The following is a 57,671-nucleotide window of genomic DNA, read 5'->3' as shown; positions in this document are numbered from 1 at the left end:
CAACAACTTGTAATAGGATAACACAATGGCTAAAGTTAATAAAAACAAGGAGGGAATGATCATGAAAAGAGTTGTCATTACTGGAATGGGAGTTATTTCTCCACTAGGAAATGATATAGATAGCTTTTGGAATCAACTCGTTAAAGGACAATCGGGAATATCTCACATTGATTCTTTTGATACGACTGATTATAAAACAAAAATAGCTGGAATCGTTCGTGATTTCGATGCAGATGAAATATTAGGGAGAAAAGAAGCAAAACGATTAGATCGTTTTAGTCAGTTTGCCTTAGCAGCAGCCGAACAAGCATTAGAACAATCACAATTACAGTTAGATCAAGTAGATCATGAACGTTTAGGCGTATATGTTGGATCAGGAATCGGGGGCATACAATCGCTTGTTGATCAGGTGAATGTATTAGATAAACGAGGTCCATCGAGAGTAAGCCCCAGCCTTGTCCCCATGATGATTTCAAATGCAGCTGCGGCCCAAATCAGCATAAAATTAGGCGCACAAGGGCCATCATTGTCACCGGTCACAGCTTGCTCTATTGGGAACACCTCTATTGGTGAAGCTTTCAATGCGATCCGAAACGATGAAGCAGATATTATATTTGCCGGTGGAGCAGAAGCTGCCGTCAATCAGATATCTTTGGCTAGTTTTGGAAACGCACACGCACTATCTACTAGAAACCAAGACCCAAGTCGAGCCAGCCGCCCATTCGATACAGATAGAGATGGCTTTGTGATGAGTGAAGGCGCAGGTATCTTAGTATTAGAATCATTAGACAACGCAATTCTCAGAGATGCGCCGATATTATGTGAAGTAGTGGGATACGGGGCTAGTTCAGATGCACATCATATGGTCGCTTCACACCCAGAAGGTAGGGGTGCCTACTTAGCCATGAAGAAAGCATTGAGAAGTGCAGATATATCAACAAGTGAAATCGATGTTATTAGTGCTCATGCAACAAGTACACAAGTAGGTGATCGTTCAGAAGTTCTAGCCATTAAGAAATTATTTGGTGATCGATCAGGTGAAATTCCAACAACTGCGAACAAGTCAATGACTGGGCACATGTTTGGTGCTGCAGGCGGAGTAGAAGCGATTGCTTTAGTGGAAAGTTTGAGACGAGGAATGATTCCACCAACTATTAATGTAGAGAAACAAGATCCAGATTGCAATTTAGATGTTGTATTAGAAGCGAGACAGCTTCCATTGAAATATGGGCTATCCAATTCTTTTGGTTTTGGAGGACATAATTCAGCCATCTTGTTAAAACATTACGATTGAAGTGGTGAAAAGGTGAAATAATGACAAAACAAGGGTTTATAGCCCTTGTTTTTTTCATGATGGGAATACCTCACAGACAAAATATGACGAGCCTCAGCAATCTGATATATTAAATGGAGAAAAGAAAATACTTAAAAAATTGAAAGAGCAGGTGACCCATGCCAAACAACCAAACACCCAACCCACTCATCAATGAAAAATCCCCGTACCTCCTTCAACACGCCCACAACCCAGTTCACTGGTACCCGTGGGGGCAAGAAGCCTTCGACAAAGCGAAACGTGAAAATAAACCAGTGCTTGTCAGCATCGGCTATGCCACTTGCCACTGGTGCCACGTCATGGCGCACGAAAGCTTCGAAGATCAACAAGTCGCTGACATCCTAAACGAGCATTTCATTTCAATCAAAGTCGATCGTGAGGAGCGTCCAGACATTGACTCGATGTATATGTCCGTTTGTCAGATGATGACTGGGCAAGGCGGCTGGCCGCTCAACGTGTTTGTCACGCCTGATCAAAAGCCTTTTTATGCGGGGACATACTTTCCAAAAAGAAGTGCTTACGGCCGTCCCGGCTTCATTGAAGCACTGACGCAATTGCTGGATGCTTATCACAACGATCGTGATCATATTGAATCATTGGCAGAAAAGGCAACAAATAATCTGCGGATCAAGGCAGCAGGGCAGACAGAAAATACGCTCACTCAGGAGTCGATTCACAAAGCCTATTATCAGCTCATGAGCAGCTTTGATACGCTGTATGGCGGCTTCGGTTCTGCGCCTAAATTTCCTGCGCCGCATATGCTCACGTTTCTCATGCGTTATTTTGAATGGACAGGGCAAGAAAATGCGTTATATGCTGTCACAAAAACGTTAAACGGCATGGCAAACGGCGGTATTTATGATCATATTGGTTCTGGATTTACTCGGTATTCAACCGATGAAAAATGGCTTGTGCCGCATTTTGAAAAGATGCTGTATGATAACGCCTTGCTAATAGATGCCTACACCGAAGCCTATCAAATCACTCAACACCCTGAGTACGAAAAGCTTGTCCAAGACCTCATTCAATTTATCAAACGAGACATGATGAATCGTGATGGCTCTTTTTATTCGGCAATCGATGCCGATTCTGAAGGAAAAGAAGGGCAATATTACGTTTGGACAAAAAAGGAGATCATGACCCATTTAGGTGATGACCTCGGCACTTTATTTTGTGCGGTCTATCACATCACAGAGGAAGGAAATTTTGAAGGACAGAACATCCCTCATACCATTTCCACCTCATTTGATGACATCAAGGCAGCATATTCAATCGACGACAAAACCCTTCATTCCAAACTGCAATCCGCTCGACACATCTTACTCACTGTAAGACAGCAGCGACCTGCACCGCTAATCGATGACAAGGTACTCACCTCGTGGAATGCGCTGATGATTTCCGCACTTGCCAAAGCAGGGAGTGTCTTTCATAAAAAAGAGGCCATACACATGGCAAAACAGGCGATGTCTTTTCTCGAAACACACCTCGTCCAGCAGGAACGGCTCATGGTCCGCTACAGGGAAGGGGACGTGAAGCATCTAGGCTTTATCGAAGATTATGCGCACATGCTCACAGCATATATGTCTTTATACGAAGCGACCTTTGACCTAGATTGGCTGACAAAAGCCAGAGCCGTTGCTGAAAATATGTTTGAACTGTTTTGGGATGAGCAAATCGGGGGCTTTTTCTTCTCAGGCTCAGATGCAGAAGCGCTTATCGTTCGTGAAAAAGAAGTATACGACGGGGCCATGCCGTCTGGTAACAGTACTGCACTCCAACACCTTCTGAAACTAAGCAGAATGATCGGACGTCAAGACTGGATCGAAACACTAGAGAAGATGTTCAGCGCCTTTTACGTCGATGTCTCTTCCTATCCAAGCGGACATACCGCCTTTTTACAAGGACTATTGAGCCAATATGCCGCAAACCGAGAAATCATTATTCTTGGGAAAAAGGGCGACCCGCAAAAAGAACAGCTTCTACAAGCATTGCAAAAACGATTCATGCCATTTGATATCATTTTAACTGCCGAAACAGGGCAAGAATTAGCAAGGCTCGCACCTTTTGCAAAAGATTACAAAGCGATCAACGACAGCACGACAGTCTATATTTGCGAGAACTACAGTTGCCGACAGCCGATCACCAATCTCGACGAAGCGATGGAACAATTATTTCAAATTTAAGCTGTCATATGATGACTATGAGAAGACAAAATGAGGACAAACAGATAAAAAAAATGTCAATCCGCTAACAATTCGTCAGTACGGTTTTATTTTTCCTCTAAAACGGTTAGAATGCGCACTAGATGTTCTCATACCGAAGGGAGAGAAAATAATTGAAAAAAGTATCATATACACTCATTGCTTGTCTGTTATCAGTGGGGCTTGCAGCCTGCTCATCAAACGATGCGAAACAGGATAAGCAAAACGATTCAGCCAATAGCAAGGAAACAACACAGGCTGACCAAAAAGAGCAGCAAAAGCAAATGGAAGAGATGCAAAAGAAATTAGACGCACAAAAAATTGATGATCAAAAGGTCGTTGCGACCGTCAACAAAGATAAAATCACAGGAAGTGAATACAATAGCGCCTTATCGACCATTCAAGGTCAGCTTCAGCAGTCAGGACAAGATCCAACATCTAAAGAAGGCGCAAAAGCTGTCAAAAAGCAAACCATTGATGCGCTAGTAGGTCAAGAGCTCATCCTGCAAGATGCTGAGAAGAAGGGCTATAAAGCCTCTGACAAGCAAGTCGATAAGCAGCTAAAAGAAGAAAAGAAACAATTTAAAGACAATGCTCAATTTGAAGAAGCACTCAAAAAGAGCGGACTGACAATGGATCAGCTGAAAAGTGATATTGCCGACAGCATCAAATACAGCCAATATGTCGACAAAGAAATTAAATCAGCCTCTGTGTCTGAAAAAGACGTCAAAGCGTACTATGACCAATACGCCGAACAAATGAAAAAACAAAAACAAAAAGCACCTGATTTCAAAGACGTCAAATCACAAATCAAGAAGCAGTTAGAATCTCAAGAAAAGCAAAAAGAAGTACAAAAAGAAATTGATCAACTAAAGAAATCTGCAAAAATTGATGTATCGATTTAACCACTATTAAAAATCCGCCATTGTGCGGATTTTTTTCATCACTTCATGAACTGTTTTTCCAAAATAATGACAAAAGCCTCATCATAAACATCTACTCCATCCGATATGATGGGAGTACAAAAGAAAGCGTTATCAATTCTTTTGTCTCTGAAAAAGTACAAGATCAAAGACAGACCTCGTACTTTTGTTTCAGTCATATCTACAAGAGGAGGATGTTTATGTTCAAATGGTTTAAACCCGCTCCGCATATCGACAGGCTCGATGATGCCAAAACAGACGAAACCTATAAACGGCTGCGGCTGCAAGTCTTTTTGGGGATCTTTATCGGATATGCGGGCTACTATTTGCTGCGCAAAAATTTCGCATTTGCCATCCCTTATTTACAGGAAGAGGGGTTCACAAAAAGTGAATTAGGCTTTGTACTGGCGGCTGTTTCTATCGCTTATGGCTTTAGTAAATTCATTATGGGGATGATCTCAGACCGGTGTAACCCAAGATACTTTTTAGCCGCTGGACTTTTTCTATCAGCTCTTATCAATATTCTATTTGTCTCATTTCCATGGGTGACATCCAGTGTATGGATCATGTTTTTATTCATGTTCTTAAATGGCTGGTTTCAAGGAATGGGGTGGCCGCCATGCGGACGAACGATGGCACATTGGTTTTCGGTGAGTGAACGTGGAACAAAAATGTCGATTTGGAACGTCGCTCACAATATCGGTGGAGGAATTCTTGCACCGCTTATTACATTAGGAATTGTTTTGTTTGCGACGTGGAAAAGTATCTTTTTCTTCCCTGCCATCATCGCCATTATCGTCTCCTTCGTCATCATTCTTCTCGTACGGGACACCCCGCAATCCGCTGGTCTTCCGCCAATTGAAGAATACCGAAATGACTATCCGGCACAACAATATGAAGATCAAGAAAAAGAATTAACCGTAAAAGAGATTTTATTTAAATATGTACTCAACAATAAATTCCTTTGGTATATCGCCATTGCTAACGTCTTTGTGTACTTTGTCCGTTACGGGGTCGTAGACTGGGCACCTACCTATTTAACAGAAGCAAAAGGATTCTCACCAGAGCATTCACGCTGGTCTTATTTCCTTTATGAATATGCAGGCATCCCTGGTACATTATTGTGCGGGTGGATTAGTGACCGCTTCTTTAGAAGCCGCCGCGCACCAGCAGGCGTCCTCTTTATGATTGGCGTGTTAATTGCGGTTCTCGTGTACTGGTTAAACCCTGCCGGCAATCCAATGGTTGATAATATTGCCCTCATCAGCATCGGGTTTTTAATTTACGGACCCGTCATGCTCATTGGACTGCAAGCCATTGATCTCGCTCCGAAAAAAGCCGCTGGCACTGCTGCCGGGCTGACAGGATTCTTTGGATATATTGGTGGCTCTGCTTTTGCTAATGCCATGATGGGTGTCGTCGTCGATCACTATGACTGGACAGGAGGTTTCATTTTACTAGTTGGTTCTTGTATCCTTGCGATTGTGTTCCTCGCCATGACATGGAATACAGGAAAGCGCGTAGAGCAAGCTTAATGAAAATCACATAAAAGATTCATCTCCGCCCAACATGCCCTTTACATCTATTTCTTATGATGGAGGCAGTTACCGTAAAAGGAGGATAAAATATGAAGAAAAGTAGATTACTTGCTTTCGTGTTACTCTCTTTTGCTTTACTGTCTTTTGGTTGGGTGCCGACCACCATATCGGCACATGAACATCTTTTATCTCCAGATCGCATTTTAACCGTTGCACACCGCGGAGCATCAGGGTATGCCCCAGAGCATACCCTAGCTTCCTACAAGCTCGCCACAAAGATGAATGCAGATTACCTCGAACTCGACCTTCAAATGACAAAGGATGGACACCTCATCGTCATGCACGATGAAACGGTTGACCGGACGACAAACGGAACAGGCTGGGTCAAAGACCTCACACTCGCCGAAATCAAACAGCTTGATGCCGGTACATGGTTTAACGAAACCAACCCCGACAAACAAAATGCCCACTTTATTGGACAGCAAGTCCTCACATTAGATGAGGTGTTACGCTACTTCGGTAAACGAGAAAATTATTATATTGAAACCAAAAAACCAGACATCTATCCGCAAATGGAAGAAAAACTATTGGCCGTCTTAAAGAAACATCATCTTCTTGGAAAACATACGAGAAAAGGGCAGGTCATCATCCAATCTTTCAGCCAAGAAAGTCTATTAAAATTGCAGAAACTCGCCCCTCGGCTTCCAAAAGTACAGCTTTTAGACAGGGCGCAAATGACATCTATTACAGATGATCAGCTCGACTTCATCAAATCGTATGCAGTGGGGGTCGGACCGAATTTTAGAGCTTTGACACTTGAAAATGTACAGCAGGTCAGAAGCCACGGACTCCTCCTTCACCCATATACAGTAAACAGCGAAGCAGACATGACACGTCTTCTGCAATACGGCGTCACCGGTCTTTTCACCAACTTTCCAGATGTCTTTCAGCGTGTCAAAGCTTCTCTGTAAACGACAAAAGCCTCGCGGTTGTTCCGCAAGGCTTTTGATTATTCCACCGTTTGATCAGAAGAAGCTGTTTCAATCGGTTTTCGTTTACCAATTCCAAATACAAAAAAGCTAAGCGCCACTAAAATCAAGAACCCAATTGCTACAATAAGAGAAATTCGTGTATCCTGATTAATCAGCATAAACACAAGCACCATCAGCAAGAATCCGATTGTCAAATAGTTAGAAAATGGCGCAAGCGGCAGCTTAAACGGATGCTGATCAAGCGCTGCCCCCTTCGCCTTTCTGAAGCCAATGTGACTAATTAAAATCACAAACCAAGGCACCATACCAGGAAGGACACTCGCACTATACACATAAACGAAAATGTTTGGCGGAGAAACGTAATTTAAGACCACCCCAACCGCTAAACCAATCAGCACAGCAAATGTCCCAAAATACGGTACACCATTCTTCGAAATTTTTGTAAAGAAGGCAGGTGCCTGTCCATTCACACCTAATGTATAAAGCATACGTCCCGCACTGAAGATTCCACTATTACAGCCGGACATCGCTGCTGTAATGACAACAAAGTTAATAATACCTGCTGCTGCCGTAATTCCAATTTTCGCAAACGTCGCCACAAATGGACTGCCGAGCGTATTCAGCTGATCCCACGGATACACCGTTACGATGACAAAGATCGCACCGATATAGAAAATCAAAATACGCCAGATGATGCTTTTGATGGCATTTGTCAGCGTCTTTTGCGGATTTTGCGCCTCACCTGCAGTAATCCCAATGAGCTCTACCCCTTGATAGGCAGCAATCACTAGAGACAATGCAAACAAGAAACCGCTAAATCCACCTGTAAAGAATCCGCCGTGCGCCCAAAGGTTAGACAAACCAATCGCTGTTCCACCATTGCCAAACCCAAAGAAAATAATGCCTAAACCTGCAATGATCATTAAAATAATCGTCACAATCTTGATCATCGCAAACCAGAATTCAAACTCACCGAATGACTTAACCGAAATCAAGTTGGCCGCACCTAAAATGATCATGGCGATTAATCCCGGAATCCACGCTGGTAAATCAGGGAACCAATATTTCATATAAGCACCTACGGCGATAATCTCAGACATTCCAACAATGACCCACTGGAACCAGTTACTCCAAGCTGTCATATACCCCGCAAGCGGATGAATATATTGATGCCCAAATGTAGCAAACGATCCCGTACTCGGTTCAAGATACAACATTTCTCCCATCGCACGCATAATAAAAAAGATAAAAATACCACACACTGCGTACGCTAGAAGAACCGATGGACCTGTCCATTGAATGGCTTTAGCTGACCCCATAAATAAGCCAACACCAATTGTGCCGCCAAGCGCAATCATTTGAATATGACGAGCACTTAACCCTCTCTTTAATTCCTTTTGAGCCACTTCTATTCCCCCTCATCAACAAACAACATAAAAAATAAAAAATCAGAATTTTCATTCTGATTCAAAATCTTCAATCTTTCGATGTATATTATCATAATAAATCTACCCTTAAAAAACAATTGTTTTTTTGAGGAAAACACCGTTATTATAATATTCAGATATTTAAATTCCTTAAATTTTGTTATTTGCATATAAAAAGTTAGGAACCTTTTATAACTAAACATATTTTTAAAACACGACCTTCTTCTACTAAATAAAGACCGAACAACGATAATCAAAAAGACATAATCAAATGACTATGCCCTTCAATCATATTCTCATAATATTTCTAAAACACCGTACGCTTAATAAAGACTCTACTGCTTTTTATCTTTTTTTTCTCTAGTAAGAATCTTTATTGTAAATAAGGAGACTAAGCCGATTAATATCAACACGACCTCCATCGTACCGGAAATATGACTAAACTTCAAAAAGGCTATAAGTAGAATAACCATTCCAACACCTATATAAAAGATTAAATTATTATTTTTTTTTGATGAATTCGACATATACTAAATCTCCTTTTTTGTATATTTAAATAAATACAGTTAAAGATTTATATATACAAATAACAGCCGCAATCACAATTATTTGTACATTTGGTTTCTTCTCAACATATCTTAACCACAGACTAACAACAACTAAACCTAGATAAAAGAACGGATTGAAGAAGATATTCGTTGAGAAATTTTCTGCTGTCAGATTATTTGCGTTTGATAACACAATAGTGTCTAACACTTGGTTTACATTTAAAATGAGATTAAATAAACTAGCAATGAAAAAGCTTTTCATCATATTTACTCTAATGTTCATCATGACAGAGCTAATATGAATGAGTAAAGAAACAATCACAACATCTATTAATGACGCTAAAATTAATAGTATAATTGTCATTAAAATCACCGTATTTTCCCCTACATTGATAGATGATTTTTTTAATAAGGGGGCAGAAATAGCATCTGTAATGTAAAGCGATACAATGAAATGAATGAATATAATGACGCTCCAAATGAATAGTAAATTAAGCTTTTCTTTTTTTAACATGTCCATCTCCCTATAAACAAAAGAAGTTCACTATAATAAGAATTCAACCACTGCAGCTAATAACAATAAAGCTGTCCCATAAATAAAGTATCGGATGACTGTATAAATATCTCTCCAAAAATCAAATCTGTGATCAAAAACGAAATATTTCAAAAACAAACTGACTGGATAAATACCGATTTTAAAGAAAAAATAAATTGCAGGAAGTTCAATCACTCCATGCAAAATATGATAAAGAACGTATCCTATATCATGCCCTAACAATAGAGCTCCCTTCATTGTCACTCCAAGCAGATATGCATTTGAAGCGATGAGAAAGGTGGTGAGCAGGCCTGCTGTAACGACACCAACGACAAGAACCATACAGTATAAAAAATTGTTAGTAAAATAAAGGAACACACTATCCTCTACATACATGACATCCGAGGGTGCTTTTTTAGTTATTATAAAACCAATAACACCGAATACTACATGAAGGAGTATAAATGATAGAGTAGAGACTGCTGAAAGTCTAACTTTAATTTTATTTATGAACAATTTCTTCATACTGCTCCTCTAAATAAAAAACCTTATCACATATCCCTCTTAATGTTTCAATTTGATGTGTTGAGAATATAATCGAACATTGTTTGCTCGCAAGTTCTTTAAATTTTTCAATGATCACTTTTTGACTTTTCTCATCAATACCTGTAAGTGGCTCATCTAATAATAAATAATGAATATCTTCATTGATGAGTGCGGCACAAAGCCCCAATTTTTGTTTCATTCCGTGAGAATAATGTTTGATCAATTTATCCTTATTCGGATATAGAGTATAGTCCTTTAAAATACTATGAATCTTTGCAACATCTTTTTTCTTAGAAACAGATTGTATAAATACAAGGTATTCATATCCTGTTAAATATTCATATGATCTAGGTACGTCAGGCACAAACACTACATTTTCCTCGGCCTCTTTCACGATATCACCACTATGTAACTCATAAATACCAGCTAAACATTTTAATAATGTCGATTTACCCGAGCCATTAGAACCAACTACAGCAACAATTTCGCCTGGTATTAACTCTAAATTGATCTTTTCAAAGATCAAACTGTTTCCATAACTAAAAGATGCTTTCTTAATTTGCATTTTTCATTACATCCTTCACCTTGGTATTTCTCAAATACAAGATCGCGACGACGAGAATTGAAATTTGGATCACGATTAACGTCACTATGTACTTTCCTAATTGAAATGGCATCTCCAGACTAAAAATTTCCATGATGAATATAAAGGAAAGCAAAATAGAGATTATGTACAAATAAACATTTTCAAATACGACTGCCTTACTTGAGTTTCCTATTTCATAATCACTCTCTGGATTTATTTTCGGAAAGAGTATGGCACCAATCGTAGCAGCTAGCCCCATATTGATAAATACAAAAACAATTAAAAGAGCAACGCCAGTAATGAATGAATAAGGAATATGTAAGATGACCATAGTTATGACACTAAAGATTACTGGAATCCCAGATAAAATCAAATAGATATATACTTTCTGAACCAAGATTTCATTTAAAGAAATATTCCATGCAGTATTTGGTGGCAATGCAAAAAATTCAATATCAGGGCTAATCACCTTTTTTAGATAATCTGTTATAAAATTTGAGAAAGCCACAGCGATAAATATGATGGATAACAGAATATAGGAATCATTCCCTTTTAATAATAAACTAACCAATACCGGAACTATCGCTAAGGCACATACATGTAGGACATATAAATATTTCAAAAACCTGAGTTTATTGTAGTAAGTTCTTTTTATAAGTAAGATATCTTTGTTAAAGAATACCCTCTTTTTAAACCTCACCTTATGCTGAACAACAGTTTCCTTTGCATTTAATTCTTCTTTACCAATTTTTCGAAACACCTTATGATGGTGAAACACCATAGACAAAATAAATAGAACTAAACAGGTAATTAATAGTTCAGTCAAGATGTTGAATAGATCAAATTGAAAATGATTATAGACTTGTATAATCTCCGATTCGAAATAATGGAAAATGGCTAACAGTACGATATACGCAGTAAAACATACTAAAATGAGCTTGACTAACCGTATATTTTGGCCAATACCTTTTTGAAAGTAGCTTCTATAAAAATGATAAGAAGAAAAGTTCATCACTGTTATAATGATGATTATCACTAATAACACAAAATAAATGATGTTTAATTGATTCTCAACCATAAACATAGGCACAAAAAAAATCAAGGAGAATTTAAAGACAGTTTTACCGAAAAAATAAAAATAAATATGCCGATAAATTTTTCTAAATGATTCTGTTCTATCCACAATTACATTTTGATGTAACGTGTAAATCAAATAATTCTTTATAGGGAAATCTCTCGCATCTATAATTGCTAAGATGCAACATAACGTACTTATAAGGGTCATGTCTAATATACGAGCTTTTAAAACAAAAAATAAACCTATGCCTATTGCAGGATAAATGATGAAAAATCTTAAAGATAGAAATAAATATGTAGCATGACCTAACCATTGTGGTAATGATGCTTCATCTATTTTCTTCCTAAGATACATTTTTTCAAATAGTAAAGCTAATCTCATATATATCACCTAATATAGTGTATTGGGGGAGAAGACAAAGCTTAGTAGTTAATAACTGCTTTTCTTCCCTGTGCCTTTGCTATTGCTTTTAAAGCACCGATTGCTCCAGCTAGAGCAAGTCCTACACCTGTGGCTGCGCCAACAATGCCAATAATAGATGCAATTGTTCCGCCTGCCATAATAAGGTCTGCAATTTTTTCAGCTGTACTTAGTTCAATGCCAAGCTTGGCTACTAAAAAGTTCTGATTAATACTCATAAAAGCAACAGAAGTTACAGCGACCGTTGCGATTAATGACATAAAACCTAATCCAAATAATTTTTTACGTGTTGTTAAGCTCATAAGTATTCCCCTTTTCTTTGATTATTTTCTCCCCCTTATTTATATCTTGTCATTTAAATTGTATAATTTCAACATTAAATACAAATTATATTATAATTAGTAAATTAATACTATTACACTAGATCTATCAATTAAAATGGAAATAAGAATAAAGACTGTTCTTGAAATAGGAGACATTGTAAAAAATAAACCTAAAGACCCCGAAATCATTTCATCAAAAAGATTGTCTACACACTATAATTCTAGTATTTACTACTAGGTCCAGCTCACAGTAGCCTTTTATAATACCTAAAAAAGTTGTAACACGGATTAGTTAATTTCAATCAGTTCCATAAGGTAGATCATATCAAAAAAAACTCGTAGAGAATCTTTGTTTCTCTACGAGCTGAGACCGCTCACACGGTCTCCTCAAGCTCAAAATGCAAATTCATCGGCACATCTGGCAGAGCCGAAGCCTCCACCATATTCGTTGTAGGTGTTTTCTCATTCACTTCCTCAAATCGAAAACCGTCAGCCCAGACTGTTCCATGACCGCTGAGCAGCACTCCAAAATGAATGGATTCACTGCGCGTAGGAACATCTAATACGATCGCATATTGATTCCATTCCGTAGAATCTGTCACAGGTCGATTCTGCATATTATCAAACTGCACCGTATCACCCTTTCCGTCATCTACCCGCATCCAAATTCCTGCTGAAGATACATTCTCTGTTTTCAAGAAAGCAGAGAGCTTCAACCGCTTGCCTGCATACTCTTTTGCTTGAAACCCCTGCATCATCGTCGCAAACTGTCCTTCTTGTACGCCTTCTTTAGATGATAAAACACCTGATTGCTTTCCCGTATGAAATTCTGCTGTATCAACACCCATCTCATACATATGCGGATGTGAACCACTCAAACCCCAGCCAGGTACTGCTTCATGTAATGTCATCGAATCTTCCTCCTTTTTCATTTGCATGTCTCTCATCATGGACCTGTACATTCCGGGAGGTAAGGAATACAAATGCTTAAAAGCACGCGTAAAGGCTTCCTGCGATTGGAATTGTAACGAAAAAGCGATGTCTAAAATCCCCTGATCCGTATACAAAAGAAGCTGTGCAGCCGTAGCTAATCTTCGTTTCCGCACATATTCCCCCATCGACAGCCCGGTTTCTCGTTTAAACACACGCAGCAAATGAAAATGTGAATATCCTACTTTCTCAGGCACCTGTCTCAGCGACAGCTCATCCATCAAATGCGACTCCAAATAAGAAATCACCTCTTGCGTCACCCGACTATACATCATCTCCCTCACCTCTTCTTGATCATAAAACAAATCAGTTCACTCGTTTTGATCAAAATTGCGATGTTTCATCTGTCCAGCTGAGGAGGAAAACCGCTAACGTGAGCGCTCGTTGTTCGATAGAAACTCCCTCACATCATCTGCGATTTCTTTTGATTTCGTATGATGCAAATAATGGCCGCCTTTGAAAGTAACGACTTTTCCGTGATCTACATTTTTCAGCAGCTCTTCATGCATTGGTTTCCAGCTTGGTGTTTCTTCCTCCGTTTGATTCGCTAGGTAGAAAACAACAGGGAGACGCTTAGGAAAATGTAAACGCTCTGCATTTTTAAAGTTATTTGTGAAATTTTCCGCCTCACTCGCTTGGCTTTCATTCAAGAAATTTCGAAAGGTCAGCATTTTGATTTGATCTTTCATTTGTTGATCCACGTTAGGCATCACCAGTTGATCTGGATTCACTTTCAATAACAATCTGTAAAAGCCAGATTGATTGAGCAGCTGCAAGCTAGAAACCGGCAATTCATCCGTTTCCTGTTGAGGAACACTCGTATCAATGCCGACAAAGGCTTGGACTTCTTTTTCGTATTGATTCACATATTCTAATCCATAAATGCCAGCAATCGAATGACCCATCAGCGTATATTTTTTAATGTTAAGTTTCTGCAAACATTCATGAATCTCATCCACAATGTTTTGACTTGTCCTTGCTTTATCTGTGTCGTCACTTAAACCATAACCAAACGGTTCAATCACAACAACTCTATAATCTGGCGATAACTCCTTGACTAACGGTTTAAAATCAAGCACGGGTGAAGCAGTTCCATAGCCTGGGAGAAGGACAATCGTTTCTTTCCCATCGCCTTGAATGAGCACATTCATGTGCTTCCCATCCACCAAGACCTTTTGCCCATAAGCTTCTATTTTCCCCTGTTCTCTTTCCTTACTAATTAGATTCACAACATATACACTGGCTACAAATACAGCCAAGACAGTCAGAATGGTACATAGAGCAATCAGCATTATTTTCAGTAATTTTTTCAATATTTTTTCTTCCCTTCATGATGAAGTACCCTAGCTTGCATCCGCAGATGAAAGATTAGTATTTTCTTTCACAATAGATAATGCCAATTGTATTTGCGCAAACACTTGATACATACATAAACGTAATCGCTATATAAAACCATTCCGTTGGAGATGATAATTCATGAACAAAAGCTTGAACGACAGCAACCAATATATAGGCTAATGCCACACCTACAATTGAAAAACTTCCGGCTTTCGCTAAAATAAATTGGCCCCGTTCATCCTTTTTATATTCACGGCTTTTCTTAAATTGAAAGACCGTACTTAAGATAGAAAGGATAATCAGAGAATAAAGTATGATCGTTGTCATCATCGCTGTTGTTCCTCCTTGTCGACCTCTTGAAAAACGTCATATAAATCAACTTCAAATGTTCTCGCAATTTGAAATGCTAGTTTTAAAGACAAAGAATATTTACCATTCTCAATCGCTGCCACAGTTTGACGAGTCACACCTAACTTCTCTGCCAAATCCTTTTGTGTCCAGTCTTTTTCTGCCCGTAATACCTTAATTCTATTTTTAATCTCCATTTCAAATTCCTTTCTTAAAGGATGTTTTATTTAACATAATGTTATAAATAATTAACATTATGTTAAATAACAATAACCTGTTTTCTACTGGATGTCAATTTCATATGAATCAAAAAAATAAGAATCATCCATTTTGAAAAGGACTTCCTCAAAATGGATGATTCTTTATTATGATTTGTTTGTATTCTAGCTGAATTAAAACACTTTCCTCTGATAAATCGCAGTAGAGAGCCCCCAAGACAGCAAGTAAATAAGCATAATCAGCACAACGGACCCAGTGTATAAAATAGGGATTGATAAATTCATGATAAAATCAGTGATCCCACTAAATTGCTCTGCTAAATAGATCACAACAGGCGGTCCCATAGCAGACAATACGATAAAGCCAATAATCACTGCCGTTGTGATATAACCAGGCTTTAAGATATAAAACAATGGAAACGTACATGCTGCGAACAATAAAAACAACCCGCTGCCAATCGCAATATCTGACAGCGAAAACAGCTTCCCAAACACAAATAATGCAGCACTTGTCAGCACGATCGCAATACTCATATAAAAAATGGCGCCAAGATAACGTGATGCGATAATTTCTTTACGTGTATAGGGCAAGGAATTTAATAGAATATTCGTTTCTGCCTTCTCATCATAAGCATATGTGTTAAATGGAATGAAGACACTAGCGACTAGAAACGTTAATACTGGATGGACATCCATGAAAATAAAAAATAAGATAAACGGAATAAAAATAAGTAACTGCTTCTTTTGCAAAATCACATCACGCTTAATTAAATGAAACATGCGCAACCCCGCCTTTCAAATAAAACATGATATCCTCAAGCGACGCCGGTTCAATCACAACAGCATCCCCAAAAATAAGTTTCACCTCATCAATCCGATCTGTTAATGCTTCAAATCCGGCTGCCGTACGCTGAATATGGATAAACGCCTTTTCTGTGTCTCGATCCAGCAAATCCAGGCTCCCCTTCACCAGCGCATAATTCTCCGCCACCTCATGAATCGACTGTTGAAAGACCAATCTTCCATTTTGTATAAACGCAATATAATCCGCGATGCGATCTAAATCAGTCGTCATATGTGTTGAGAAAAAAATCGTTCGATTCCCATCAATCATCAATTCTTGTAACGTGCCGAGCAGCTCTCTTCTAAAGACCGGATCTAAACCAGCAGTTGGTTCATCCATGATAATCAGCTCTGCATGGTGCGACAGCGCAATCGCAAGCGATGCCTTCATCTGCATCCCTTTTGAAAATGTTTTAATCGCTTTATGAAGCGGCAAGCCAAACTGTTCAATATATTGATAAAATAGCCTATCATCCCAGCTTTTATAGGCAGGTGCCACAATACGTTTGATGTCTTTTAAATTCAATCCTGGGAAAAAAACGTTAGCATCGTAAACAAAGCCAATTCGTTCCTTAATCTCTTTTTCATGCGTGCGATAATCTAATCCAAAAATTTTAATCTCACCAGAATCTGGTTTTAACAAATTCATGATCATTTTAATCGTGGTCGACTTACCGGCTCCATTTTCTCCAATAAACCCAGTAACAAAGCCCTTTTTGACCTGTAAATCAAGATTCTGCACAGAAAAGTCTTTGAACCGTTTTGATACTCCTTTGAATTCAATCACGTGCTCCACTCATCTCACTCCTCATACAAGAACTTTAATAACTGCTGCAATTCATCAAAAGATAAGCCTAATTCCTTGCCGTTTGTAACAACCGCTCCAAGCTGTTCCTCAATCACCTTCAATTTTTTCTCTCTCATGACCTCTAGGTTTTGCTCGGCAACAAACGATCCCTTCCCTACAATCGAATAAATAAATCCTGCCTTCTCTAACTCTTCATATGCACGTTTTGTTGTGATGACGCTGATTTGTAAATCCTTCGCCAGCTTTCGGATAGACGGCAGGGCCGCACCTTCTGCAAGCTCCCCCGTTAAGATCAACGATTTGATTTGCGTCGTAATTTGCTCATAGATAGGCTCCTTAGAATGATTAGAAATCGTAATTTGCATATAAAAAACCTCTTTTTTCTGTACTGGTATTCGCAATGAAATATTGTATATACTCTATATATACATTATATACACACTAAAAAAATATTCAACTCCTTTTATGAACTTTTTTGAATGCGATCCAAATAAAAAACCGCACAGCTCTTCAGCCATGCGGTTCCTCAACAAATCAATTTATCTCCAATATACCCATTTTCCCATAAGCCATTCCACAGGCCCTCTTCTCCATTTTTTCAAATAGAGATAGCTGATGAAGAGCTGTGCTGTGTAAAGTCCGACAGCAAGCAGCAATCCAAACATTGAGCCCATTTGTCCAAATAAACCAAGTCCGTAAGAATAGAAAATCGTTGTACAAATAATAGATTGAGCCAAATAGTTTGATAAAGACAATCGGCCCAGTCCTGCAAGCAGACGTTTCAATCCTTGTGCAACCTTTGAATAGTAAAAGACAATAAAAGCTTGAATATAACCGATCGTCAGGACATAGGCTCCTAACGTCATCACCATTTCACTCCAAGGGGCATCAATAAACGTCGCACATTTTAAAGCGAGCCCGATCAAAATCATCCAGATCCAGCCTTTACGATACGCCATTCCTCGATCTTCTTCTGTCAGATGACCTTTTTTCCCAATGGCCATGCCAAGCAGTGCAAATGGCCCCACCATGATCGTACCGAATAGAAAACCTAAGATCGGCATCAACGTAATGGTCACGATCGCCATAATAATGGTCACAATCATCATATCGTCTTCAATCGTCACCCGGCTCAATAAAATATCACCGTATGCACCCTTCGCATACACATCCGTTAACAAATCATCATTTCCATAAACAAAGGTCATCAGATATGGTAAAACCACTAATGACAAAGCACCTAACACACCTGACCAAATCAGCATTGTTTTGATCCGGCTGCTTAAAAACATCATCAAGAAAAACGTACATGCTCCATAATATAAGAGAATATCACCATTCCAAATGAATATGTAATGCAGCATCCCAAGCACAATAAGACCAAAGCCGCGGCGAACGACGATGGCATTCGTATTCAGCCCCTTGGCCTTTGTAGATTCAATCAGTTTGATAAAAGAATACCCAAACAAAAAGGAGAAAATCGGATAAAATGACCCCTGGAACAAGATCTCCGTCACATATACCCCAAACTCCTGTCCCCATATGCTCGGATCAAACATCTTCTCAAAATCATAATCATATTGAAAATTAAGCATATTCACAATCAAAATACCTAATAAACTAAAACCACGTAAACTATCAATAAACTCAACCCTAGATTCCTTCAACACGACAGCTCCTTAAACAATATATAACAAATTTAAGATATACCTGTATATTTTACCAAATATTTTTCGAAATAGTATATATATTTCTAATAAAAAAGTGATCTTTCATCCTATCAGTGAATCCAGCCTATCTTATAATTCAATTTCCCCCTATTTTCATCTCCTCTTGATCATCAAAACGCTCATTCAAGGAAAAAGCCGAGGGTCCCTTACATTTTATCTCTAAATAGTATAATATATCTGCATATTATTTCAATTATTATATAAATTTTACACTTTATTGTTAATATGACCTTCATTGACAATGAATATTTCTTCATATACACTTTGGGTGGATTTAGGAATAACATTCCTAATCTATCAAATTCTAGAGGGGGAATATCATCATGAATGATCAAAATTTATGTGATATCATGAGACACCACGCCACTCACACGCCGCATCATCCAGCTTTAGCTTGCAACCATCAGAACATCACATATGCTGAACTTGAGAAACAAAGTAACCAGTTCGCCAATTACCTTATCAAAATGGGCGTAACGAAAGCTTCTCATATTGGCCTAGCCTTAGAAAGATCACCACAATTGATTGTCTCTATTCTCGCTATCACCAAAATAGGAGCCGTTTATGTGCCTATAGATATAAATTACCCTAGTGAACGTATTCAATTTATGGTTGAAGATGCCGAACTATCGTTTTTACTCACAACATCACATGTCACTCAAAGCATAACCTCCTTGCCTATTCCTACTATCTACTTAGATAAAGAAAAACATCTCATCCTTACACAATCAACGTCAAACCCGTCTTTTGATGTCAAACCTTCTGATGCCGCTTATATCATGTATACCTCTGGTACAACAGGAAAACCAAAAGGTGTTGTCATTACACATAGATGTATCATGCACCTAACGCATAACCCTTCCTTTCTGCCCGTTGATTCTTCTGATACGTTAGCATTACTATCTCCCATCTCTTTTGATTCCTCTACATTTGAAATATGGTCCGCTTTATTAAATGGAGCGACACTTGCTATTCCGCCTTTTGGAAAACTGACTCCTGAACTCGTCAGTCAAACCATTAAAAATTATGATGTATCCATTCTTTTTTTAACTACTGGATTGTTCAACTTGATGATGGAGTCACACCTGAACGATATCAAAACAGTTAAATACATCGTCTCTGGCGGAGATGTCATGTCTCCTCAAGTCGTTCATCAAGCATTAAAAGAGCTCCCACATACGACCATCATTAATGGCTATGGCCCGACAGAAAATACAATCTTCACAACAACCTTTCAACTGCCAGACACCTGGGATGATCTCGTCAGTATACCAATTGGCAGACCTGTAGCAGGAACCATCATTGACATCACAAATGAACAAGGTGAATCTGTCTCTCAAGGACAAATAGGGGAACTCATCACTTCAGGAGATGGACTAGCATTAGGCTACTGGCGAAGAGAAAACCTAACAAAGGAACGTTTCATCGAACGGGATGGAAGAACCTATTACAAAACAGGGGATCTTGTTCGACAACAACCTGATGGGCTGATTGAATATATTGGTAGAAAGGATGACCAAGTCAAAATTAGAGGCTTTCGTATTGAGCTTAGCGAGATTGAGCATGTGTTGATCCAGCACCCAAGTGTTAAATCCTGTTTGGTGACAGCCACAGAAGTTATACCTGGGGATAAACGCATCATTGCATACATCATTCCATCCAACAAAAAGACATGGGATCTATATACCATTCAAACTTATGCAAAGAAAACATTCCCTGATTTCATGCGCCCTGCACATTATGTTCTATTGACAAACTTCCCTACGACCACAAATGGAAAAGTCGATCGAAAAGCACTACCAAGATATCATTTCGACAGACCCAAACTGCAAACTGAATATGTCGCACCAACTAATCAAACCGAAGAAGCACTCTGTGAAATATGGACAGACCTATTAAAGGTAGAGCCCATTGGCACAAACGATCACTTCTTCGACTTAGGAGGAAACTCCATCCTTGCCGCCAAAACCTTAATGCGTATGCAGGAAACATTACACGTTGAACTACCTGCCAGCACCCTTTATGAACATCCTACGATTCAACAAGTTCATCTTATGCTACAAAATCAAACACCTGAGCCGAAACAACAGCTCACATCAGAGGGATTTTTAGATGAAAAGATTCAGCCAAAGCACCTATTCGATTCTAAATCCTTTAAGCAGAATGCCGTGTTATTAACAGGAGCAACCGGCTTTCTAGGCGCTTATCTCATTAAAGAGCTTGTTCGAATGAATCCCTCCATCCAAATCTATTGTGTCATCAGAGCAAGAGACAAAGAGCACGCAAGACAGAGAATACAAGTAAATATGGAGAAATATCACCTATGGGACGAACATTATCTGAAACAACTAAAACCGATTGTAGGTTACTTGGACAAGCCTCAACTAGGGCTCTCAACAGAGGAATTTCAACAACTCGCCCAAACCATTGATGCCATCTATCATAATGGAGCAAAAGTCAATTACGTTCAGCCCTATCACATGCACAAGGATACAAATGTCACCAGCACAGAAAATATCATCAAACTCGCCTGCACAGAACAGGTAAAGCCTGTTCATTTCTTATCGACCATTGCCATATTCGGACCTGCCGGGTATCTAGATGGCACGACCGTTCTTTTTGAAGATACATCCATCGATGCTTATCTCCCTATTGTAGAAAAGGACATTGGGTACTCTCAAAGTAAATGGGTGGCAGAAAAAATCATGTGGGAAGCAAAAAAACGTGGCGTGCCGATCACAGTCCTTCGCCCCGGCTTCATCATGGGCGACAGTCAAACAGGCGTTCATAATACAGAGGATTACATGGCGAGACTAATCAAAGGATGCATCCAATTAAAGGCTTACGGTGAGCTACCGAATCAACGAAAAGAATTCGTACCCGTCGACTTTGTTTCAAAAGCCATTACAACCATATGCAAGGATCCAACCAACTTCGGCAAAGCCTATCACCTCGTTCCACCTCAAGAAGAAAGCATGGAATTAAGTGAATATTTCCAAAAAATCACAGAAGAAATAGGCTATCCATTAGAAAAGAAAGCATATGACGATTGGGTAGAAGCACTCATTCAAGCAAGCGATCAAAACGCAGACAACGCCCTTACGCCATTTCTTCCAATGCTCACTGAAAAGATAGAACAAGACAAAACAGTCTGGGAACTATACGAAAACATGGCGCACTTTGACTCAACAAATACTCAAAAGGTTCTCCAAGCACATGGAATGACCTATCCCCCTATGGATGATCATTTAATCAAACGCTATTTCAAATACATGGAGGACATTGGATTTTTAAAATTTGATTCAAACACTGCTCTGAGAATATAAAAGCATTCCCTTGTTTTTAAACTCAATACAGGAAGTAATAAAAGGTTGGATTCAACATCCAACCTTTTATTACTTCCCTTTCATCAACTGTACCTTTCTAAATCACCTCTGTAGAAAACTCATGCCTTATGATCTTTTTCTTCTTTAAAAAGCGCACGCTTCACATAAAACAAAATCCCCAATCCAAACAAAATCAACGGCAACTCCCAGTCTGCAGAAACCGGCAGCCATTTCAACATCATGAGAATCAGCAAAACAGCTCCCACACCTGCATAAAAGACCACCGTTTTTTTCAATTCTTGGTTTGATTGAAACAAAACGCTCTCCTCCATAACCCTAATTATGATCGTTTTTCTAGTTTTTTTAATATCTTTTCCCAGCCGGTATCTCCCATTTTCCGATCAATTAATTGTCCCTCTTTATCTATGAGGCAAAAACTTGGCAATCCTTGAATTTTATATTTTGTGACAATCTCATAATCTTGATCCAACACAATGGGAGCAATGAGATTCTTTTCCTCCTCATATTTCGAAACAACCTCTATCGATTTTTCTTCTTCCGTATATGGAACATGGACACAGGTTAAATGGATACTCAACTGATCCACACTATGTAGAATGTGGTCGGTTAATTCTTCACAATGCGGACAGTTAACTGACCAAAAATAAAGAAGCTGAGTATGCCCTTCAGGTAAACACCGCTGTTGTGAAGAATGAATCCAAGGAAGGTGCTCAGGCCATTTAAGTATTTGCGTTTCCACTACTCATCCCCCTTTTCTTTTAATTGAAAAGCGATGATTTTTCCTAGTGCCTCTTCTGCGGCAAAAGGGGCCACATTTCCTGATGGATTCTCTTGTTCCTGTTTTAGGCACTCGTACATATTTTTTTCGATTTTTGATGGGTCAATCCAAGAGATACACCACGATGCCCAAAAACAAGTAGGACCCTCATAACGCTTTGCCAAAGACAGAAGAAATGGCAAACTAGGCTGACCAATTCTCATGAGTGAGATCGCAGCCGCCATTCTTGTCTCCTCTTCTTCACTTTCTAACAGTTTAGCAAGAGCTTCTGCTGCATCCCCTGCATCTGCTCCAAATTCACCAAGAACCGCTGCTGCAATATTCCGCAAAGAACCCTCTTCTTTTAAGGCTTCAACAAGCACTGGCACTGCCTCTTTTCCTGATTTCCTTAACTCTCCCATGGCTTGAACGATCGTTACTTCATTGGTATTGACTAAACGTTGAACCGATTGGGATAGCTTATCTTCTGGTTTCATGACAATCAACTCCTCTTTTTAATGAGTCCCACGGCATCGATAACACATCACATAACATACACATCCAGCAAATACACATGTCATCGTTGTAAACCAGCCATTAGTGAACAGATGAATCCCAATGATGACCGCAGCACTTATGACAGATCCGATGAGCAATGATCGATAATAGATGCCCAAAGAAAGACTCGCTTCTCGTCTCAAAGGCTGCGTAAAGGCAAAGAGCCGTATAGTCAAAAACCAAATATATACCCCTACGCCATAAATGGCCCAATACAATACATCATGAATCTCTAACAAGATAAGAGAAATCAAGTAGACACCATACAACCAAAAGGTTTGAAACACTTCCAATAGAAGAATTTTTTGATATAAAGCACCCGGAAAAAGATACAGCAATCCCGTTTGCCCGTGTCTTACAATCCCAGCGTAATATGAACTGAGCAGGACAGATGCACCAACGACCAGAAAGAATAGAGTCAACCAATCTGAAAAATAAGAACTGACGACATAGTAAGTACCGATCAACAGCATGGTGGATAACAGGTGGAAGGTAGCATACTTTTTGATCATCAATATTTCTAGCCAAAGGAAAGACCAGATGCCCGTTAATGATGAAAGCCCCCACCACGTCTTGCTTTTCTTTGGACTTATTGGATTTACATGAACCTGTTTCCCCTCAAATTCCTCCCAAAATGCCGCCTCTTTGACTAACGACTCCATCATCTCTATACGATGACTCGACCTGTACATCATCATGAAAGATAAAATCATCACTCCAAGTAATATCAATACAGAAATGAATGAAAACTCCACTATCATGCGTCCGACTTGATACATCAAAGAAGCAGATATCTCCATCATTGACGACTGTTTCAATATCAATTGATTCATAATAAGCAATGAAAGACAACCAAACATCAGTATAAAACCAATGAAGAGCACTCGCTTATATACTTGAATGGTTCTTGCACAAGATACCGCAATCATCCATGTTTCGATCATACATAGCAGCGCTGTTAACAGGAGTGATTTACCAAGTAGAAAAAAGTACTGCTTCGTTAAACAAAGAAGGAGAATATCAGCCATCACAGCAGAAACAATGAGAAGAGCACATCGCCAAAAAATGTGATATACCCATACACTCATCACAACTGTCCATAAGGAAGCACCACTTCCATACAACCACATGATATCGTTCATCTGACTAGGCAGCCTATTCGAAAACAAGCCAAAGCCAGTATAAAGAACAAATAAAACGACAATGATCCATCCAGCTGTACTTGCATTCCAATCGCCCATACTTGAGACTGCGCTCAGCTGAAAACCGATGGCAGCCATCATAAGTAGCAAGATCAGAAAGGGCATTTTCTTTTCTTGATTTTTACTGATCAAGCGCCTTTGGGATTTCATCCATAAAAGGGAAAGCGTGTTATTCACTAGACCACTCCCCTAGAAGTTGAATGACTTCTGCCCGCCACTTCATTTGTTCTTCCTGCCGCTTAGGAACAGCGATACTTTTCATGATGGCACCGTCTCGAATCAATATCACCCTGCTTGCCGTATCTAGCACAAACTCCAGACTATGAGTGGACACAAGAACCGAACCACCTTGAAGACTCTTCTGTATCAGCCAATCTGACAGCCATTGTTTAGAAGGGATGTCTAACCCAACAGTCGGCTCATCTAAAATAAAAAGGGAGGCATCTTGCACAATGGCCCCTGCTAAGACGACACGCTGTTTTTGACCTCTTGAAAGCCTTCCGCACAATTCGTTCATCTTCATTTCGATATGTACTTCTTTCAACGCCTCAAATACCTTTTCTTTGATCTGTTTTAAACCTTTATGATAGCCTCTTGCACGGAATTGAACATGTTCAGCAACCGTTAAATCTGGGTACAAATATGGCTGATCTGGAATAAGAGCTACTTGTTTTTGGACATGGGAATGACCAGGAGGAAATCCCTCTATGAGTATTTCCCCTTGATCAGGTTGATAGAGACCTGTTAAACATCGAATGGTTGTCGTCTTCCCCGCACCATTAGGCCCAAGCAGTGCCACAACCTCCCCTGCTTCAATAGAAAATGAAAGGCCCTCTATCCCATCACCATTGCTATATCGTTTGCTTACATTCTGAACCTCCATGAATGGCATCAAATCTCTCCCTTTTATTAGAGTGATGTATGCTGAGGCTTTTTGGTATGAAGATATCTTTGAAGTTTAAATTGCCATAAGGGCATACAAACAAGCACAAAATTGTGAATAAAATGTGCCGCCAGTACACAAATAAATCCATAATGCATATAAAGAAAACCAAGAAAACATCCAAAAACAAAAAGATGCGCCCAGCGAATCCATCTTGGATCATACCCAGTGACCTGATGCATAATTGCCCATAAAAAAGATGATATTAAAATGGACAATATCGCACTCCCACTAAACCAAAATATAAAAGAAATCATTAAGAGTCGGTATATTACTTCTTCCCCAATAGAACTTTGCAGACTCATATTAAGCCCTTGTCTTAAAGTAAATCCAGATAAAAACATACTTCTATTTGATAGTTCCGGAGAAATACGTAATTTATTCATTCTCTCTAACAGGTAAAAGACCAGTGATGTGATGCCTAGACTAATTAACCCAGCGCTAAGACCAATAAAAGTTTGTCCAACGATTTCATCTAAAAATTTCATTTCTAATTCATTCGCAAGAGCGCCTCCTGCCAATGAACATATAAATACTACAAATCCTGTCAATAATCCTGCAAACAAAGTAGAGAGTATACCAAGTAATTTAACAGTTTGAACACTCATCCTAGCATCGTAAGCATTTACTATCGTTAACTGTATATCCTCCTTAATTGTGAGAGATTGCACTAGTACAATCATGAAACCCAGCATAAGACTTAATGTGAGGTGAATTTGAACATTCATTAAAACTAAAACTAATATAGCCATGATCATCGCAGCAGCTGATCCTAACATACCTGAGAGACCAAAAGTAGACTCAACTTGTTCATCTCTTATTACTTTATTCATCTGATCCGTTAAAATCTCTGTATCCGTGCCGATATAAGTGATCACACCAGATTGCATTTCAACTGTTACCTTAAGTCGGATATCTTCCTTTTCAGCAAGATACCAATATGTTTTAATTTCACGAAAATCCTCTTCTTTTGAACCAGAACCAGTTGGTTTTGTCTTAGCCCATAACCCCTTTGAAGAACAAGTCAATTGATCTTTTAAACCTTCTAGTGAAATCTGACCGTCTTTTTTAGATAATGAAGTTTGCCTTACATCTGCATAAAAAAAAGTCACTTCCCTTTTAGCGTTTACTCCTATCACGAATGATTGGTTTTGGTGAACAAAACGAACACGCCAAGACTCAACCAATCCCATTTCATGAAGTATATGTCGATTTTTTTTAAGTAAACCTAAATGATGTAACTTATTCACTGTTTCATGATCATACCAATAGACTGAATATACCTCCCAAGCTTCCACGTCTATGCCCACAAACTCTCTAATAAAATCGATACCAACTTTTCTTGCCTCAATTTTATCTAAAAGGTTTGATTCTATTGTTGACACTCTATACTTCGCAAACAAGAAGAGCCCTATCACTCCAAGACCTGACCACAAAATAAAAGTCATACTATTCATGAGCGATGCCTGCTCTCATTTCATTTTCAAAGGGAAGATCTGGCTCAGATAGTTCAACTTTCCCTATACATTTACAGTTTTTCGCTTCACATTTCAATTTCAATAGACGTGTTGGTGAACCAATATCAGAAAAAGAATCCGTTAGAATGTGACCTAAAGGAATATCCTCTAATTGACAAGGTGTCACATAACCGTCTGCCCTTATATACCAAGCCAAATAACCCGGTGTACAAAAATCAGTTGTAAAAGAACTCTCTTCATGCTCCCAATCAATTATATTCAAATGGTGTCCCCACTTAGAACGCGCCTGCTGTAACTGGCTTTGAACACGCTGCTCAAACGAAGTTTCTAGCGCTTTAAAATTCTTTGTAGCACGTCCTACGGATAATGTCTTACCAGCACGGAAAATGGAGGCATTTGCTTTTGCACAATGATCAACAACCTCTGCTACTTGATCAGCGTTCATTTCATTGATGGTCATTGCAACAATTACAGGAACTTTCACTTCTGTTAACCGCTGGATGGTTTCCATACTTTCCTGAAAAGCACCTTTCCTTCCCCTTAAGGAATTGTGAGTGTCGCTCGTACCGTCAATACTAATTTGTACAGATACATTTCCTAGATGACTGAGTAATTCCACTTCTTCTTGTCTCCAGTTTAAGCCATTGCTAAAAACGTTTACGTTCGTAAATAATGAACTCGCAACCATCACAATTTCTTTAAAACCTTTTATGAGTTTGGCTTCGCCCCCTGTTAAAGTGACATCAGCCACACCTTGCGCAGCTAGTTTTTGCATCACATTAATCCACTGGGAACATGTTAATTCTTCAGGATAGGGCTTACCGGAACTAGCATAACAAAAGGAACAACCTAAGTTACAAGCGTTTGTTAATTGGAGAGTACAGCTAATTGGTAAATAGGACTGTAAAGATCCTGTAAATTGAATAGGTTGATTCAATAACCCTTGTGTCCAAGCTTCTGTAAAAGGATGGGCACTCAATTCTTCACGCAACTGATCAGCTGTTAGCTCTTCCTTTTTAACGATTTCCCAGATACGAGCAGTTTTGCTCACTTCTTTATTCTTAGATAATAAAAATGCAAGCTGAGCCCCTCTTCCACTCAATCTAAAATAATACATTGATTTTCTATCTATCATAACTGCGCCATGAGGCTGCAAATGAATCGCTAGTTCAGGTAAATCGTATTCTGCTAGTTGATTACTTGACATAAATAGACACCCCTTTTATAGAATAAGGAGCTAGCAATATATGCTTAACTCCCTATGTTATTCATTAAATAGCTCTCATTGCAGGATGTGGCAGCGCACAAACTCGTGTCATTGCAATACTTTTTGAGGCCCAGCACCCCATACATCCAGCCGCCTTAACAATTGAAGTACCACCTGGACGCTTAAGGCTTTTTTTACTCACAGATTCCCATTCTTTTTGGTTTCTTGTCATAAGTAAAACCTCCTCTCAAAATTTGCATAGTGTCAATAGACCCAATCGCTATGCACCCTGATATTACCATATGAAAAATGTCGAAGTAAGGGGAATTGTGTAAAATATTCTAAAAATATACTTAAAAGGTTTTTATATCAATAAATTAGAGAGAACTAAATATAAAAAAGATTGGATATGAAAATCCAATCTTTTAGCCCATACTTCCCTTATGCAAAAATTTTTCATTATCTACCTCATCAAGATAATCATTAAACCAAGTCCATATCCCGACAAGCCCAAGCATCCACCTCGACCTTTAAAGCAGGTGAAGCCAAAGCCACCACATAAATCATCGTCATACAAGGCAGGTGGTCTCCTAAAAACTGACCCATGATTCGTTTTCTGCTCTCAGCATCAAACTCACCTACCAAATAAAACACAAGCTTCGTTATATCTTCCACTTTCATATCTGCCGCTTCTACATTGCGTTTTACATTCTCTAACGCTAGCTCGAGCTGTTCCATCGGGCTCTCTGGGATGGTCCCATCGACTTCCATCCCCACTTGCCCTGATAAGGTTAACCACCGCTGCGGCCCTGTTGTCTCTATTTGATGGATGTACGGTGCAACTGGTGCGTGAATGGTCTCAGGATTACGTGATGTTTTCATTGATCAAACCCCTTTTCTGAAAATACAATCAATTTATAACTATCATACCAAACTTTCTTCCCATCCTATCTGCGTATGCTCCGAACGAAGCCAAAAAAAAGACCTTTCTTCAAAAGAAAGACCTCTCTAAAATGATGACCCGCTCCGATGCTCAATTTGATGAATCCAATTCAAATCCGCCTCTAAATGAAGCAGCGTGCCAGAAATCAATAAGTACCGACTCTCATCACCTTGCACAAGACATTCCGTTTTTAGCTTCGTGAGTTCCATCACATCTTTCATGATGACGGCTTTCTGCTGCTGAAGCATTTCTTTTTCTTGATGAAATCTGATTTTCCGTGCACAGCCCCATTTAAAGTGAAAATCATCCTTTGCAGCATGATATGGAACAGGTGCCAACAGCCATGATTCCAGCTCTTGTCTGCCTTCTTCCGTCACGTCGTACAACTTTCGATCTTGGTCATCTATTCCCACTGCTGTCACCAATTGATCACGAATTAACCGATCAAGCGTCGTGTAGATTTGACCCGGGTTGATTTTTCCTTTTATTCCGAGCAATGATTCCAGCTCTAGCTTTAATTCATATCCATGATGTTGCTGCTGACAGAGCGATGTTAAAATTCCGTATTTCACTGACATATGATTTAACCTTCTTTGAGAGATGATATCATCTCTATTTTACTCGCTGTCGCACTAGAAATCCATGAAGCCGCTAAACTGAGTGCAATTCCTGCGATCACTGCCAGCATTAGATGCACAAACGGCAATTGGAATGAAACAAATCCACCCAGCCAATCAGATTGGCTTGAAATATATAGAAGAATCACACCAAATAAAATGCCGCCAATCACACCTGTTAACCCAATGAGCACACCTTCTCCGACGATCATTTTTCTCACCTGCTGCTTTGTCAGCCCCAGCGCCCGCATGGTGCCAATCTCAGATGTTCGTTCAAGCGTGTTCATCAGCAGTGTATTGGCTGTTCCAATGCTCGCGAGCCCCATAATGAAAATGAGCATCATAGAAATTAACTCGTTCATACCAGTGAAAGCCGATGTCGTTGATTTAATCTCATCCTCTACTGTTTTCACCTTTGAAAGCCGCTGTCCAAAGTCTTCCCATAGCTGATCTCGTAAAGACTCACCGGCACCTTTGTCTTTTAACGTAAGCAGGATATCAAGAGGCTGCGCCCACCCTAAATCCTCTTGTAAAAATGTCTGATCGACAAATGCCACATAACCCGAATGATGAGAAGTCTTGACCACATCAATGACTTGTAACTGTTGCCGGCCAGAAGGTGCATTGAGATACACACTCTCTCCAATACGCCCACCCCATTCATCAAACGCACGCTCTCCTAACACGATAGAAGGCGTTTCTGATAATCGTTGATACAAATCGCCTTTATTGTCACCTTCTATAAAAGACGGTCCCTTTTCCTCTACGCCGATCAGAGAAAATTGTCTTTTCTCTCCATCAGCCGTTTCCCATGTCAAAGGAGCCGCTTCCATCATCGGTTTCACCCGCTCAACAGCCTCATAGGATGACAGCTTTTCTTGATCCGCTTTCGTCCATGGCGCTTCAGAAGTAACCCTGAGATCGCCTCCATACGTTTGACGAATCTCTTTTTCGTAGCCGTCTGGAGCCGATTCAATGACCGCACTTAAAAGCAAGATCACAACAATCCCAACAGCTAGAATGGCCGCCGTATTAGCATTTCGATTCAGTTGCTGCGTGACATGCTGCGCTGATAGATGACCTGGATAGCCAAAAACCAGCTTCAAAAGAGGCGCCAACAACCGGTTCAAAAAGAGCAGGAAAAATGGGAATAACAGAACCATGCTGGCTAAAATGCCAAGATAAGCAGCCGGATGATCCACCCATATGAATGAAAGCAAGCCTATCCCTATCACCGCCCTAATGACCGATCGTTTTTTCGGTGCAGAAGTTTGGGTAGTGGATTTTAAAGTCAGCAGCACAGACGTTTTCCCTGCATGATAGATCGGAAATAACGAAAACAGCACAGGGAACACAATACCAATGATCACGGAAATTACAACAGGCACTTGCCAATCTAACGAATACACCATATCAAAAGCGAACACACCAAGCAGTGTTTGCATGAACACATCTCCAAGCCAAACGCCAATCGGCACCCCAATGGCTGTTCCAATACATGCCAAGATCAAAACCTCAATCAACATCAGCTTAGAAACAGAGCCCTGCGTATAACCAAAGCTCTTCATAATCGCAAATTCCTTTTTCCGTTCCATCACACTCGTATAAATCATATTAAACACGATAAAACCGCTCATAAACATCGACAGCCCTGCGATGAGGTAAAAGAACGTGTACAACCCGCCAATGTCATTACTTTGCCGGTCATCCGCCACCACAGGCTGGACAAAAACATCGGCATCCTTGAACTCTTTCTGTAAAGATTGAAAGAGCTGCTCTCCGCCATCATTCGTCTGAAATCTCATATAAGAAAGCTGATGATCGAGTCCCGTCCAGTCTCTCAATAAATCAAGCGGCGCCATCACACGAAAACTCGATGATTCTGCACCCTCCCAGTCACTCGGACTTGAAAGCAGCTGTGTATATTCCACAATGGCAGATACCTTCGCTTCGCCCAAATCAGAAAAACGAATGGTATCTCCCACTTTTTTATTCAGCAGCTTCGCCACAACATCTGGTATGACCAACCCCTGATTATCCAAACGCCCTTCAATCACAGGCAGCTTCAGTAAAGAGCTCGTTTGATCTTGTACTCCGGTAATTCGTACCGCCCGTTGGTTAAGAGAGTGATCACCTTCTACATCAAAAAACGTCTGTTTATCCAGCGCTAATAATGATCCTGTCACATCAGGATGCTTTAAAATGGATGAGATCTGTTCCTCATCATACGTATGATCATCACTCAACACCCAATAATCTGCATCAGCGACATACATTTGCTCATAGTAATGAAACACATCATTTGTCGTTCGATCGGCAATGAGCATCGACGTGACAAAAGCAATCCCCACCATGATGCCTAAGACAGAAATGGCGAACCGCTTTTTATGCTGAATCATGTTACGCCATGAAATTCGCCACATACTGAGCATAATCATCATCCTTTCTAGAGATCACTTGATCAATAACACCATCTTTAAAAAGGATGATTCGATCCGCAAATCCTGCTGCGAAAATATCATGCGTCACCATGATAATCGTCTGCTTGCTTTCTCGATTGAACTTGCACATTAACGCCAAAATATCCTCCGCTCTATGCCGGTCCAAGTTCCCCGTCGGCTCATCTGCTAACAACACTGACGGCTGATTGACTAGAGCTCTTGCAATCGCTACACGCTGCTGCTGCCCGCCGCTCAGCAAACTAGCCCGTTTCCGTCCAAGTCCATTCAAGCCAACAGCCTCTAACAGCTCTACAACCGTCTGTTGATTCTCCTTTGTTAAACGTCCATCTGCATGCAGCGGAAACGCCACATTTTCTTCGACAGTTAATGTAGGTAGCAACTGATAATTTTGAAACACAAACCCTATCTGTTTTCGGCGAAAAATCGTTCTCTCTTTCTCATTCATCTCACTCAACTGATGCTCATCTATCAAAATCTCTCCATCAGTAGGCAGATCAAGCCCGCCTAACAGCTGAAGTAATGTACTTTTTCCAGAACCACTCGGTCCCATCACCGCTACAAACTCCCCTTCTTCTACCGTCAAATCAACGCCCCTCAGCACCTCAGTCCGCTCCTGGCCTTGAAAGAATTCCTTCTTCACATTCTCGATCTGAATCATCTGCAAACTCCTCCCATCCCTTTACGGAGTAATTATATACTAAGTATATATTATTTCAACATTTAAATCATGATAATATGTATTTATGTCTTATTTTTTACTTACTAAATACATAAAAAACCCTTTAGATTTTCATATCCAAAGGGTACATCATGCTATAATTCTTGTTTTCTAAAAAGAAACCATCCGATGAGAAAAAAGAAACCAATCAATACCGATACACCTAGAAAGCTTGTGAGTGCCTGATCCGAATAAGTCCCTCTATGAATCATCTCCTCAGCCGCACTTGTGACGCCTTTAGGTGCAAACTTCCCTAATGTATTCTCATAAAACGAAGGAACGGTAAACAGGATGAGATTGATCAAAAGGGAAACGCCGCCCGCAGTCACTGAGCGCTTAAAGAACGCCGATGCACAAATGGTCGATACTACAATAAGCAGTAAGTTTGGATAATACAAAAACGTTCCTTTTAACACATCGCCCCAAGCCACATGCCCAAATTGAATGTCTACATAATAAACGGAAGCTAGAACCGCCACTACCAAACTAAACAAAGTTAAACAGGCATAGGCACATATTTTTGAGGCATAATAACTCATTCGACTGATCGGTTTCACCATAATCATCGCCGTCACCCCAGAGGCACGCTCTCCAGCAATCGTCCCCATCACGATCATAATGAGGATAAACACGCCGAGTGAATCAAATTTACTCAATGCACTAGCTAAAGCCTCTCCAGCACTAGGCTCTGGTATATAAAATGTAGACCCTTCAGGTAAATTAGCGGATTTCGATAAAAGGTCCGGCAGCATTTTGAGCGTAATAGGCTGTGTAATCATTAAAATCGTAAAAATGATCGGCACAAATAAGATTTTATAACTAGTGAATAACTCCCTAAATTCCTTTTTCAACATCATCATGCCGTCACAACCTTCATGAAAATATCTTCAAGCGTTAGCTTAGATAGTCGATATTGGAGAAGAACACCGCCAGTTTCAGTGATGAGACCCGGCAGCTCCTCCAATGCCGTATGTTGATCTTTGACTCGCACCTGATAAGTGCCTCCTGTCTCAATACATTCCTCCACCCAATCCCGTTCTTTTAACAAAGCCACTAGTTTCGTATTCTGTTGTTCTAATTGAAATTCAATCACGGGCTGGATATAGTCTTCTTTGATCTGTTTCATCGAAGAGGACATCTCAATTTTGCCGCTGTTGATCATGATAATATGATCGGCCACACGTTCAATGTCATCTAAAATATGGGTCGACATAAAGATCAGCATCTCATGCTTTAGACGCTCAATCAAAGTCAGGACGTCTTTTCTCCCCATGGGATCAAGTGCCGACACAGGCTCATCTAGGATCAGAACCTGTGGGCTATTGATCAGCGCCTGCGCAATGGCAAGTCTTTGCTTCATGCCTCCACTATAGCTGCCAATTGCACGATCCTTCGCCTCATACACACGGCAAAGCTTCAACAGCTCCTCTGTTTTGGAACGAATGATGTTTTTCTCTAAATGAAATAACCCGCCAACCCAATGCATCCATTCCTGCCCCGTCATATCTTGATAAAATGCAGGATGCTGCGGACAGTATCCAATCACCTGACTGATTTGATCCATGTCCTTTGTGGCATCAAAACCTGCCACCTTCACAACGCCAGACGTAGGACGAGCAAGTCCCGTCAAAATCCGGATCGTCGTTGTCTTCCCCGCTCCATTGGCTCCTAAAAAGCCAACACATCCAACCTCCCCAACAGAAAACGAGACATCTTTTAACACTTCATGCCGTCCATACGATTTCGTCAGCTCGTGACACTCCAACATATTCAAGCGAATCCCCCCTACTAAGATTGTTTACGACCAAAAATGAAATACGCAATAGGACCAGCACTCGCCACAAACACAATCACCAAAGCCCAAACCCACTTCACTTCTCCCCTAATCCTCGATGGATCTCTTTTCAACAAATCAAACAAACCAATCACCATTAAAATCGCTTGCAGAAAAATAAGAGGTAAAATCATCTTCATATCCATCCACGCCACTCCCTTTTCAAACGTCAATTTGTTTTGGTATTACTTCTTTTGACGACATGAAGAGAGAATTCGTTCAAATGGATTTTATTTTTATTGGTCGAATGGTCTATAAATATAAAAAAGCCCAGTGAAGGTTATTCACTGGGCTTGCTGGTTTATAGATGCTGATGATAGCATACACAAAAAATTCTTTGTGCAAATTTCTTACAAAGCTTAAATAGGCTCAATCAATAAATTTAAGCGCCTTTGATTCAGGTATATTAGTTTTATTAGAAAAAAACATATACTCCGATGCTTGTCTCTTTCTGTCAGCACTATAATTCAATATATAAGTTTTATATGATAATGAAGAATACATCTTTTTTATTTCTTCATTATAATCATAAGTAACTATCCACTTTTGATCGTTTAAAGCTTCCTGAATTACTTTAGATAATTTATAGTGATCTTCATGTTTAAAGAAATTTGTATAAAGACCTGGCCCCTTTTGATAATAAGGAGGGTCGAAGAAAGTAAACGCGCCCTTTGTATCGACAATCACATCGCTAATAAATTCTGTTGCATCCACATTAAATATTTTAAATTTATCTCTATTATCACCTATAATTTTAACTTTTTCTATAAGCTTTTCTTTAGAATATCTGCAATCAAGTTTATAATTACCGCTTTGAGTTATGCCACCTATAACTCCTGCCTTTATAATACCAGACCTGTTTGTTCTATTTAAAAAGAATGTAGAGAAACCTAAGCTTAATAAAGATTCTTGATGCTTATTTTTTTGTATCTCTTTTTGTTTAAACCAATTATCCATACTAATAGGTGTTTCTCTTATTAAGTCTATAAATTCTTGATTTTTATACAGCACACAATACCAAAAGGCATATATTGATCTATCATAGTCATTTAAATACACTTGTTTAACTTTATCATTAATTAACAACTGTAAAGAAACTGCAGATCCACCTGCAAATGGTTCTATATATATATTACTATCATTAAACTCTATTAATTGTTCTACGTATTTATATGTCTTAAATTTTCCACCCGGATACCTTAAAGGGGAGGGATTTGTCATTTTTTCACTTCCTATAGTACAACTTACATTTTAAGGTCAAACAGGCATTTCTTCGCCTTTTTTATTAAGATTATTTTCTTTGTACTCTATAAGTCTACTCTCATTAGATGTCACTAACAAATTGTTTTTCTTAGCCGCATTATTAAAAGTTCGTGAAAATTGAATTAAGAATTCTACAACGATATTAAAATTGTCTTTCATCCAATGCTCTATGATAACTTCTAGTATAATTTTATTATCTTTAAACCACTCTTTATATTTCTCTCTATCTTTTTTAAAACGAGAATATTTTTCTGATTTTGGGCCGTTATTTACTAATGAACGTTTAGAGTATCCATACTGAAAGAAATCATTAAATATATTAGTATCATCATCTAATTTTTCAATATAATCATATAAAATTGCTTCGGGTGATTCTGAACAAGGTAATTTAACAATTACTTGATTATTTTCGGCATGATCATTATATCCAAAAGGCAATTCCCTTATTTTGTTATTTATAACCTTACTATCAACATCTCCATCTAATAAAAATATACATTGACTGAAATAATCAAAGTCCTGTGTTAATAATGTAAGTAGTTGATTTGAACCGATTTTTGTTTTTAACATCTTTAAATAGGGTGATATCAAACTGTATCTATAGATATCTTTTATTTCTGCATACTCCATTATTTTATTAAAGAACCAACGTGTCTCTTCATCCTCAGAATATATTAATATTTGTTTACTAGATTCTAAACCTTGATATGTGTTGGTCAAATCATAATATATTCCACTCATTTTGGGATTTCTATGAATTTCGAGAATTGAATTAGCTACTGTTAAATAACACAGTTCAATGTTATTGTTTACTTCAATTTTATTATGCTGAATTTTTTTATTTATATGTTCCAGTAGGCTTAAACTATGAGTTGTAAAAACCACTTGAATACCTATAGTTTTTGCTTCTTTATATAAGAAGTCTATTAACTTATTTTGTGCAGCTGGATGAAGAGTAGCATCTATTTCATCTATTAAAAGCAATCCACCATTCCATTTCTCTTCATCCTCTTCTTTTAATTTTCTAAAGGATAATACACTCATTAAAATTTGTCCTAAATTATCTTGTCCAGCAGAGTTAGTCAAGTAGTCATAATGTTCAGTAGAAACTCCTATTGATTTCTTTTTATCCACTTCTGATATACTTAGAGAAGTTAAATTTGTGTATTTTTCTTCACTTGATAAGATCATTTTATAATGATTATATAAATAACTCTTATCTGATTCATCTAGTTTTTTTGTGTTTTTTATTTCATTTACCTCACTAGACTCTCCAATAGGATACAAACGGCTTAACCCCAAATAGTACGTTGGCCACTTTATTTTCTTTTCAGTTTGTCTTTTATCTGTTTTCATTGGTACTAACTTATACCTTTTTTTCTTCTCAGCCCAGTACGCTCTAAAAGATAATTCTTCAGTAAAATCGAAATCATTAATACTTTCGGGCAGTTCTTTAAAATGAACTTCGTATAGATTATTACCTGACAAATCAAATTCAGGAGAAAACTTCACTATTTCATTTAAATGAGCTCTGAAATTTTGTCCAAAAACCGTAATTGCATCACTTTTTTTATATTCTCCACAATGTCCCAGTAGTCCAAGTAATGTAGATTTACCCACGGCATTATGACCAGCTAAACATGTGAGATATTTACCTAATTTAATCTCAGTATCTTTAAAACGACGATACTTATTAATGTAAATATTGTCTATATACATTCCTAATATCTCCCTCAACTAAAATAATAGATAAAAAAACCTTCAATTACTTATTATTGTAAATGAAGGTTTAAAAATTTGGTAGTTTTATTTTTTAGTGCAAAGATATCCCTTACTCCACCGTCACACTCTTCGCAAGGTTACGTGGTTTATCCACATCACACCCGCGGTGAAGTGCTGCGTAGTAAGCGATTAGCTGTAATGGAACAACAGATGCAAGTGGTGCAAGTGCTGGGTGTACAGCTGGAAGGACGAAACGGTCGCCTTCGTCTTCTAGGCCTTTTAGTGAGATGACACATGGGTTTGCACCACGTGCAACGACTTCTTTAACGTTACCGCGAATGCTGAGGTTCACGTGCTCTTGCGTGGCAAGGGCAATGACCGGTGTGCCTTCTTCAATTAAAGCAATTGTGCCGTGTTTGAGTTCTCCGCCAGCAAAACCTTCTGCTTGGATGTAAGAGATCTCTTTTAGTTTGAGTGAACCTTCAAGGCACACATAGTAGTCAAGTCCTCTTCCGATAAAGAATGCGTTACGTGTCACTGTGAAGAAGTCACGAGCGATTTGTTCCATTTCATCCTTTTGATCGACAAGGGCTTCCATTGCGTTTGCTACAATCCCAAGCTCTTTCACAAGGTCGAAGTCAAGAGATTGACCATTTAATTCAGCTGCAACAGATGCAAGGATCGCAAGAACAGCGATTTGTGCTGTGTAAGCTTTTGTTGAAGCCACTGCGATTTCTGGTCCTGCATGAAGAAGCAATGTGAAGTCCGCTTCACGAGAAAGCGTAGATCCTGGTACGTTTGTGATCGTTAATGCTTTATGACCAAGCTCTTTGACTTGAACAAGTACAGCACGGCTGTCCGCAGTCTCCCCAGATTGAGAAAGGAAGATGAACAACGGTTTTTTCGATAGAAGCGGCATGTTGTAAGAGAATTCACTTGCTACATGAACTTCTACAGGTACTTTCGCCCAGTCTTCAATGTATTGTTTACCAACAAGTCCAGCATGGTAGCTTGTTCCGCAAGCCACAATATAAATGCGGTCTGCTTCTGCTACTGCGCTTGCGATATCGCCAGCAACTGACAACTTGCCGTTTTCGTCTTGATATTCTTGGATGATTTTGCGCATCACTAGCGGCTGTTCATCCGTTTCTTTTAACATGTAGTGAGGATATGTGCCTTTCTCAATGTCGCTTGCATCTAGCTCAGCGATATAAGAAGGACGTGTCATGATATCACCGTCAAGGTTTTTAATAATAACCTCGTCTTTAGTAACAATGACCATTTCTTTATCCATTAATTCCGCATATTCGTTTGTTACTTGAAGCATCGCCATTGCGTCAGAAGCCACAACGTTGAAATCTTCGCCGAAACCAACCAATAATGGGCTTTTGTTTTTCGCCACATAGATTGTTTCTTTGTTTTCGTTATCGAAAAGGGCAATTGCGTAAGAGCCTTTTAGTTGAAGAAGCGTTTGACGGAAAGCTTCCTCTGTATCAAGACCTCTATTCACAAATTGTTCGATGACTTGAACAACAACCTCTGTATCTGTGTCGCTTTTTAGTGTGACGTCTTGTAAATATTCGCGTGTCAATTGTACATAGTTCTCGATGACACCGTTATGAACAAGCGTAAAACGGCCAGAAGCACTTTGATGCGGATGCGCATTTAGATGGCTTGGTACACCGTGTGTTGCCCAGCGTGTATGTCCAATTCCTGCTGAAGATGCCACGTTTGCATCAACGACTTCACGAAGCTCAGCGATACGTCCTTTTTCTTTGAACACATGCACGCCTTCTTCGTTTGCTACAGCGATACCTGCTGAGTCATACCCACGGTACTCAAGCTTCTCTAAACCTTTTAATAAGATTTCCTTCGCATCATTCTGACCAATATAACCTACGATTCCACACATAAATATTCTTCCTCCCGATCATGTGAAAGGGACAAAGAAAGCCTACTAAAATAGAAGGGACATTTCTTCGTCCCTCTCTACATGTTTATTTTGGGAGATCATGTGTATTCCCTTTGTACAAAGAGTCACCTCTTTGCTTTAAAGAAACACTTACGGCTGTGATCTCTATATTTGATCAGCCGGGAGGCATCCGCCGAAAAATTCGATAACCTCCATCCTCGTCAACTAAGCATCTGTCTCGTTCGATCGCTTAGTTCGGGCGCTATAATTATAAGAGTGGCTGAACATCTACCCTGCCTTTCCTGCTAGAATAAAAATCCAGTAACACAAGGATGATTGTACTATAAGGTCTGACCTCCGTCAATCACAATTTAGCGGGTGATCCCTTCATGTTAGAAAGTAAGACCTCCCTACACTATATGCGATGAGGCTTGTCACGTTCTACCTTTGATGTGCTCTCTTATGTATGAAAGCAAGCAGCAAATTGCCCTCGCTTATATCATTCGTATAGAACTTTCCTCTTATGACGTTTATTCGAAAAAAAGCAAACCGCTGCTTAGCGATTTGCTTTGATCAATTACTCAATACCCATTTCTTCTTTGACAACAGCCGTAATGCGAGCCACGTATTCATCACACAGCTCTTTTGTTTTCGCCTCTGCCATGACACGTACAAGCGGCTCTGTTCCTGATGGACGCACAAGGATACGTCCGTCACCGTTCATCTCTTTTTCAACCTCTTGGATCACAGCTTTTACTTTTTCATTTTCTTCCACTTTATACTTATCAGATACCTTCACATTCACTAGAAGTTGCGGGAATTTCTCCATTTCAGCTGCAAGCTCTGACAATGTTTTTCCTGTTGCTTTTAGTGTATTCACCAGCATGATCGCAGAAAGCATGCCGTCACCTGTCGTATTATAATCAAGGAAAATCAAGTGGCCTGACTGCTCGCCTCCGACATTATAGCCATCCTTTTTCATCGCCTCGACCACATAGCGGTCACCAACAGCGGTTTGAATGCTCTTAATGCCTTGCTTCTCAAGCGCTTTATAGAAACCTAGGTTACTCATGACCGTTGACACGACCGTGTCATCCTTCAATCGGCCTTCACCCTTTAGATAACGTGCGCATATGTACATAATTTGATCGCCGTCTACAATATCACCTTTTTCATCAACTGCAATTAAGCGGTCGCCATCACCATCAAACGCAAGACCAATATCCGCTCCTTTTTCTTTCACAAAAGCAGAAAGTGCCTCTGGATGAGTAGAACCTACGCCATCGTTGATATTCAATCCGTTTGGTGATGTTCCCATTGTTGACACATCTGCATCTAAATCCGCAAATAAATGTGTCGCAAGAGAAGATGTTGCACCGTGTGCACAGTCAAGCGCCACGTGAATGCCTGTGAAATCCTCGTCCGCTGTCTGCTTCAAGAACTGCAAGTACTTCTGTCCGCCTTCAAAGTAGTCATTCACTGTTCCAAGATCGGCGCCAACCGGACGTGGCAGTTGATCAACTGGCTGATCCATTAGCTGCTCAATTTCATTTTCCTGTTCATCTGACAGTTTAAAACCGTCACCGCCGAAAAATTTAATTCCGTTGTCTTGAACTGGGTTATGCGAAGCTGAAATCATGACACCTGCTTCTGCATCCATTGCCTTCGTTAAATAAGACACACCAGGTGTTGAGATCACACCTAAACGCATGACTTCAGCTCCAATTGAAAGTAAGCCTGCTACGAGTGCTCCTTCTAACATATGACCAGATACACGCGTGTCTCGTCCAACGAGTACCTTTGGACGTTCTTTATCCTTCGTGAGCACATAGCCGCCAAATCTCCCAATTTTAAATGCGAGCTCTGGCGTTAATTCGCTATTAGCCACACCCCTTACACCATCAGTTCCAAAGTACTTGCCCATGTTTCAATCGCTCCTTTTTTACCATTCAAGAGGACGCTGCGTCCTCTTTGTTATCTTCTTTTACCCGCTGTCTTTGACTTGATTCTTTTTTTGCTTTATCTTGTGTTGATTCCTTTTGACTCTTCTCTTCCTGATCATCATCGGATGATTGATCTTTCCGATCATTCGTAGAAGCCGGCTGATCTTCTGTATCAGTAGAAGTCAGTTTCACTTTGACCTTCGATCTAGATAATGTCCATGTCACATTTTGAGGGCCATTCACTTGTACTTTGACCTCATGTGTTCCTTCGTTTAAGTCCCCCACATTGATATAGGCTTCAATATCTGAAGCCTTTAGTTTATCAATTGCACTCTTTGAACCTTTTGCTGTTAGTGTGAGACGCCCAGAAGACGGACTCACAAATGCAGAGCTGAGATCCTTGCTCAGACCCACGACAGAAATTGGGACATTATCGATCTTTTTTTCTTCAGCTGTTGCAACCTTCACTTTGATCTTAACAGTTTCAGGCGATACCTTTTTCACACCATCTGGCAGTGGAATGTCGGCATCAATCTCTGTATCATCTTTAATCTTGCTTAGGTCGAGCTTAACTCCGTCAATAAAATCAAGTGCATCCAGCACCTTTTGAGAACCGTAGACTGTCACCTCACTTGGGCTTGTCTCGATGCTTGAGATACTGATCCCATCTGGCAAGCTGCCCGTCCGCTCAATCTTAAACGGAACTTTCTTGCTTGGACTCGTAATCGGGACCGTAATATCTACCACAGACGGACTCACTTCGACTGGTAGCTCATTCCCGCTGCTATCATACACAGTGAGCTTCGCTTCTTTCTCAATTTGCTGATCGACATCCTCTAAGTTCACAAATGCTTTAATGACAGAAATTTTGTCGATCACGTCTTTTGAGCCAGTAACCGTGACATTTTTCGGATTCACAATAGGCTGCTCTGGTGAATAGCCGTCTTTGATTTTATTTTGATTATAAAATTCCGTTTCAACAGGGAATTCAGCTGTCGTTTTTTCTTGTATCGTCACAGTCGTCACAGACGGATTAATCGTTAACGTGATTCCTTTCGATACATCTCTTGCCTTCAATTCGACTTTATGTGTACCTGTCGTCAGGTTTTGCATATCTGCGTAAATTTCAAAATTTTTCGTTTGTCTTGCTGTTTTCACAGCACTAGTTGATCCTTTAATCGTGACATTGACTGTCTGCGGCACACCAGTGACTACATACTTTTCGTCGTCATAATATGCTTTAACAGGAATGTCCGTTAAGGTTGCTTCGTCTGTTGTCGATGTTGGGAAAAAGGATTCACCGATTTTTTTCGGCGTGGGCGCTTGCGCTGAATTGACTGCACCATACAGCAATAAAGCGAAGACCAATGCAAGAAACTTAACGGCCCAGCGATTATTCAAAATCTTATCCATTTTTCTTGCCCCTCCAATACCATTTGGTCGAGGAAGCATCTTTGCTGTTCTTACTAAACTCAGCAATCAGCATTTCTTCAAGCGCTTCTTCTGTCAATTCTCGATGGAGATCACCATTTCTTGCGACACTAATGCCGCCTGTCTCCTCGGAGACGATGACGGTTAAACTGTCCGTTACTTCACTAATACCAACTGCCGCGCGGTGACGTGTACCGAGCTCCTTAGAGATAAAAGGACTTTCAGACAGCGGTAAATAACACGCTGCAGCTGCAATCTCATCACGCTTCATAATCACAGCACCGTCATGAAGCGGTGTATTCGGAATGAAAATATTAATCAGCAGCTCAGAACTGACCTTTGCATTTAAAGGAATTCCGGTCTCTATGTAATCATTCATTCCAGTATCGCGCTCAATCGTTAACAGCGCGCCTATTCTTCGTTTTGCCATATAGTTAATTGCTTTTGTAATTGCCTCGATCGTTTTCTGCTGCTGTTCCTCTACAGGTGTTCCGCTTCTAGAGAAGAAACGGCCGCGCCCAAGCTGCTCAAGCGCTCTCCTTAGCTCTGGCTGAAAAATAATAATGATCGCAAGGAACCCCCACGTAATCGCTTGATCCATCAGCCATTGAAGTGTGTTAAGACCGAGATACGCACTTCCCATCCTGACGAGAACAATGACGACAATTCCCTTTAAAAGCTGAACCGCTTTTGTTCCGCGGATGACCATCATTAATTTATATATCACATACCAAACAACGAGAATATCAACAGCATTACCGAGGTACTGCAAAAAAGGAATATCCCCTAAAGCCATTTCCTCGTCCTCCAGAATTTTCAGTTATTCTTCGTTCGATTTATTTTTTATAAAAAAAGAGCCTATGTGTAAGTACATAGCGTGGCTATTATACCACATTTTGTTTCAGCAAGGAAAATAGTTGCCATATCTGGCTGGCATTCAAGTCTGTCCATCAATAGAAAAAGAGCAGTCCCCTTAGAGACTGCTCTCAAACTGTTTGATTTACTTTTGCTCCTCTGGCCCAATGACCCGCATCACGTCTTGTGCTGTAGACTTCATTTTGTACCAAACCCAATCAAACACTTCATTAATTTCATTGATTTGACCAGTGACTTGTCCGGCAGAAGCAGTCAGCTGTTCTCCATTGACGACTGTTACGTTCCCATCAACCTTGCCTTCTACAATCAGCTTGCCATTTTTCACAGTGACATCACCTTTGACGGTTTCCCCTTTAGGTACCGTCACTGTATCATTTTCAACCACGAGATTCGGCTGCTTTGACACACTGAAATTATGATCCGTATTCCAGCTTGTAAACAGACTGCCTCCCATCAATATGACAAAGAGGGCAGCGGCGACCATTAGCGGATGAGCTTTGATCCATCTTTGAATCGACACACGCTTTTTCTCCTTTGGAAGACCTGCCATCACCTTTGCAGTGAAATCAGATGGTGCTTCTATATGAGATGTACTCTGCACGAGCGCGATGGATTTCTCAATTTGTTGAAAATGAGTACGGCATTCCTCACACGATTGCAGATGGCTCTTTAATTCTATTTCATCTTCGGGCTCAATGTCCCCGTCTAAATACTGATGCATAAGCAGGACGATTTTTTCCTGACAGCTCATCAAAATCACCTCACTCAAAGGTCTCTCAACTGTTTCCGGAGAGCCTCTCTACCCCTGTGTATTCTCGTTTTCACCGTACCAACTGGTATATTCAGAATCTCACTAATTTCTTTTAACGAGAGTTCATCAATATACTTTAATACAATGACCGAGCGATATTTATCGGGTAATCTTAAAATTTTTTGCTGAATGGTGCTCGATAATTCAAGCGACACCACCTCGTCCTCTGGCAAAATGCCGTCAGCCGCAATTTGAGAATACATATTCAGTCCTTCTGTCCCTGCCACCTCTGCATCTAAATAATAATCCGGCTTTTTTTTACGAATACGGTCGATGGTCAGGTTGGTTGCAATGCGGTACAGCCACGTGGAAAACTTACGATTCACATCAAAGCTCTCAATATTCACATAGGCACGAATAAACGCCTCCTGCGCAATATCTTCTGCTTCATGTGCATTCCCAAGCATACGATAGCACAGCTGATAAATTTTGTCTTTATACAGGTCTACGATGTCTGCAAATGCGTTCTGGTCGCCTTTTTTCACTTGCTTAATTCTCTTTTTAATCATTGTTTCCATAGTATATTCAACCTCTGCCTTCACCGGTCTTTATGTATACGAACCTCGTTCCAAAAGGTTTCATTCTCCTCTAAAAAATAGTGTAACAAATTTTTGACAGCATGTTACGCTTATCAGCCGGTAAAAACCTTAACATATCCTTAAATTTCCCCAAAATTAAAAAAAGAACGGGAACAAGTCCCGCTCTATAATAGCTTTTCACCCATTAAAGAACCAATTAATGCAACTGCCGCTTCTGCTGTTTTATTTTTCTCATCTAATACCGGATTCACCTCAACAAACTCAGCAGAAGTCAAAATCCCTGCTTCCTCTAAAAGCTCCATTGCAAGATGACTCTCTCTATAACTGATGCCGCCAGCAACCGGCGTTCCCACGCCAGGGCACTCCGCTGGATCAAGGCCGTCTAAATCAAGCGACAAATGAACACCATCTGTTCTTTCTTTTAAATACGCAATGGCTTCCTCCATTACTCTCGTCATCCCTAATCGATCAATTTCATGCATCGTATACACTTTAATGCCTTTTTCTCTAATCAATGCCCGCTCTCCTTCATCTAAAGAACGAGCACCAATCAAGATCACATTCTCAGGCTTTACTTTTGGCGCATAACCGCCAATATTCGTTAGATCAGCATGCCCAAGACCGAGACTGACAGCAAGTGGCATCCCATGAATATTCCCAGAAGGAGAGGTTTCCTCTGTATTTAAATCACCGTGTGCATCATACCAAATGACACCCAAATTTTCATAATGCTTGGCTACACCGGCTAGTGTACCAATTGCAATGCTATGATCCCCGCCTAAAATCAGCGGAAACGAACCTGACTGCACAATACTGCTAACCTTTTCAGCAAGAAGCTGGTTCGCGCCAGCATTCTCCGTTAAGTTTTTCAGTTTTTCACTTGTATAGAGACCTTTCTCATCATCTCTTTGCTCAACGGGAATATCCCCTAGATCCTCGACATCAAATGAAAGCGATTCCAATTTTTCTTTTACACCAGCACAGCGAATGGCACTCGGCCCCATATCAACGCCCCTTCTCATTTGACCGAGATCCATCGGCACCCCAACAATCGTGACCTTCTTTTGATCTCCCATATGTACATCCCCTTTCCGTTCATGCTTATATTTTACTTTCTCGGTGCCTTCTGACTCAACTCAACAATATTTTGAATAGTTATACATTCCAATCGTCAAAATAAAAAAAAGACACCTTTTTAAAAAAGGTGTCTTAACTGGGCTAGCTGGATTCGAACCAACGCATGACGGAGTCAAAGTCCGTTGCCTTACCGCTTGGCTATAGCCCAAAAATGGTGGAGGGGGGCGGATTCGAACCGCCGAACCCGGAGGGAGCGGATTTACAGTCCGCCGCGTTTAGCCACTTCGCTACCCCTCCACATATGGAATTGATAAAAGAAAAACAGTGCCGGCAAGAGGACTTGAACCCCCAACCTACTGATTACAAGTCAGTTGCTCTACCAGTTGAGCTACACCGGCATATGGTGGAGGATGACGGGCTCGAACCGCCGACCCTCTGCTTGTAAGGCAGATGCTCTCCCAGCTGAGCTAATCCTCCACATCATGGTGACCCGTACGGGATTCGAACCCGTGTTACCGCCGTGAAAGGGCGGTGTCTTAACCGCTTGACCAACGGGCCAGTTTGTCAAGTTTACTGTTTCCGTGAAGCTGACAAAAGTTATTATATACAGGTTGTCCCCCTTTTGTAAAGGGGGTTTTTATTTTTTTTATTTTCTAACTATTCAACCCTCATCAGCACAACATTTTGACTGAAATATAATTTCAGTATTTAAATATAATATTGAAATTTCATGTCATACTCAATATACTGAAAATGAAGAAATAAGGAGGTATGTCACATGCAGCCATCTCAACTGCGTTCTTTGACAACAGAATCAAGAAACCCTAACACCATGGGAATTTCACAAGCAAGCCCGCTAGAAATGCTCCAAATGATCAATGCGGAAGATATGAAGGTCGCTCAAGCCGTCAACCGTGTCCTTCCAGACGTAAAGACAGCAAGTGACTTTGCCTTTGAATCCATCTCGAATGGGGGCAGACTCATTTATCTAGGCGCTGGAACAAGTGGCAGAATTGGGGTAATGGATGCGGTCGAATGTCCACCTACCTATAGCATTTCACCTGATGTCATCGTAGGCATCATGGCCGGTGGCGACTCTGCCTTTTCACATGCAGCAGAAGATGTGGAAGACAGTGAAGAAGCTGGTCAAAAAGATTTAGAACACATCCACCTGACATCAAAAGATACGGTTGTCGGCATCGCGGCGAGCGGTAGAACACCCTATATCATTGGCGCTTTAAACTATGCTAGAACCATTGGAGCAAAAACAGTAGCCCTCAGCTGCAATGAACAAGCAGAGATTAGCGAACTAGCAGACTGCGCCATTGAAGTCGTCGTAGGACCAGAAGCCATCACTGGGTCAACACGAATGAAAGCCGCATCCGCTCATAAAATGATTTTAAATATGCTTTCCACCTCTGTCATGATCAGACAAGGCAAAGTATATGAAAACCTGATGGTGGATGTAAAAGTAAGTAATCATAAACTAAAAGAACGCGCCATCACCATCATTCAGCATGTGACCAATGCTCCCTACGAACAAGCCGTAAAAGCACTTGAAGCAGCCGATTTAGAAGTTAAAACAGCCATCGTCATGCTCCAAACCAAAACAGATAAAAAGACAGCCAAAGACCTGCTCAACAAAGCAGATGGTCACATCGACAAAGCCATCTTACGTCATCAATCTTAAAGGAGGAAACTCATGTCAGCAGGCGGACTCACCCTACTACACACAATGAAATCAAAGCTTCCCCAATCTGAAAAAATCATTGCAGACTATATCCTTGCCCATCCTGACAAAGTCATTAAAAGCACAGTGCATGAAATCAGTCAGGCTGCCGGTGCAAGCAGCTCTGCCGTCATCCGTCTCTGTAAGTCTCTCGGGCTGGATGGCTATCACGATTTGAAAATGCGGATCGCTGGAGACTTAATGCACACTGATAAACAAGGCTACCGGGATATCGAACAAGATGAACCACTTCAATCCATTATTCAAAAGACAGCAGGAAACACCATTCAATCGATCAAAGATACAGCCTCTATTTTAAATGTAGAAGCTTTAGAAAAAGCTGTGCAACTGCTGCTGAATGCAAACCAAATCCATTTTATCGGTGTGGGTGCATCTGGCATCGTCGCAGCTGATGCCCAGCAGAAATTTCTCAGAATCAATTATGCAGCCACCGCCTTCACTGACATGCACATCGCATCTACGGTCATCGCAAATGCTGGAAAGAATGACATTGTGTTCGGTATATCCTTCTCAGGAGAAACATTAGACATCATCCAAGCCCTTCAGCTCGCCAAAGAAAATGAAGTAAAAACCATTGCTTTAACGCACCCAGGTCATACAAGCGTTTCTGCATTGTGTGATGTTCATCTATCAACGTCTGGTTCCAATGAAGCACCTTTTCGCAGTGCTGCCACTTCCTCTAGAATGGCACAGCTCTATTTAATCGATGTCTTGTTCCTCAGTTTAGCCTCCCGTCAATATGAACAGACAGCACAATATATTGACAAAACAAGGCATGCCATCCGCTCCATGAAACGAAAAACAAAGGGGGATTCAACATGAGTCATCAAAAGAAATATCAGCAGTTGGCGAAAGAAATCCTTTCACTCTGTGGTGGTTCTGAAAACATCTCTTCCCACACACATTGTATGACACGACTTCGAATTACACCCATTGATCGTGAAAAAGTGCAAACCACCGCGATCAAAGAACTCGATGGCGTCATTGGCGTCGTCGAAGCGGAAACACTGCAAATCATTTTAGGCACAGGTGTTGTCAACCAAGTATCAAGTGCGTTTGAACAGCTGCTCAATGCCTCAGGTTCATATGATTTAAACAACGAAGCACAGAAAAACAAACAAGCCATTTCACAAAAGAACCGCACACCATTCAAGCTGTTCTTACGGCGGATCGCCAGCATTTTCATTCCCATTATTCCAGCACTCGTTGCATCGGGTCTTATAACGGGTATTACAAAAGCGATCGTGCAAGCAGGCTGGCTCGATGAAAAATCTCAAGCTGCGATTATCCTAACCGTTATAGGCTCAGGCTTGTTTGCTTATCTCGGTATATTAGTAGGAACAAACGCCGCAAAAGAATTTGGTGGCTCTCCTGCATTAGGCGCATTAGCAGGTATTCTCATCATTAACCCAGCTGCCGCTGATATTATGTTATTTGGCACTAATATTCTACCAGGCAGAGGCGGACTTATCGGTGTTCTTCTTGCTGCTATTTTTATGGCACTTGTTGAAACCCGGATCAGACGCTTCGTCCCGCAATCACTCGATATCATCGTCACACCAACCATCACACTACTCATTACAGGCATTTTCACGTACGTTATCTTCATGCCAGTCGGCGGATTTATATCTGATGCCATCACCTCTGGACTTACTTATCTATTAAACATTGGCGGTATTTTTGCCGGATTTGTTCTTGGTGCGACCTTCCTTCCTCTTGTTGTCACTGGACTTCACCAAGGCCTAACACCTATTCATATGGAACTGATTAATTCAATTGGAGATGACCCGCTTCTGCCAATCCTCGCTATGGGAGGCGCAGGACAGGTCGGTGCTGCCTTTGCCATTTATATGAAAACAAAAAAGAAAAAGCTGAAAAGAGCCATTGCAGGCGGACTTCCTTCAGGAATGCTTGGAATTGGAGAACCGCTCATTTTCGGTGTCACACTCCCGCTCGGAAGACCCTTCCTCACTGCTTGTCTCGGCGCTGGAATCGGCGGAGCATTTCAAGCCTATTTCCAAATCGCCACTAAAGCAATCGGGGTATCAGGTCTCCCATTAACCTTTATCGTTCACACACATCAAATGCTGCTTTACTTAATAGGACTCTTCATTGCATATGTCGCTGGATTTATCTTCACATACTTATTCGGATTTCATGATGATATGGCTGTTGAATTCGAGGAAAATAAGCAATAGGAGGTCTAGCTCTTGAAGAAATATTTTCTCATCATCACAAGTCTGTTCATGCTCCTTGGGTTACCAGTACAAACATTTGCAACTAGCTCCCATCCTGTATCGTCTTTGTCTAAAACAGCACCTGAAGAATATCCCGTCTTAAAAAAAGCAAAACGACCGGAACAAGTAGGTTTTTCTTCTAGGCAGCTTAGGAAGGTTGATCACATGATTCAAAACGATATCAAAGCAGGGTTTCCAGGGGCAGCACTCATCATTATCAAGGATGGTCAGATCGTCCATCAAAAAGCCTATGGCTACAGACAAAAATATAAAGGGACAACAGAACTCAAATTCTATAAGAAAATGAAAAAGAACACACTGTTCGATTTGGCATCCAATACAAAAATGTATGCCACCAACTATGCCCTGCAAAAGCTAGTATATGAACAAAAACTAGATGTAAATGAAAAAATACAAACCATCCTGCCTGACTTTCAAGATGAACCAGATGCAAAGGTAACCGGCAAAGATCAGCTTCGAGTCAAGGATCTTCTCACCCATTCTGCCGGACTGCCTTCCAGTGTTTTATTTTATAGCAAAGAGCAAGCGGGCTCTTTTTTCTCTCAAGATAGACAAACAACCATGAAATGGCTGCCAAAGGTGCCTCTGCAATACAAGCCAGGCACTCAGCATATTTATAGTGATATTGATTACATGCTGTTAGGCATGATCATTGAGAAAAAAACCGGTATGCCACTTGATCAATATGTAGAGTCGACGATTTATCGACCGCTTGGTCTAAAACATACCATGTTCAATCCGCTGAAAAAGGGATTCAAGCCAAAGCATTTTGCAGCAACCGAGCGTCTAGGCAATACAAGAGATGGTGTCATTGATTTTGAAAACATTCGCAGGTATACCTTGCTAGGTGAAGTCCACGATGAGAAAGCCTATTACTCAATGGCAGGTGTCTCCGGACATGCTGGACTTTTCTCTAATACATCAGATATGGCCGTACTGCTTCAGCTGATGCTCAATAAAGGAGGCTATGGGAAAACAACCATCTTTGACCAAGCTTCTATCGATCTCTTTACGGAATCATCAGACACGAACCCAACTTACGGGCTAGGCTGGCGGAAAAACGGCAATACTGACATGGAATGGATGTTTGGGAAATACGCAAGTAAAGAAGCGTATGGACACACAGGCTGGACAGGAACGATGACACTGATTGATCCAAAACACAATCTAGGCGTCGTCTTGCTAACAAATAAAAAACATTCACCCGTCGTTTCACCTGAAGTCAACCCAAATCAATTTGAAGGTGACCTTTTCCCAACTGGTACTTATGGAAGCATCATGACCGCAATCTACGAATCTTTTAAGTAAAAGGAGGAATTTGATGTTAAAAGCTCTGTTCCCCGCTGCACTCGTTTTGGCCCTGCTCACCTCTTCCATTCCAACGGAAAAGGTGAGCTCCGCCCCTCTCCCAACTGCCAAACAAATGGTTCAGGACATGTCCTTGGATGAAAAAATTGGCCAAATGCTCATGCCAGACTTTCGCAATTGGCAAGCAGAAGGTGAATCTGCTCCTACAGGCTTCACAAAAATGAATAAAGAAGTTTCTCACCTTGTAGAGAAATATCATTTAGGCGGTGTCATCTTATTTGCAGAAAATGTCGTTGATACGAAACAAACCGTCAAACTCACACATGAATTTCAACAAGCATCACCCAACATTCCTTTACTCATTTCCATTGATCAAGAAGGCGGAATCGTCACAAGACTACAAAAGGGAACACATTTCCCAGGAAATATGTCGATTGGTGCCTCTCGAAGTGAGAAAAATGCTTATGACACTGGTAAAATCATCGGTAAAGAATTAAACGCTCTAGGTATCAATACAAATTTCTCTCCTGTTCTTGATGTAAATAATAACCCGAATAACCCCGTCATCGGTGTCCGTTCCTTTAGCTCTGACCCTGAACTTGTCACGAGACTTGGTCTGCAAACCATGAAAGGACTTCAAAAGGAAAAGACCATTTCCACATTAAAGCATTTCCCGGGACATGGTGATACAGCTGTTGATAGTCACTACGGTCTTCCGCTTGTCGAACATGATCTAGATCGTCTTAAAAAGGTGGAGCTGTATCCATTTCAACAAGCAATCAACGCAGGGGCAGATATGGTCATGACCGCTCATGTTCAATTCCCAGCCATTGATGACACAACGTATAAAAGCAAAAAAGATGGCGAGGACATTATGGTTCCAGCAACCTTATCAAAAAAAGTCATCACAAACTTATTAAAAGAAGACATGGGCTTTCAAGGAGTGGTTGTAACAGACGCCCTCAATATGAAAGCGATTGCAGATAACTTCGGACAGGAAGAAGCTGTGGTAATGGCTATTAAAGCAGGCGTCGACATTGCCCTCATGCCAGCACCTGTCACGTCCTTAAAGACAGAAAAAAACCTAGAGAATGTGTTCAATGCTTTAAAAAGAGCAGTTCTCACAAAAGAAATCCCGATATCTCAGATCAATCAATCTGTCGAAAAAATCCTTCAATTAAAGATCAAACGCGGCATCATTTCCGCCAATAAATCAGTAAGCCTTGAGAAGAAAATCAAAAAAGCCACACAGCTCGTTGGTCAAAAGTCGCACCGAAAAGCAGAACAAAAAATGGCACGTGAAGGAATCACTCTCCTTAAAAACAACGACAAAACCTTGCCTTTTAAGCCTAAAAAGAATGACAAAATCGTACTCATGGCACCATACGAAGATCAAACAAAAGCAATGTCCGTCACAATTGAATCACTAATCAAACAAAAAAAGATCAAACCTGTGCGTATCCAATCATACGCATTTGCAGATAAGAGCTTCTCCAAAGAAACAGCCAAACTCATTCAAAATGCTGACTATGTCATTACCGGCTCTTACGTTGTCCAAAATGACCCGGCTGTGAATGATGGCGTCATTGATGACGGTGTACAGGATCCGAAAAAATGGGCAACGGCCTTCCCTCGTGCTGTCATGAATGAAGCAGCAGCACAAAACAAAAAATTGGTCATCATGAGTCTTAGAAACCCATATGATGCTGCAAATTTCGAGGAAGCCGACGCCTTACTGGCTGTGTACGGTTTTAAAGGCTACTCAAATGGACAATTCAATCAACCCAATATTCCTGCGGGACTAGAAGTGATTTTTGGAGCGGCCTCACCTAAAGGAAAATTGCCCGTCGCTATCCCATCAGTCACTCATCCTAATCAAACCCTTTACCCATTTGGCTATGGACTCAATTTAAAAGGCAAACAGATCAAATAGGAGGGATTCTCTTGAAAAAGACAGCAAGCTTGATACTCGCTAGCATTCTCATGATCAGCACATTGACCGCCGCCTCCCCCGCAGATTCAGAACGAACAGATACAAAAGGAAAAAAAGCAACAGTCAAAACAGGTATCGAAACATTACTCTCAAGTAACCTCTCTTGGCTTAAAGGGAAAAAAGTAGGGCTTATTACGAATCCTACAGGCATTGATGCAAACATGAAAAGCAGTGTCGATCTGCTATTTGAACAACCCGATATTAAACTGACTGCCTTGTATGGGCCTGAACATGGCGTCCGTGGTGATGCACAAGCAGGAGAAGGCGTCGAATCGTATACCGACGAAAAAACGGGCCTGCCTGTTTACTCTCTTTATGGAAAAACAAGAAAGCCAACTCCTGAAATGCTCAAAAATGTAGATGTCCTGCTATTTGATATTCAAGACGTTGGTACTCGTTATTACACCTATATTTACACGATGGCGTATGCAATGGAAGCAGCTAAGGAAAAAAATATTCCATTTGTTGTTTTAGATCGTCCAAACCCAATAGGCGGGCTAAAAGTAGAAGGACCTGTATTAGAACCAGAACACGCCTCATTTGTAGGTCTCTATCCCATCCCATTAAGACATGGGATGACAACTGGAGAACTTGCATACATGTTTAACAAAGAATTTCATATCAACGCTGATGTAAAAGTGATCAAAATGAAACATTGGAAACGATCCATGACGTTCGATGACACGAAGCTGCCGTTCGTCCTCCCTTCACCTAACATGCCAACCGTTGATAGTACCTTTGTCTACCCAGCAACAGGATTAATCGAAGGCACAAACGTTTCTGAAGGCAGAGGAACAACAAAACCGTTCGAACTCATTGGCGCTCCATATATCAATAGCAATGAGCTAGCAGATCATTTAAATGGGTTAAAACTAAAAGGCGTTCAATTTAGACCTGTCTCATTTACCCCTACCTTTTCAAAACATGCCGGGACTTTGTCTCACGGGGTACAGCTTTATGTCACAGACCGAAAATCATTCGAAGCAGTCAAAACAGGTCTATCTATCATCAAAGCAATACATGACTTGTATCCTAATGACTTTCAATTCCTACAAACAGGTAGCTTTGATAAACTCATCGGGAATAGCTGGATCAAAGAAGAAATCAATAAAGGCACTTCCATCAAACACATCATGAAACAATACCACCATGACCTGAAAACGTTCGAAAAGAAACGAAAAAAATACCTCATCTATTAATCGCAAAAAAGCCTCCACCTTAAAGGTTGGAGGTTTTTTCATGATAAAGACTTAGTCACAGCAGGTACTTTCAGCTCGAAACGATGAAGTAAAAAGCCAAACAAGGCTGCAAGCACTTGCTGAAACAGCATGCCAATCACAACAGGAACAGCAACAGCAGGCGGGAAAAAGCTAATGGCAAGCACAGCACCCGCGCTAATGTTCCGCATACCGCCCGTATACACAATCGCCACAATTTCTCCTTGGGTACATTTCATCGCCTTTCCAATCAACCACGCAAACGCATACCCACTCATCGCAATGAAAAAGACAGTCGCTGCTTTGCTAAAAAACGCAGCATCCAGTTCACGCAAATACGGGGCGACAACAGAACTGTTAATCGATACGACAATAAACAAGCCTAATTTTGAAAAAGGAGCCAAGGTCTGACTCATTGCTTTTGTCACCGATGGCTTTGCATACTGACGAACGAGCATCCCTAAAATAGAGGGCAACACCACCATACCGAATAGTCCTTTCATGATCGCCACCATGTCCATATGGACCTGTGTACCAACGAAGAGTGACAAGCTTACTGGCACAATCAATGGCGAAAGCAATGTATCAATTAATATGATAGATAACGTTAACCCCACATTCCCTTTATACATTGCCGCCCATATTAAACTAGACACACCTGTCGGAATCACCATCGCAAGCGTCAAACCGGTGATCGTCATAGAATCGCCCGCAAATATCAAATGCCCTGCTGACCATGCATAAAGGGGCATCAACACATGCAAAATCATAAACGATAAAATCAAAGGCAATGGATGCATCACCATATGTTTTAAAGCTGAAAAAGTAGATGACAAGCTCCCTGAAAATGTCATCACAGAAAACACCCAAGGCACCAAAAAGGTGAAATCTTTTAAATACGCCGCCAATAATACACCAAGTAGCACGCTGACAGGCGTAATGAGCGGCATCATCCGGCCGAGCACCTGATTCAAACGGACAAGCATGCCGGCCACCTCCATCCTTCACTTTCTTCCTTGTTCTATTGTAACAAACAGAAAAGTCTTTTTAAGATCCGATCACTTGTTTCATAAGTTTTTGACTAGACGTATCCATTCCAACTACGTCCACCTCTACACCAGCTGTACGATATTTTTCCTTCACACGTTCAATTGCGGCCACACCTGATTCGTCCCATATACGCGCTTCAGACAAATCAATCACAACCGTGTTCAAGTCGTTTCCATGATGGAAGGCTTGAATCAATTCAGTCACGGAAGCAAAGAAAATTTGACCCTTAATTCGATAAACCCATGTACCAGCTTGGCTTTCTGTAGAGATAATATGGAGTTTTGATATTTTAGCCACAAAGAATACGGCACTAAGCAGCACCCCTGCAAAAACACCCTTGGATAAATCATGAGTGAACACCACCGTCACGACCGTGACAAGCATCACAAGAGAATCTGTTTTTGGGTTCTTTTTTAGCTGCTTGAATGAACTCCAATCAAAGGTACCAATAGAAACCATGATCATGACAGCCACAAGAGCAGCCATTGGAATTTGAACAACCACATCACCGAGCACAAAAATCAATACCATTAAAAATGCACCAGCCACAAAGGTAGAAAGCCGGCCTCGTCCCCCTGCCTTTGTATTAATCACAGATTGACCAATCATCGCACAGCCAGCCATACCGCCAAAAAATCCTGCCACCACATTGGCAATTCCTTGGCCTCTCGCTTCCTTATTTTTACGACTAGACGTTTCCGTCATATCATCTACAATCTGTGCTGTTAATAAAGATTCAAGTAAACCAACCATCGCAAGTGCTAAGGAATAAGGAAAAATGATAGCAAGTGTTTCCCAGCTAAATGGTACATTGGGAATAAGAAAAGTTGGCAAAGAGCTAGGCAGCTCTCCCATGTCCCCAACCGTTCTGACATCAATATGCCCAAATACAGCAATCATCGTCATCACAATAATCGCAATGAGTGGAGAGGGAATAACTTTTGTGACCATCGGCAATACATAAATGATCAACAATGCTCCACCTGTCATGACATACATAGCCATGGATTCCCCAACGAAATGCGGTAGCTGTGCCATGAAGATCATAATTGCCAATGCATTAACAAAACCAACCATCACAGACCTCGGAATAAATTTCATCAGACGAGACACTCGGCAAAGTCCAAACAAAATTTGAATCAGTCCTGTTAAAATCGTAGCCGCAAACAAGTACTGCAATCCATGATCGGCTACCAAATTAACCATAACCAGAGCCATAGCACCAGTAGCAGCCGAAATCATACCTGGCCGTCCACCAACAAACGAAATGACAATGGCAATACAAAACGAAGCATACAACCCAATCTTTGGATCAACGCCCGCAATAATCGAAAACGCAATCGCCTCAGGAATTAAAGCCAGAGCCACTAAAATACCCGCCAGCACATCCTGACGCACATATCCAAACCATTCTTGCTTTACAAATAAATCTTTCAAACCATCTACTCCTTTTTATATACATACCGCACAAGGAAAAAGAAGGCGAATAAAACCCGGAGATACAGAAAGGAAAAAACAATAACCATTCAATTTCGGGGAAAAAGAGGAACGTACAGAGTCTTTTGTAAGAGAGGAAGTCATCACTTTAGTAAGGATAAAAGAAATACGCCGAAGAATCAAGAACAAATAGAAGGAGTATGTAGAAAGCTAAGGCAAAGCTTCCATCAAAATCGCTCGATTCATTTTCTAGTTTAATAAGCCGAACCAAGATCAATAAACGTTAAATATAT

At 40.4% G+C, this 57,671-nt stretch carries 52 protein-coding genes and 5 tRNA genes; 12 read left to right on the top strand and 45 right to left on the bottom strand.

Features of this window, described 5'->3' with window-relative positions; genetic code table 11:
- The first annotated feature begins 61 nt into the window (after window positions 1-61).
- From fabF to NST09_RS01250, 5 genes are all read left to right on the top strand, one after another.
- Window positions 62-1,294, top strand: coding sequence for a beta-ketoacyl-ACP synthase II (fabF, locus tag NST09_RS01270; RefSeq protein WP_342493251.1), 1,233 nt, complete (start codon window positions 62-64; stop codon window positions 1,292-1,294).
- Between the two features lie 158 nt (window positions 1,295-1,452).
- Entirely contained in the window at window positions 1,453-3,516 is a 2,064-nt protein-coding gene (locus tag NST09_RS01265; protein ID WP_342493250.1) for a thioredoxin domain-containing protein, read from the top strand.
- Window positions 3,517-3,668: 152 nt separating this feature from the next.
- Window positions 3,669-4,439, top strand: coding sequence for a SurA N-terminal domain-containing protein (locus NST09_RS01260; protein WP_017358711.1), 771 nt, complete (start codon window positions 3,669-3,671; stop codon window positions 4,437-4,439).
- Between the two features lie 218 nt (window positions 4,440-4,657).
- Window positions 4,658-5,992: a glycerol-3-phosphate transporter gene (gene glpT / locus NST09_RS01255; RefSeq protein ID WP_008343899.1), complete on the top strand. Its 1,335-nt coding sequence runs from the start codon at window positions 4,658-4,660 to the stop codon at window positions 5,990-5,992.
- 92 nt (window positions 5,993-6,084) lie between these two features.
- The gene (locus NST09_RS01250) at window positions 6,085-6,966 is read left to right on the top strand and encodes a glycerophosphodiester phosphodiesterase (protein WP_061417708.1); all 882 of its coding nucleotides are present in this window, start codon (window positions 6,085-6,087) and stop codon (window positions 6,964-6,966) included.
- 38 nt (window positions 6,967-7,004) lie between these two features.
- Here the strand turns inward: NST09_RS01250 and NST09_RS01245 are convergent, their stop codons facing one another.
- The 14 genes from NST09_RS01245 to NST09_RS01180 form a co-directional block, all read right to left on the bottom strand.
- Window positions 7,005-8,393 (bottom strand): amino acid permease, encoded by a 1,389-nt coding sequence (locus NST09_RS01245; protein ID WP_039169359.1) that lies wholly within the window; start codon window positions 8,391-8,393, stop codon window positions 7,005-7,007.
- A gap of 573 nt (window positions 8,394-8,966) precedes the next feature.
- Window positions 8,967-9,476: a hypothetical protein gene (locus NST09_RS01240; protein ID WP_017366501.1), complete on the bottom strand. Its 510-nt coding sequence runs from the start codon at window positions 9,474-9,476 to the stop codon at window positions 8,967-8,969.
- Between the two features lie 30 nt (window positions 9,477-9,506).
- Window positions 9,507-10,022 (bottom strand): stage II sporulation protein M, encoded by a 516-nt coding sequence (locus NST09_RS01235; protein WP_017366500.1) that lies wholly within the window; start codon window positions 10,020-10,022, stop codon window positions 9,507-9,509.
- Entirely contained in the window at window positions 10,000-10,608 is a 609-nt protein-coding gene (locus tag NST09_RS01230; RefSeq protein ID WP_017366499.1) for an ATP-binding cassette domain-containing protein, read from the bottom strand. Before NST09_RS01230 ends, NST09_RS01235 begins: the two co-directional genes overlap by 23 nt.
- Entirely contained in the window at window positions 10,598-12,088 is a 1,491-nt protein-coding gene (locus tag NST09_RS01225; RefSeq protein ID WP_017366498.1) for a hypothetical protein, read from the bottom strand. The genes NST09_RS01230 and NST09_RS01225 overlap by 11 nt, the downstream gene beginning before the upstream one ends.
- A 41-nt stretch (window positions 12,089-12,129) precedes the next feature.
- Window positions 12,130-12,429: a circular bacteriocin, circularin A/uberolysin family gene (locus tag NST09_RS01220; RefSeq protein WP_017366497.1), complete on the bottom strand. Its 300-nt coding sequence runs from the start codon at window positions 12,427-12,429 to the stop codon at window positions 12,130-12,132.
- 395 nt (window positions 12,430-12,824) lie between these two features.
- The gene (locus NST09_RS01215; RefSeq protein ID WP_035702976.1) at window positions 12,825-13,715 is read right to left on the bottom strand and encodes an AraC family transcriptional regulator; all 891 of its coding nucleotides are present in this window, start codon (window positions 13,713-13,715) and stop codon (window positions 12,825-12,827) included.
- Between the two features lie 93 nt (window positions 13,716-13,808).
- On the bottom strand, window positions 13,809-14,753 hold the full coding sequence (locus NST09_RS01210; RefSeq protein WP_342493249.1) for an alpha/beta hydrolase: 945 nt from the start codon (window positions 14,751-14,753) through the stop codon (window positions 13,809-13,811).
- Window positions 14,754-14,808: 55 nt separating this feature from the next.
- Entirely contained in the window at window positions 14,809-15,108 is a 300-nt protein-coding gene (locus NST09_RS01205; protein ID WP_206114156.1) for a hypothetical protein, read from the bottom strand.
- A complete protein-coding gene (locus tag NST09_RS01200) occupies window positions 15,105-15,323 on the bottom strand; it encodes a helix-turn-helix transcriptional regulator (protein WP_081114863.1) in 219 nt (72 codons plus the stop codon). The genes NST09_RS01205 and NST09_RS01200 overlap by 4 nt, the downstream gene beginning before the upstream one ends.
- A 195-nt stretch (window positions 15,324-15,518) precedes the next feature.
- Window positions 15,519-16,124 (bottom strand): ABC-2 transporter permease, encoded by a 606-nt coding sequence (locus NST09_RS01195; RefSeq protein ID WP_025206646.1) that lies wholly within the window; start codon window positions 16,122-16,124, stop codon window positions 15,519-15,521.
- Window positions 16,108-16,983: an ABC transporter ATP-binding protein gene (locus NST09_RS01190; RefSeq protein WP_342493248.1), complete on the bottom strand. Its 876-nt coding sequence runs from the start codon at window positions 16,981-16,983 to the stop codon at window positions 16,108-16,110. The genes NST09_RS01195 and NST09_RS01190 overlap by 17 nt, the downstream gene beginning before the upstream one ends.
- Before the next feature lie 5 nt (window positions 16,984-16,988).
- The gene (locus NST09_RS01185) at window positions 16,989-17,360 is read right to left on the bottom strand and encodes a GntR family transcriptional regulator (RefSeq protein WP_017366490.1); all 372 of its coding nucleotides are present in this window, start codon (window positions 17,358-17,360) and stop codon (window positions 16,989-16,991) included.
- Window positions 17,361-17,534: 174 nt separating this feature from the next.
- The gene (locus tag NST09_RS01180; protein WP_058336276.1) at window positions 17,535-18,662 is read right to left on the bottom strand and encodes a DUF418 domain-containing protein; all 1,128 of its coding nucleotides are present in this window, start codon (window positions 18,660-18,662) and stop codon (window positions 17,535-17,537) included.
- A gap of 386 nt (window positions 18,663-19,048) precedes the next feature.
- Here NST09_RS01180 and NST09_RS01175 point away from each other — a divergent pair, with 386 nt between their 5' ends.
- Entirely contained in the window at window positions 19,049-22,051 is a 3,003-nt protein-coding gene (locus NST09_RS01175) for an amino acid adenylation domain-containing protein (protein WP_342493247.1), read from the top strand.
- A 119-nt stretch (window positions 22,052-22,170) separates the two neighbouring features.
- Here the strand turns inward: NST09_RS01175 and NST09_RS01170 are convergent, their stop codons facing one another.
- From NST09_RS01170 to NST09_RS01030, 29 genes are all read right to left on the bottom strand, one after another.
- The gene (locus tag NST09_RS01170; protein WP_144626406.1) at window positions 22,171-22,368 is read right to left on the bottom strand and encodes a hypothetical protein; all 198 of its coding nucleotides are present in this window, start codon (window positions 22,366-22,368) and stop codon (window positions 22,171-22,173) included.
- Between the two features lie 23 nt (window positions 22,369-22,391).
- Window positions 22,392-22,811, bottom strand: a complete 420-nt coding sequence (locus NST09_RS01165; protein ID WP_283931192.1) for a TlpA disulfide reductase family protein — start codon at window positions 22,809-22,811, stop codon at window positions 22,392-22,394.
- A complete protein-coding gene (locus NST09_RS01160; RefSeq protein ID WP_008343915.1) occupies window positions 22,811-23,326 on the bottom strand; it encodes a HEAT repeat domain-containing protein in 516 nt (171 codons plus the stop codon). Before NST09_RS01160 ends, NST09_RS01165 begins: the two co-directional genes overlap by 1 nt.
- 18 nt (window positions 23,327-23,344) lie before the next feature.
- A complete protein-coding gene (gene skfF / locus NST09_RS01155) occupies window positions 23,345-24,766 on the bottom strand; it encodes a sporulation killing factor system integral membrane protein (RefSeq protein WP_283931191.1) in 1,422 nt (473 codons plus the stop codon).
- Window positions 24,759-25,481, bottom strand: coding sequence for an ABC transporter ATP-binding protein (locus NST09_RS01150; protein WP_019744076.1), 723 nt, complete (start codon window positions 25,479-25,481; stop codon window positions 24,759-24,761). The genes skfF and NST09_RS01150 overlap by 8 nt, the downstream gene beginning before the upstream one ends.
- 17 nt (window positions 25,482-25,498) lie before the next feature.
- The gene (locus NST09_RS01145) at window positions 25,499-26,989 is read right to left on the bottom strand and encodes a type II CAAX endopeptidase family protein (RefSeq protein ID WP_342493246.1); all 1,491 of its coding nucleotides are present in this window, start codon (window positions 26,987-26,989) and stop codon (window positions 25,499-25,501) included.
- A complete protein-coding gene (gene skfB / locus NST09_RS01140; RefSeq protein WP_342493245.1) occupies window positions 26,982-28,217 on the bottom strand; it encodes a sporulation killing factor system radical SAM maturase in 1,236 nt (411 codons plus the stop codon). Before skfB ends, NST09_RS01145 begins: the two co-directional genes overlap by 8 nt.
- A 64-nt stretch (window positions 28,218-28,281) precedes the next feature.
- Window positions 28,282-28,449: a sporulation killing factor gene (gene skfA, locus NST09_RS01135; RefSeq protein WP_017366484.1), complete on the bottom strand. Its 168-nt coding sequence runs from the start codon at window positions 28,447-28,449 to the stop codon at window positions 28,282-28,284.
- Window positions 28,450-28,700: 251 nt separating this feature from the next.
- Window positions 28,701-29,099: a RidA family protein gene (locus tag NST09_RS01130; RefSeq protein ID WP_057078691.1), complete on the bottom strand. Its 399-nt coding sequence runs from the start codon at window positions 29,097-29,099 to the stop codon at window positions 28,701-28,703.
- A gap of 126 nt (window positions 29,100-29,225) precedes the next feature.
- On the bottom strand, window positions 29,226-29,738 hold the full coding sequence (locus NST09_RS01125; protein ID WP_007498534.1) for a PadR family transcriptional regulator: 513 nt from the start codon (window positions 29,736-29,738) through the stop codon (window positions 29,226-29,228).
- A 5-nt stretch (window positions 29,739-29,743) separates the two neighbouring features.
- Window positions 29,744-32,209: an FtsX-like permease family protein gene (locus tag NST09_RS01120; protein ID WP_241511692.1), complete on the bottom strand. Its 2,466-nt coding sequence runs from the start codon at window positions 32,207-32,209 to the stop codon at window positions 29,744-29,746.
- On the bottom strand, window positions 32,178-32,897 hold the full coding sequence (locus NST09_RS01115; RefSeq protein ID WP_008343922.1) for an ABC transporter ATP-binding protein: 720 nt from the start codon (window positions 32,895-32,897) through the stop codon (window positions 32,178-32,180). Before NST09_RS01115 ends, NST09_RS01120 begins: the two co-directional genes overlap by 32 nt.
- Before the next feature lie 155 nt (window positions 32,898-33,052).
- Entirely contained in the window at window positions 33,053-33,817 is a 765-nt protein-coding gene (locus NST09_RS01110) for an ABC transporter permease subunit (RefSeq protein WP_050826855.1), read from the bottom strand.
- On the bottom strand, window positions 33,814-34,731 hold the full coding sequence (locus tag NST09_RS01105) for an ABC transporter ATP-binding protein (RefSeq protein ID WP_342493244.1): 918 nt from the start codon (window positions 34,729-34,731) through the stop codon (window positions 33,814-33,816). The genes NST09_RS01110 and NST09_RS01105 overlap by 4 nt, the downstream gene beginning before the upstream one ends.
- Window positions 34,732-34,745: 14 nt before the next feature.
- Window positions 34,746-34,937: a PLD nuclease N-terminal domain-containing protein gene (locus NST09_RS01100; RefSeq protein WP_025206634.1), complete on the bottom strand. Its 192-nt coding sequence runs from the start codon at window positions 34,935-34,937 to the stop codon at window positions 34,746-34,748.
- A gap of 223 nt (window positions 34,938-35,160) precedes the next feature.
- Window positions 35,161-36,012, bottom strand: a complete 852-nt coding sequence (locus NST09_RS01095; RefSeq protein WP_342493243.1) for a DNA adenine methylase — start codon at window positions 36,010-36,012, stop codon at window positions 35,161-35,163.
- A 36-nt stretch (window positions 36,013-36,048) separates the two neighbouring features.
- On the bottom strand, window positions 36,049-37,773 hold the full coding sequence (locus NST09_RS01090) for an AAA family ATPase (RefSeq protein ID WP_342493242.1): 1,725 nt from the start codon (window positions 37,771-37,773) through the stop codon (window positions 36,049-36,051).
- A gap of 112 nt (window positions 37,774-37,885) precedes the next feature.
- Window positions 37,886-39,688: a glutamine--fructose-6-phosphate transaminase (isomerizing) gene (glmS, locus tag NST09_RS01085; RefSeq protein WP_008360582.1), complete on the bottom strand. Its 1,803-nt coding sequence runs from the start codon at window positions 39,686-39,688 to the stop codon at window positions 37,886-37,888.
- Between the two features lie 577 nt (window positions 39,689-40,265).
- The gene (gene glmM / locus NST09_RS01080; RefSeq protein WP_008360584.1) at window positions 40,266-41,612 is read right to left on the bottom strand and encodes a phosphoglucosamine mutase; all 1,347 of its coding nucleotides are present in this window, start codon (window positions 41,610-41,612) and stop codon (window positions 40,266-40,268) included.
- A gap of 25 nt (window positions 41,613-41,637) precedes the next feature.
- The gene (locus NST09_RS01075; RefSeq protein WP_035704327.1) at window positions 41,638-43,044 is read right to left on the bottom strand and encodes a YbbR-like domain-containing protein; all 1,407 of its coding nucleotides are present in this window, start codon (window positions 43,042-43,044) and stop codon (window positions 41,638-41,640) included.
- On the bottom strand, window positions 43,037-43,858 hold the full coding sequence (gene cdaA / locus NST09_RS01070) for a diadenylate cyclase CdaA (protein ID WP_008344027.1): 822 nt from the start codon (window positions 43,856-43,858) through the stop codon (window positions 43,037-43,039). Before cdaA ends, NST09_RS01075 begins: the two co-directional genes overlap by 8 nt.
- Before the next feature lie 204 nt (window positions 43,859-44,062).
- Window positions 44,063-44,689 carry an anti-sigma-W factor RsiW gene (rsiW, locus tag NST09_RS01065; protein WP_048001383.1) on the bottom strand — a complete coding sequence of 209 codons (627 nt, stop codon included), beginning with the start codon at window positions 44,687-44,689 and terminating at the stop codon, window positions 44,063-44,065.
- Window positions 44,690-44,703: 14 nt separating this feature from the next.
- The gene (gene sigW / locus NST09_RS01060) at window positions 44,704-45,267 is read right to left on the bottom strand and encodes an RNA polymerase sigma factor SigW (RefSeq protein WP_007498553.1); all 564 of its coding nucleotides are present in this window, start codon (window positions 45,265-45,267) and stop codon (window positions 44,704-44,706) included.
- Window positions 45,268-45,452: 185 nt separating this feature from the next.
- The gene (gene rocF, locus NST09_RS01055) at window positions 45,453-46,364 is read right to left on the bottom strand and encodes an arginase (RefSeq protein ID WP_048001374.1); all 912 of its coding nucleotides are present in this window, start codon (window positions 46,362-46,364) and stop codon (window positions 45,453-45,455) included.
- A gap of 137 nt (window positions 46,365-46,501) precedes the next feature.
- Window positions 46,502-46,573 (bottom strand) — tRNA-Gln (locus NST09_RS01050).
- Between the two features lie 4 nt (window positions 46,574-46,577).
- Window positions 46,578-46,662: transfer RNA gene (locus NST09_RS01045), tRNA-Tyr, on the bottom strand.
- A gap of 28 nt (window positions 46,663-46,690) precedes the next feature.
- Window positions 46,691-46,763, bottom strand: a tRNA-Thr gene (locus tag NST09_RS01040).
- Window positions 46,764-46,766: 3 nt separating this feature from the next.
- Window positions 46,767-46,842: transfer RNA gene (locus tag NST09_RS01035), tRNA-Val, on the bottom strand.
- A gap of 6 nt (window positions 46,843-46,848) precedes the next feature.
- Window positions 46,849-46,923 (bottom strand) — tRNA-Glu (locus NST09_RS01030).
- Between the two features lie 220 nt (window positions 46,924-47,143).
- Between NST09_RS01030 and murQ the strand changes: the two genes are divergently transcribed.
- The 6 genes from murQ to NST09_RS01000 are packed head-to-tail and all read left to right on the top strand — an operon-like array spanning window position 47,144 to window position 54,873.
- Entirely contained in the window at window positions 47,144-48,055 is a 912-nt protein-coding gene (murQ, locus tag NST09_RS01025; RefSeq protein WP_110487735.1) for an N-acetylmuramic acid 6-phosphate etherase, read from the top strand.
- 12 nt (window positions 48,056-48,067) lie between these two features.
- Entirely contained in the window at window positions 48,068-48,937 is an 870-nt protein-coding gene (locus NST09_RS01020; RefSeq protein WP_007498558.1) for a MurR/RpiR family transcriptional regulator, read from the top strand.
- Window positions 48,934-50,313, top strand: a complete 1,380-nt coding sequence (locus NST09_RS01015) for a PTS transporter subunit EIIC (protein ID WP_113747568.1) — start codon at window positions 48,934-48,936, stop codon at window positions 50,311-50,313. Before NST09_RS01020 ends, NST09_RS01015 begins: the two co-directional genes overlap by 4 nt.
- A gap of 12 nt (window positions 50,314-50,325) precedes the next feature.
- Window positions 50,326-51,681, top strand: a complete 1,356-nt coding sequence (gene pbp4b / locus NST09_RS01010; RefSeq protein ID WP_060832001.1) for a penicillin binding protein PBP4B — start codon at window positions 50,326-50,328, stop codon at window positions 51,679-51,681.
- Between the two features lie 13 nt (window positions 51,682-51,694).
- Window positions 51,695-53,614, top strand: coding sequence for a glycoside hydrolase family 3 protein (locus NST09_RS01005; RefSeq protein WP_017358873.1), 1,920 nt, complete (start codon window positions 51,695-51,697; stop codon window positions 53,612-53,614).
- 11 nt (window positions 53,615-53,625) lie between these two features.
- Window positions 53,626-54,873 carry a DUF1343 domain-containing protein gene (locus NST09_RS01000; protein ID WP_342493241.1) on the top strand — a complete coding sequence of 416 codons (1,248 nt, stop codon included), beginning with the start codon at window positions 53,626-53,628 and terminating at the stop codon, window positions 54,871-54,873.
- A gap of 38 nt (window positions 54,874-54,911) precedes the next feature.
- Here NST09_RS01000 and NST09_RS00995 read toward each other — a convergent pair whose 3' ends face one another.
- On the bottom strand, window positions 54,912-55,877 hold the full coding sequence (locus tag NST09_RS00995) for a bile acid:sodium symporter family protein (RefSeq protein WP_342493240.1): 966 nt from the start codon (window positions 55,875-55,877) through the stop codon (window positions 54,912-54,914).
- A gap of 61 nt (window positions 55,878-55,938) precedes the next feature.
- The gene (locus NST09_RS00990) at window positions 55,939-57,378 is read right to left on the bottom strand and encodes a SulP family inorganic anion transporter (RefSeq protein WP_342493239.1); all 1,440 of its coding nucleotides are present in this window, start codon (window positions 57,376-57,378) and stop codon (window positions 55,939-55,941) included.
- Window positions 57,379-57,671 lie beyond the last annotated feature (293 nt).

The sequence above is a fragment of the Bacillus sp. FSL W7-1346 genome (assembly GCF_038593335.1).
In the GTDB taxonomy this organism is placed as follows: Bacteria; Bacillota; Bacilli; order Bacillales; family Bacillaceae; genus Bacillus; species Bacillus altitudinis.
This window is presented reverse-complemented; position numbering and strand designations above follow the sequence as displayed.

What these genes read in the sequence shown, in the direction of transcription:
- fabF (WP_342493251.1), top strand. Translation starts at nt 62, where the DNA reads ATGAAAAGAGTTGTCATTACTGGAATGGGAGTTATTTCTCCACTAGGA.
- NST09_RS01265 (WP_342493250.1), top strand. Translation starts at nt 1,453, where the DNA reads ATGCCAAACAACCAAACACCCAACCCACTCATCAATGAAAAATCCCCG.
- glpT (WP_008343899.1), top strand. Translation starts at nt 4,658, where the DNA reads ATGTTCAAATGGTTTAAACCCGCTCCGCATATCGACAGGCTCGATGAT.
- NST09_RS01250 (WP_061417708.1), top strand. Translation starts at nt 6,085, where the DNA reads ATGAAGAAAAGTAGATTACTTGCTTTCGTGTTACTCTCTTTTGCTTTA.
- NST09_RS01240 (WP_017366501.1), bottom strand. Translation starts at nt 9,476, where the DNA reads ATGTTAAAAAAAGAAAAGCTTAATTTACTATTCATTTGGAGCGTCATT.
- NST09_RS01235 (WP_017366500.1), bottom strand. Translation starts at nt 10,022, where the DNA reads ATGAAGAAATTGTTCATAAATAAAATTAAAGTTAGACTTTCAGCAGTC.
- NST09_RS01230 (WP_017366499.1), bottom strand. Translation starts at nt 10,608, where the DNA reads ATGCAAATTAAGAAAGCATCTTTTAGTTATGGAAACAGTTTGATCTTT.
- NST09_RS01225 (WP_017366498.1), bottom strand. Translation starts at nt 12,088, where the DNA reads ATGAGATTAGCTTTACTATTTGAAAAAATGTATCTTAGGAAGAAAATA.
- NST09_RS01220 (WP_017366497.1), bottom strand. Translation starts at nt 12,429, where the DNA reads ATGAGCTTAACAACACGTAAAAAATTATTTGGATTAGGTTTTATGTCA.
- NST09_RS01215 (WP_035702976.1), bottom strand. Translation starts at nt 13,715, where the DNA reads ATGATGTATAGTCGGGTGACGCAAGAGGTGATTTCTTATTTGGAGTCG.
- NST09_RS01205 (WP_206114156.1), bottom strand. Translation starts at nt 15,108, where the DNA reads ATGATGACAACGATCATACTTTATTCTCTGATTATCCTTTCTATCTTA.
- NST09_RS01200 (WP_081114863.1), bottom strand. Translation starts at nt 15,323, where the DNA reads ATGGAGATTAAAAATAGAATTAAGGTATTACGGGCAGAAAAAGACTGG.
- NST09_RS01195 (WP_025206646.1), bottom strand. Translation starts at nt 16,124, where the DNA reads ATGTTTCATTTAATTAAGCGTGATGTGATTTTGCAAAAGAAGCAGTTA.
- NST09_RS01185 (WP_017366490.1), bottom strand. Translation starts at nt 17,360, where the DNA reads ATGCAAATTACGATTTCTAATCATTCTAAGGAGCCTATCTATGAGCAA.
- NST09_RS01175 (WP_342493247.1), top strand. Translation starts at nt 19,049, where the DNA reads ATGAATGATCAAAATTTATGTGATATCATGAGACACCACGCCACTCAC.
- NST09_RS01160 (WP_008343915.1), bottom strand. Translation starts at nt 23,326, where the DNA reads ATGAAACCAGAAGATAAGCTATCCCAATCGGTTCAACGTTTAGTCAAT.
- NST09_RS01150 (WP_019744076.1), bottom strand. Translation starts at nt 25,481, where the DNA reads ATGCCATTCATGGAGGTTCAGAATGTAAGCAAACGATATAGCAATGGT.
- NST09_RS01145 (WP_342493246.1), bottom strand. Translation starts at nt 26,989, where the DNA reads ATGAATAGTATGACTTTTATTTTGTGGTCAGGTCTTGGAGTGATAGGG.
- skfB (WP_342493245.1), bottom strand. Translation starts at nt 28,217, where the DNA reads ATGTCAAGTAATCAACTAGCAGAATACGATTTACCTGAACTAGCGATT.
- skfA (WP_017366484.1), bottom strand. Translation starts at nt 28,449, where the DNA reads ATGACAAGAAACCAAAAAGAATGGGAATCTGTGAGTAAAAAAAGCCTT.
- NST09_RS01130 (WP_057078691.1), bottom strand. Translation starts at nt 29,099, where the DNA reads ATGAAAACATCACGTAATCCTGAGACCATTCACGCACCAGTTGCACCG.
- NST09_RS01125 (WP_007498534.1), bottom strand. Translation starts at nt 29,738, where the DNA reads ATGTCAGTGAAATACGGAATTTTAACATCGCTCTGTCAGCAGCAACAT.
- NST09_RS01120 (WP_241511692.1), bottom strand. Translation starts at nt 32,209, where the DNA reads ATGCTCAGTATGTGGCGAATTTCATGGCGTAACATGATTCAGCATAAA.
- NST09_RS01115 (WP_008343922.1), bottom strand. Translation starts at nt 32,897, where the DNA reads ATGATTCAGATCGAGAATGTGAAGAAGGAATTCTTTCAAGGCCAGGAG.
- NST09_RS01110 (WP_050826855.1), bottom strand. Translation starts at nt 33,817, where the DNA reads ATGATGATGTTGAAAAAGGAATTTAGGGAGTTATTCACTAGTTATAAA.
- NST09_RS01100 (WP_025206634.1), bottom strand. Translation starts at nt 34,937, where the DNA reads ATGGATATGAAGATGATTTTACCTCTTATTTTTCTGCAAGCGATTTTA.
- NST09_RS01095 (WP_342493243.1), bottom strand. Translation starts at nt 36,012, where the DNA reads ATGACAAATCCCTCCCCTTTAAGGTATCCGGGTGGAAAATTTAAGACA.
- NST09_RS01090 (WP_342493242.1), bottom strand. Translation starts at nt 37,773, where the DNA reads ATGTATATAGACAATATTTACATTAATAAGTATCGTCGTTTTAAAGAT.
- glmS (WP_008360582.1), bottom strand. Translation starts at nt 39,688, where the DNA reads ATGTGTGGAATCGTAGGTTATATTGGTCAGAATGATGCGAAGGAAATC.
- glmM (WP_008360584.1), bottom strand. Translation starts at nt 41,612, where the DNA reads ATGGGCAAGTACTTTGGAACTGATGGTGTAAGGGGTGTGGCTAATAGC.
- NST09_RS01075 (WP_035704327.1), bottom strand. Translation starts at nt 43,044, where the DNA reads ATGGATAAGATTTTGAATAATCGCTGGGCCGTTAAGTTTCTTGCATTG.
- cdaA (WP_008344027.1), bottom strand. Translation starts at nt 43,858, where the DNA reads ATGGCTTTAGGGGATATTCCTTTTTTGCAGTACCTCGGTAATGCTGTT.
- rsiW (WP_048001383.1), bottom strand. Translation starts at nt 44,689, where the DNA reads ATGAGCTGTCAGGAAAAAATCGTCCTGCTTATGCATCAGTATTTAGAC.
- sigW (WP_007498553.1), bottom strand. Translation starts at nt 45,267, where the DNA reads ATGGAAACAATGATTAAAAAGAGAATTAAGCAAGTGAAAAAAGGCGAC.
- rocF (WP_048001374.1), bottom strand. Translation starts at nt 46,364, where the DNA reads ATGGGAGATCAAAAGAAGGTCACGATTGTTGGGGTGCCGATGGATCTC.
- murQ (WP_110487735.1), top strand. Translation starts at nt 47,144, where the DNA reads ATGCAGCCATCTCAACTGCGTTCTTTGACAACAGAATCAAGAAACCCT.
- NST09_RS01020 (WP_007498558.1), top strand. Translation starts at nt 48,068, where the DNA reads ATGTCAGCAGGCGGACTCACCCTACTACACACAATGAAATCAAAGCTT.
- NST09_RS01015 (WP_113747568.1), top strand. Translation starts at nt 48,934, where the DNA reads ATGAGTCATCAAAAGAAATATCAGCAGTTGGCGAAAGAAATCCTTTCA.
- NST09_RS01005 (WP_017358873.1), top strand. Translation starts at nt 51,695, where the DNA reads ATGTTAAAAGCTCTGTTCCCCGCTGCACTCGTTTTGGCCCTGCTCACC.
- NST09_RS00995 (WP_342493240.1), bottom strand. Translation starts at nt 55,877, where the DNA reads ATGCTTGTCCGTTTGAATCAGGTGCTCGGCCGGATGATGCCGCTCATT.